Consider the following 56,081-nt stretch of genomic DNA (forward strand, 5'->3'; position numbering starts at 1 on the left):
TCGATCGCCTAACTCACCATTGCCATATCCTGGAGACCGGAAACGACAGCTTCCGCTTCAGGAACAGTTCGGCAAAACCCGTCAAACCCGCGAAGGAGAAAACCAAAAACTTGACCCCGACCTGACCCAGACCCATCATCCACCCGGGTCAGTTCTCAGTGGAAACCCCGGGTCAGTTCTTCGCGGAAATCAACACGCGGTTCATCGGCGCGCAATAGAGAAGGTCGCTCCGCCGAGCATCCTGGTCGATGACACCCACAGGGTGTTGCACATGTCCGACAATGCCGGCCGGTTCCTGCAACCGTCCGGCGGATTGCTCAGTGGCGATGTCGTCGATCTCGTCCGTCCGGAGCTTCGGTTCGAGCTGCGTTCGGCGCTCAACCGGCTTTACGAGCAAAATATGCCGACGTTGAGCCTTCCGATCATGGTGCGCTTCAATGGCAACCAGCATCGCGTTCACGTGTTGGTCAGAGGGGCTAATGGCGTGGAGGCTCCCAACCTCCGCCACGCCGTGGTGATGTTCATCGAGGGCGAGGAAGTCACCGACCAGGTCGCCGTTGCCGACGGGCATGCGACGGGCGAGGCCGTGAGGCGATTGACGCAGGAGCTGGAGCTCACGCAATCGCGGCTGCGCACCGTGCGCGAGGAATCGGACGCCGCGAACGAGGAACTGCGCGCCGCCAACGAAGAGTTGCAATCCATCAACGAGGAATACCGGTCGACGTCGGAGGAGCTCGAGACCAGCAAGGAGGAGCTGCAGTCGATCAACGAGGAGCTGCAAACAGTCAACTCGGAGCTGAAGCTTAAGCTCGAGACGATTTCGCGTGCCCATTCAGACCTGCAGAACCTGATGGCCGCAACCGACTTCGGTACGCTTTTCCTCGACTCGATGCTGAGGATCAAGCGCTTCACGAATCGGGTCACCGAGCTGTTCTCGATCACGCCAGCGGATGAGGGGCGCCCGATCACAGACTTTGCTCACCAGCTCGACTATGACCGTCTGACGAGCGATGCTCGCACCTTGCTCGCCGACCTCACGCCAATCCAGCGCGAGGTGCAGAGCCGTAGCGGCCGCTGGTATGATGTGCGCATGCGGCCCTATCGGACCGTCGACGACAAGATCGACGGCGTTGTGATTACGTTCGTGGATATTACGGTACAGAAGCAGGCGACCGAGCGCTTGGACGTCATGGTGGGCGAGTTGCAACACCGCACCCGGAACCTGTTGGCCGTTGTCCAATCGATCGCGTCTCAAACGATTGAACGCAGTGCCGACCTCAAGGAGTTCGGCAAGGGGTTCAACGAACGGCTATCTGCGCTCTCGCGCGTGCAGAGCCTGTTGTCGGAAGGCGACACTGGTGGGATTTCTTTCGCAGCGCTCGTCCGTCTCGAGATCGAGGCGCTGGGCGCTCGCGACCGCGTAACGATCGACGGCCCGGATGTCGCGCTGCCGCTCGGCACGATCCAGACGCTGGCGCTGGCCCTGCATGAACTTGCGACCAATGCTCGAAAATACGGTGCGCTCGCTTCAGCATCCGGAACGCTCGTCATTCGCTGGGAGGTCAGATCCAGTTCTGACGGTGGTCGCTGCCTTTTCATCCGTTGGTCGGAGGACGGCACTCTCGAGACGTCGGGTAAATCCGCAAAGCCAGAGGGGGGATATGGGCGCGTGCTGATCGAGAAGGCACTCCCGTACACGCTGGGTGCCAAAACCACCTTCGATCTCGGCGAGGGCAAACTTCGTTGCACCATCGAACTACCTTTATAGAGGAGGCGGTGAGGACATGACCGGTCGCACGCTGCAGGATGTTGGAATCCTCGTGGTCGAGGATGAGTACTTTATCGCGGCTGAACTCGAACGCGCGCTGGTGGCGTGGGGTGCTCGCGTGATCGGACCGTTCAGCCGCTCCGAACAGGCTCGTGTGGCGCTTCAGCAAGGACAATCACCTTCGGCCGCGGTGCTGGATATCAATATTGGCGGTACCTTGATCTATCCCTTGGCCGAAGAGCTGCGCGCCGCAGGCATTCCGGTGGTCTTCACGACGGGTTACGATGTGAGTGTGATCCCGGCAGAGTTCAAAACGATACCGCTACTGGTAAAGCCAATCGAATTTCGGCAGCTCACGGAAATACTCGGTCGAACATTCCGCGGGATTGAAGTCACCGGTACAGCCGACGGGAATCGAACCTCCGTCTCCGCCGGGAGGGGCAGGCCGGGTGATTGAGTGTAGGCCTTTTTGCATTCTACCAGCAGACGAAGCCACCGTCGACGAGGAGGTCGAGGCCGGTGACGTAGGACGATGCGCGGCTGGCCAGGAAGATGGCGGGGCCGACCATCTCCTCCGGCTCGGCAAGGCGGCCGATTGGCGTGCTTTCGGCGAAGATCTTGTTGCGTTCGCCCTGGTTCATCGGCGTCAGGGTGTAGCCGGGGCTGATGACATTGACCCGCACACCGCGGCCTACCCATTCCATGGCAAGGCTTTTCGACAGATGGATCACGGCGGCCTTGGACGAATTGTAGTGCGCCTGGGTAAGACCGCGGTTGACGATCGAGCCCGAAATCGAGGCGATGTTGATGATCGATCCCTTGTTGTTGGCAAGCATGACGCGCGCCTGCGCCTGGCAGGACAGGAAGAGCCCCTTGACGTTGACGTCATAGATCCGGTCCCACTTCTCGGCCGGCATCGTCTGAGCGGGATCGGACCCGCCAATGCCGGCATTGTTGACGGCGATGGAGAGCGGGCCGAGTTCATTCTCGATCCGGTCCATCGCGGCCGACAGGTCGGCTTGCGAGGTGACCGTTCCGGTTAACACGAGCGACTTTCGGCCAAGGGCCGCGATCCTTGCCGCCGTCTCCTCCAACCCGCCTTTCGAAGCATGGCCGAAGCAGGCGACGTCGGCGCCGGCCTCAGCCAGTCCGACGGCGATCGCCTGGCCGATGCCGCTGCCGGCGCCGGTGACGACCGCCACTTCGCCAGATAGATCGAACAGAATCATGCCTCCCTCCAACGTTGCCGAACGGCGTGTCCGGTCCAAAGTCCTCAACCGGCGTTCGCAACAAAAACCAGTTCGGACCCGGTTTCAAGCCGGGAGGCTTGATGCGCCAGCTTGCGGCGAGTTGGTGGCGCTCAATCGTGTCGGCGGGTCGGGATGAGTGAACATTCCGCCACGATGGCATGCTGGCGAGCAGCCTTGCGCGGGCCTCGAACGGCACCTTCGGTGGTCTGGTTCCCCTATCGACGGGACAGGCGCCGTAGGCCCACTTCGACCCACATTCCTCAACCGCGGCTTGCCCGGTGCACTGGCGACACCTATTCGTCAGATTATTGTTGAATGAAATAGTCAAGAATGTTAGTTGCCCAATCCGAGATCGATGCGCGGCATCGGTCGTTTCGCGAGCTTCGTGATGAAGCTGCGACGCAGGATCTTTTCCGGTTCGGCCCTATGGGTCGGCGCACACCGGCGTGACCGCGAGGTCTGGCTGGCGGTGCAGTCCGCCGGAAGACGAGAGCGGGAGTCGAGTTTGGGAACCGTACCGAGTTTTTCCAGTCGAAGCCGGAATGGCCTGCGCTTCTGGCGCCTTGCCTCGGTGTTCCTGGTTCTGTCTTTCGTCAGCGATCAGGCCCTGGCTCAAGAGTCCGCGCAAGCGCCTGCTGCTTCGCCTGCCATGACCGCGCCGGCGCCCGCCACCTCTTCTCAATCTCCATCATCCGATGCACGGATGCCAGGATTGACGGCGGAAGGCGCGGCGCCGGTCGATGAGGGAGGAATTGCGACCAACCAGGCCGAGCCGGCGGCGGCGGAAGGCGCCGACCGCTCCACCCTGCCGCACAATCTGTCGCCGTGGGGCATGTTCATGGCCGCCGACTGGGTGGTCAAGGGCGTGATGATCGGGCTGGCCTTCGCGTCGCTGATCACGTGGACCGTATGGGTCGCCAAATCGCTCGAACTCGCCGCCGCGAGGGCACGGCTGCGCGGCGTGCTGCGCATATTGAGTTCGGTGCGAGGGCTCGACGACGCGGCCACCCAAGTCGGAGCGCGTGGCGGCCCAGGCGCGGATTTGGTCAGGGCCGCGGCTGACGAAGTCGGTCTTTCCGCCGAGGCGTTGGATCATGCCTCGGCCGACGGGCTGAAAGAACGCGTCGCATCCCGGCTCGGCCGTATCCAAGCGCAGGCCGGGCGGCGGCTGGGCAAAGGCACCGGCGTTCTGGCGACCATCGGCTCCACCGCTCCCTTCGTCGGACTATTCGGCACGGTCTGGGGCATCATGAACTCCTTCATCGGTATCTCCGAAGCGCAGACCACCAATCTGGCCGTCGTTGCGCCCGGCATCGCCGAGGCCCTGCTTGCGACAGCGATCGGCCTGGTCGCCGCCATTCCCGCCGTGGTCATCTACAACGTGTTCGCCCGATCGATCGTCGGCTATCGCCAGGCGCTGGCCGACGCCGCGGCCGGTGTCGAGCGGCTGGTCAGCCGGGATCTCGATTTCCGAGCGCTGTCGCGCAAGCGCCATCCAGTCCACGCCGCGCGGACGGCGGACGTTTCCCGCGAGGCGGCGGAGTAGGCGTCATGGCCGGCGGTATCCGCGAATCCTTCGACGGCGACGACCTCGAGGAAAACCACGAGATCAATGTCACGCCATTCATCGACGTTATGCTGGTGCTGCTGATCATCTTCATGGTGGCGGCGCCATTGGCGACGGTGGACGTCAATGTCGACCTGCCGGCATCGACCGCGACTGTTTCGCCGCGGCCGGACAAGCCGCTTTACGTGACGCTGAAGGACGATCTGTCGCTTTCCATCGGCAACGACACGGTCGGCCGCGAAGCGGTCGCCGCGGCGCTCGATCGCGCCACCGCCGGCGACAAGCAGCAGCGTGTCTTCCTGCGGGCCGACCGCGCCGTCGACTATGGCGAGTTGATGGACGTCATGAACATCCTGCGAGGCGCCGGCTATCTGAAGATCGCGCTGGTCGGACTGGAGACGGCCCCGGCCGCTTCCGGCGACGCCGCGCAGCCCGCCGGACCTGCGCAATGAGCGCGACCGCGATCTCCACAATGCTTTTGCCGCGCCTGCAGCGGCATGAGATGCTTCTTTGGTCGGGCGCGACGCTCGTGGCGTTGCTGCTTCATGCCGGCACGGGCTGGCAAGCCTATCGTTGGGCAAGCGCCGAACCGCCGACGGACGAGGCAGCGCCCGCAGCGATCATGATCGACCTTTCTCCGGCGACGGTCCAGTCGGAGGCAGTGCCGTCCGACACGCCGGACACCGTCGACAGTTTTGATGCCGAGGCCGTCGACGAACCGGTGGAGTTGGCGGAAACCGTTCCGGCCGCCGATACGCCCGTCGACCAGGTCGAAGAATTCGACAAGGTCGATCCACTTCAGGAAACCGTGGTGGACGAGATTACACCGGAAAACGCCCGGCCCGTCGAGCCGGAACCGGTCGAGCGGGCAGAAGCGGCGGAGACCGCGCCGGAGGTGGTCACGGAGACATCGGAGGTGGCGCCGGAAATGATCGAGCCCACGGTCGAGCCGACGACCGCCGAGGCCGAGGAGGTCATTCCGGATATTGTCGAGGCGCCGCTGCCCGAGGTCGCGGTGGCCGTGCCCGAGCCGCGCCCGGTGGAAGCCGATGCGGAGCCGGCCCCCGCAAAACGCGAGCCGGCCGAGGAACCGAAGCCGGCGGCGAAGGCGAAGCCGGTCGAGAAACCAAAACCGGTCGAAACGGTCAAGGAAGCCAAGAAGGCGCCGCCGAAGAAGCAGCCTGTGCCGAAAGCGAGCATTGCCGCAAAAAAATCCGCGCAGGATGCGCCGAAGGCGGCTGTGGCGGCGGGCGCGAATGGAGGGAGCGGCTCAAATATGTCGCCAGCCACCTGGCAGAAAAAGGTCTATCGCCATATTGTGCGCCGCCAACGCGGAGGCAGCGGTCGGGGCAAGGTGAACATCCGGTTCTCCGTCAGCCCCAGTGGCGATGTCCTGTCTGTGTCGGTAGGAGCGTCGTCGGGCAATCCGAAGGTCGATGCCGCCGCCGTCAGTCTGGTGGAACGTTCTTCTCCAGTACCCGCTCCGCCCCCCGATCTGCCTAAGGCACAGCGGACGATATTTGTGCCGATCAAGTTCGATGGGTAGGGAAGGCCACTTACGGCCTCTCTAACTTGCTCTGTCGTGTTGCTGCCGCCTCGCGCGGTTGGTGCATCGCTCGTCTCCCGCAGCACCTTCAGTTTCACCTCACGCTCCTCGACGAGTCGAAGACCTTGGCGCATGATTTCACTTTGCGAACTGGGGTTCACCCTACGCCACGTCCCTGCCGCGCGATGCCGCCGGGTCGCCGGCCGCCAGAACTTCCGCGTCGATGAAGGTCAGCGCCCGCATGGAGCAGCCCAGCGTGATCAACGGCAACTCGTCGGCATAGGTCGCGAACGAGATCGCCTTCGAATGCTGGCCTCCGGCGGTCATGGCGATTGCCGAGCGCAGTGCCGGCTCGATCAGGTCGAAGGCGCGGGCGCCGATGCCCACCATGGCCACGGGAGCCGGGTCGATCAGCGCGAACAGGCTGCCCAACCCATAGCCCAGCGCCTCGCCGGCCTTCTGGTAGGCCTCACGCTCGGGGCCGTCGTGGTCGCGCGCCAGGGCGGCGAGGCTCGCCATGTCGTCCGCGCTGATGTCGGAAACAGGCGCCTCGTCCTCGCTGGCGCCGCTGGCGCTGCGCCAGATCGCGTAGTTGCCAGCATAGGCTTCCACGCAGCCACGCCGACCGCAGCGGCAGAGCGCGCCATCGGGCCGATGCACCATGTGGCCGAACTCGCCGCCGGAAGAATGCGTGCCGGTGAACAACTCGCCTTTGAGTACCAGCCCCATGCCGATGCCATGCGACAGGAGAATCGCGATGAAATCGTCCCGGTAGCGGTCCGGATCGTGCCAGCGCAGTGCGACCGCGATCATGTTGCAGTCGTTTTCCACGGTGACCGGCACACCGAACGCCTTCTCCAGCCGTCCGCCGAAATCGATGCCTTCATGGGTGGTGATGGGCGACCACAGCATCTTGCGGCTGGTCGCGTCTGTTGTGCCCTGGACCGCCAGCACGACCCGCAGCACCGTGCGGCCGGCGGCTGCGGGCCTTGCGGTCTGGCGCCGGACCATGGCGATGCATTCGCCGATCAACTCTTCCTCCGAGAGATCGAAGGTCGAGAGTTTCTTGCGCTCCTCCGCGATGACGCGGCCGGAGAAGTCGACCACGGCAACCGAAAGCAAGTTGAAGAGCAGCACCACGGCGACAACCGTGGCCGCTTCCGGATTGAGGCCGATCGCAACTTGTGGGCGCCCCCTTCTCGCAGTGCTCGCTTCCGCCCCCTTCGCCTCGGCGAGGATGCCTTCGGCGATCAAGTCGGCGGAAATCGCCGAGATGGTGGAATGGCTGAGGCCGGTCGTGGCGGCGATATCGGTGCGCGACACCTGGCCGGCGCGGCGAACTGCGGAGATGACCATCGCGCGGTTGCGTTTGCGCAGGTCGTCGTGACGGATCCCGACCGACATGACTTGCTTCCTCCCACTGTGCGCCAGCTTCTTGGTCGTCCTCGGGCTGGCTGCCTGCGATAGTGGCAGAAGGCGCCTGGCATGTCGATATTATTTCGGATGTCGAAAAAATGGGGGCGCCGAACAAATCCAGATTGACAGCAATGCGCCGGTGAGACATATTTTTCGAGGCTCGAAAAAAAGAGCCTCGCCAAGTTGAGTGCGCCTCACGGGCGCCAGGGAGGAAATCATGAGGAAATTCGCAGCCGCCATGCTGGCGGGTGTCGCGCTGTCTATGACGCTTGCCAGCGTCGCCAGCGCCAAGGACAAGGTCATCGGCGTTTCCTGGTCCAACTTCCAGGAAGAGCGCTGGAAGACCGACGAAGCGGCAATGAAGGCCGCTATCGAGGCCGCCGGTGACAAGTATATCTCCGCCGACGCGCAGTCGAACCCCGGCAAGCAGCTTACCGACGTCGAAAGCCTGATCAGCCAGGGCGCCAACGCGCTCATCATCCTAGCGCAGGACGCCTCGGCTATCGGCCCGGCCGTGCAGAAGGCGGTCGACGAGGGCATTCCGGTCGTCGGCTATGACCGTCTGATCGAGAACAAGGAGGTGTTCTACCTGACCTTCGACAACAAGGAAGTCGGCCGCCTGCAGGCCAAGGGCGTGTTTGCCGTCAAGCCCGAGGGCAACTACGTGTTCATCAAGGGCTCTGGCGCCGATCCGAACGCCGACTTCCTGTTCTCTGGCCAGATGGAAGTGCTCAAGGAAGCCGTTGACGCCGGCAAGATCAAGAATGTCGGCGAAGCCTATACCGATGGCTGGCTGCCCGCCAACGCGCAGAAGAACATGGAGCAGTTCCTGACCGCCAACGACAACAAGGTCGACGCGGTGGTCGCCTCCAATGACGGCACGGCGGGCGGCGCCATCGCGGCGCTCGCCGCGCAGGGCCTTGCCGGCTCGGTGCCGGTTTCCGGCCAGGACGGCGATCAGGCGGCCCTCAACCGTATCGCGCTCGGCACACAGACCGTTTCGGTCTGGAAGGACGCGCGCGAACTCGGCAAGGCCGCCGCCGAGATTGCCTCGCAGCTCGCCGACGGCAAAAAGAATGCCGACATCGCCGGCGCAGTCGACTTCACCACGCCGGGTGGCAATTCCGTCAAGTCGGTTTTCCTGACCCCTGTGGCGATCACCAAAGACAACCTCAACGTCGTCATCGACGCGGGTTGGATATCGAAGGACGTGGCTTGCGCCGGTGTCGCGGCCGGGTCAGTCGCTGCCTGCAACTGAGCAGCCTAGGCGAACGCACCATGGCGCCGCGGTTTGCGAAAACCGCGGCGTTTTTCTAGGATGGACAATCTTCGGCAAGCTGCGACAGATGGCAGACCGGAGGGGAGGAGATCATCATGACCGATGCCACATCCGGCGCGGCGCCTGATCGTGCCCGCGCGTCCGAACTCTCGGGGATCGCTCGTTTCCTCAAGGCCACCGAGATCGACACGCGCATGCTCGGCATGGTCGGTGCCCTGCTGATCATCTGGATCGGACTTCAGCTCATATCGAGCATGCGGATCGGCGTTAATCCGTTCGAGTTCGATAGCCGCACCTTCCTGGCCGCCCGCAACCTGTGGAATCTCTCCGTTCAGACCTCGTCGGTGGCGATCATGGCGACCGGCATGGTTCTGGTCATCGTCATGCGCAACATCGATCTGTCGGTCGGGTCGGTGGAGGGCCTGGTCGGCATGATCATGGGCTTCGCCCAGGTGCATTTTCTCGTGCGTTTTGTCGGCCTGGAACTCGGCAATCCGTGGATCTGGGTTCTGGCGCTGGCCATCGGCCTGGCGATTGGGTTGGCCATCGGCGCGTTTCAGGGTTTCATCATCGCCTATATGGATGTTCCGGCCTTCATCGTGACGCTCGGCGGCTTGCTGGTGTGGCGGGGAGCCGCCTGGTGGGTCACCAGCGGCCAGACGATCGCCCCGCTCGACGCCACATTCCAGCTTATGGGCGGCGGCCCGCAGGGCTCGATCGGCGCGCGCTGGAGCTGGGTGCTTGCCGTCGTTGCCTGCGGCGCCGTCGTGCTGATGCTCCTGCATGCGCGCCGGCAGCGCAAGCGGTTCCGCTTTCCGCTGCGGCCCGTATGGGCCGAAGTGCTGCGCGGTGTCGTCACCTGCGCAATCATCCTCGGTGCCGTCTGGATCGCCAACTCCTATCCCTGGCCGGCGGGCATCGTGAAGCGTTATGCCGAGGAGAACGGCATTACCGTGCCGGAAGGCGGGCTGTTCATTGCGCATGGCATTGCCATTCCTGTGCTGATCGCGATCGCCGTCGGCATCGTCATGACCTTCGTCACCAACCGCACCCGCTTCGGCCGCTACGTCTTCGCCATCGGCGGCAATCCGGAAGCTGCCAACCTCGCCGGCATCAAGACCCGCTGGGTGACCATGAAAGTGTTCATGATCATGGGCGTGCTGGCCGCGATCAGCGCGGCGGTCTCGTCGGCGCGCCTCAACTCGTCGACCAACTCGCTCGGTACGCTCGACGAGCTGCTCGTGATTGCAGCCGCCGTCATCGGCGGCACCTCGCTCGCCGGCGGCTCGGGCACAGTCATCGGCGCCATGCTCGGCGCGCTACTGATGCAGTCGCTGCAGTCGGGCATGGTGCTGCTCGGCGTTGACTCGCCGCTGCAGAGCATCGTCGTCGGCGCCGTGCTGGTCGTCGCTGTGTGGCTTGACACTGTCTACCGCAAGCGCGTCTGAGGGAGGACATTATGGCCGATACCCGCACACCCCTCATCGACATGCGCAACATCTCGATCGCTTTCGGTGGCATCCGCGCCGTCGACGACGCGTCGGTCAACCTCTATTCCGGCGAGGTCGTGGCCCTGCTCGGTCACAACGGCGCGGGAAAATCGACGCTGATAAAAATCCTGTCCGGCGCCTACAAGCGTGACGCCGGGCAGATCTTCGTCAATGGCGAGGAGGCGTCGATCTCCAACCCGCGCGATGCCAAGAAATACGGCATCGAGACGATCTACCAGACGCTGGCGCTGGCCGACAATGTCGATGCCGCCGCCAATCTCTTTCTCGGCCGCGAGCTGATGACCGGATGGGGTACATTGGACGACGCCGCGATGGAATCGGAAGCGCGCAAGGTGATGGGCCGGCTCAATCCGCGCTTCCAGCGCTTCAAGGAACCGGTGGTGAAACTTTCGGGCGGCCAGCGGCAATCGGTGGCGATCGCCCGTGCTATCCTGTTCAACGCGCGCATCCTGATCATGGATGAGCCGACCGCGGCGCTTGGGCCTCAGGAGACGGCGCAGGTCGGCGAACTGGTGAAGCAATTGAAGGCCGAGGGCATCGGCATATTCCTGATCAGCCACGACATCCACGACGTCTTCGATCTCGCGGACCGGGTCTGTGTCATGAAGAACGGCCAGGTGGTCGGCACGGCGCGCACCCAGGACGTCACCCAGGACGAGGTGCTTGGCATGATCATCCTCGGCAAATGCCCTGCCGGTGCCGTCCCCGGCCCGGGCGCGCTGAGGGTCGCCACCGCCGCGGCATGACAGCCGGCGTTTGCCTTCCGCGCTGGCGCCATCAGGTACAATGGATGCACGGGACGCTGGGCCAGAGCTTCCCGCGCGTGCATTGCATTCTCGTGCCCCTGACTCCATAAAGTCGGTACTTCGTGAGGGCAAAGTCGGCGTTGAAGAAGCTGCTCCCGTATCTGGCGTTTGCGGCTGTGGCGGTCGCCAGCCTTGTTACAGCCGGCTTCGCATATCGCACCGGCGAGGAGGCTGCACGCTTCAAGTTCGAGGCCGCTGCCGACGACGCCTTGGGCCGGCTGGAAAGTCGGCTCGACCTGGACCTATCGCTTCTCGTTTCGACGCAGGCCTTCTTCGAGGCGCGTTACGGCAACGTCACCAAGGCCGAGTTCAGCAATTACTATGTATCTCTGCATGCGAATGAGAATTTTCCAGGCCTGCGCGGGGTAGGCTTCCTGAGCCTGGTCAAAAGCGGTGCTGAAGCGGCGCTTGAGCAGAGGATCGCCTCCGAATTCGGTTCATCCCACAAGATTTTTCCGGCTTCCACGCAAGCCTGGCGGGCACCCGTCACACTGTTCGAGCCGCTCGATGAGAATTCGCAGGCGGCGATTGGCTTCGATATGTATTCGGAGCCTGCCCGCCGGGCAGCGATTCAGGCGGCGCTGGCGAGCGAGGGCGCGAAGGCGACGAGCCGCGTGGTGCTGGGGCAAAATACCGGCAGCAGCCAGCCGACCCCGGGTATCCTCGTCTATTCGGCCTTGCGTGCGAAGGCTTCCGATCCCGACGGTGCCGAGAACCCCTCGGTTGGCCTGGTCTATGTCGCTTTCCGCACGGCCGAGCTTTTTTACTCCGCGCTGGTCAAGCCGCCCATCCTTCCGGTCAATGTCGAGGTGCATGACGGGCCGGCATCACCCGACACCCTGCTGTTCCGGTCCGAGGCGCCGCCTGACACGCGCTTTTCCAACGATTTTCTCGTCACGCGAAAACTGACGGTTGCCGGGAGGGAGTGGACCCTGCAGTTCCGCCCGACCAGCGGCTTCCAGCGGCCGTCGTCGCAAGCGCTGCCGATCCTGCTCGGGCTGGCCGGACTGATGCTGGCCGCCGCCGTGGCCGCGCTGGCGCGCTATCAGGAACGGACCTACGAAGCGAAATCGCGGCTTCACGATGCCACCGAACGCAGTCTTGCCGAAAAGGACTTGATGCTTCAGGAGATGAAGCACCGCATCAAGAACTCGATAACCCGTGTGCTGGCCATGGCGAGGCAGACTGCGGCCAATTCAGCCGACTTGAAGGAGTTTTCCGCCTCGTTCGCCTCACGGTTGCAATCCATGGCCGCCTCGCAGGACATGCTGACGCGGTCGCGATGGCAGAAGGTGGAACTCGGCGACCTCTTGCGGATGGAGTTGGAGCAGGTCTTCGGCAAGGCGATGCCGGATGACACGCTGGACGGACCGAAGGTGCTTCTCAACGAACAGACGACACAGGCGCTCGGCCTGACATTCCATGAGCTTGCCACCAACGCGCTAAAGTATGGCGCTGTGGCCATCTCCATGGCCGCTCTAAACGTGAGTTGGACCGTCGAACGTTCGTCTTCGGAGAGACGGCTGAGGCTGCGTTGGCAAGAGCATGGGTCGAAACGTCAGGAGTCGGCGCGCCGCTCGGGGTTCGGAACGAAACTCATCGAGATGAACATCACGCGCGAGCTAAACGGAAGAATCACGCGTGACTTCACCGAGACTGGAGTGTCGATCGACATAGATGTTCCGCTCGACAGGGAATTCGAGCGGAATTCGCACGGTGGAGGCAAAAGCCGTGCCGGCTCACAGACCGAGGAGGACGAGGCGTCCTAGCACTTCGCCTCGTAAAGGCCGCCGGCTGCCGTCTTGTAAGTGCAGAAGCCGGGCCGCGAGGCAGATCCCACCTTAGTGGCGCCAGCGGTTTCCACCTTGCTGGCGGCAATGGCGGCGGCGGGGTCGACCGTAGGCGGAGCAGGGGTTGTGCAACCCGCGAGCAGCGCGCCTACTGCGAGGATCAGGGTGGCCTTCATTGTCGGCAGAGTGTGCATTGTGTCCTCCGTGTGGAAGGCACAAATAGCACGGCAGGCTCGCCGAAATCGAGGAACACAGCACAGGAATTTGCGGTAGACCGCACAAGTCTCAGTGCGCGATGCCGGAAGTCTTGATGGATCGGTCGACAGTAGCGGCCATCTGGGCGTTTGTGGCTTCGATCGAGGCATGGAGTTGGCCGTCGCGGCCGATGTCCCAGACCAGTTCGGCGTCCTCTTCTTCCATGGCTGGATCGACATAGACGCACTGGCCGAAGAGCTTGTCACGCTGGCCGCGGAAAGAAGAAAGAGCAGGCGCCAGTTGCGACTGGCATTCCTCATAGGTCTCGTACACCGTTACGGGCGAGGGCATTTCATCGCACTGCTTGAGGTCACCCGAACAGCCGATGATCAAGAGAAGAGCAGCTATGTGTTCCATGACGAATTCCCTTTCGCCAGTAACGAGGCGGGCGGCAGGACGGTTCCCCAATGACGGAGACATTACGGCCTCCGCGGAATTTGCGTCGCAGCGATGGAAACTTCTTAGCTGCTTGGAAGCTGTCCGTTTTCCCGGATCGACTATTCGGTTTCGAAATTGCCTTCCGGGACGAGAAGCGAATAAGTAAGCTTCGTGTCGGTGAGTTCGAGCGTCGCCGAGCCGTTGAGCGCGGCCGGGACGACACGTTCCAAGGCGACGCTGCCAAACCGCTTTTGCCCCAGTGCGTGAGTGGCGACGCTGATTGCCTCGATCCAGACCAGGGACAGTGCCGGCGCGGAATTGGCGAGGATGCGGGTGGTGATGGTTACATGGCCATCGGGCCGTGACAGGGCACCGTAACTCACGGAATTCACGGCAAGCTCGTGAAGTGCGAGGCCGATATGCAGGGCGGCATTGGGATTGAGGTAGGGCCTGTCGCCTTCGATCCTGATGTTCTGGCGAGCGTCAGCCGTATAGCGGCCGACCTGACCGAGAATGAGTTCGTGAAGAGCCGCACCTCGCCAGTTTGACGAGGTCACCAAATCCTGTGTCGAGGCGAGTGATTGGAGGCGCCCGCGAAATCGCGCCAGGAAACTGTCCACGTTCTCCGAATGGCGGCCTGTCTGCGTCGCTATGCTCTGGATTATTGCGAGAAGATTCTTCGAGCGGTGCGCCACTTCCCTAAGCAAGGTGCGCAAGGTCTGCTCTCGCCGCTTCTGGTCGGTGATATCCACGGCGGTGGTCATGATGCCCAATATCCGGCCGTCCGGCGAACGGTCGACATCGATCCAGAGGGAAAACCAGTTCGCGCCGTCTTCCGCCGGAATGCCGACCTCCATTTTTCTCGAAATTCCGGTTGACATCACCTCATGCTTTGCTTGCGCGAGATCAGTCGCCACATCAACAGGGAGAAATTCGTTGAGATGGCGGCCTTCGACCGAATTGGTGGACCACGCGGCCGGAAGGTTCTCCGCCCAGATCACACGGAAATCGAGATCGCAATAGGTAATGGAAATACCCGTATTCGCCAGTGCCTTGAGAAGGCTACCCCCTCGGTTGGGCGTCGATGGCATGGAATGCAGTCTCATTGCCCGCCCCAATATTTCTGGTCTTCAGCCGTCGACCTGGAAGTTCCTCCCCGCCCAGATTTTCAGCGTGCGTGGCCTTTTGGTGCAAAGGTTCCGCCGGACCCCACCGCATTGAGCGAGCGTGATCCGGCGGCGGCTGGAAACCGTTTGAGGGGTGCGGCTTCCAGTTTCTGGACCTCAGCCAAGACTACGGGTCAGGCACGCCGGACGAGGCCGGCGATGAGCGATATGACCAAGAACGCCAGGAAGATGAAGAACAAAATCTGTGCTATCCCGGCCGATGTTCCAGCAATGCCGCCGAAGCCAAGTGCGCCAGCGATGATGGCGACCACAAGGAATACAAGTGCCCAGTACAACATGGCCTAATCTCCTGAATTGCTGAATGAAAACGCGACCACCGTAGTAAGGTTCCGCAAAAAGAAACGGCCGCGCTGCGGCGGCCGTCACGCGGAACGCGCCCGGCTCAGGCCGCTGCCTTGGCCTGCCGGTCGAAGAAAAGTGCCTGGCTTATCAAGGCTTTGACCATTTCGGGATTGAACGGCTTGGTGACAAGGAAGGCCGGTTCCGGCCGTTCGCCGGTGAGCAGGCGTTCGGGGAATGCGGTGATGAAGATCACCGGCAGCGACGTCGATGACAGGATGTCATTGACGGCGTCGATGCCTGAGGAGCCATCGGCAAGCTGAATATCCGCGAGGATCATCTTCGGATGGGTCTTGCCGAACAACGCAGTTGCTTCGGCGTGGGTGCGTGCGGTGCCGACGACGCGGTGGCCAAGGCTCTCCACCATCTGCTCGATATCCATGGCGATCAGCGGCTCATCCTCGATGATCATAATGTCGGTCGCGACCTGACGCGAAATCTCGGCGCTGGCCTGGGCCAGCAGCTTGTTGAATTCCTGCGTATCGACATCGAGAATTTCGGCTGCTTCCTCGTCGCTGAAACCTTCGACCGAAACCAGAAGGAAGGCCTGGCGGGGGCGAGGCGAAAGGGCTGCGAGGTTGGCGGCGGCGTGGCGTTCCCAGCCTGTTCGGGCATGATCCTCGGGGACGCGGATGGCGATCGAGGTGAACAGCTTCGCATAAGTCTTGTAGAGCGCGATGCGCGCGTTTGACGCTTCCGGAAACAGATCGACGTCGGCGACGATCGCCTCGAGCATGGCGGCTACCAGTGCATCGCCGCTCTGCTGCGAGCCGGAAACGGCCCTGGAGAAGCGGCGCAGATAGGGCAGGTGCGGCGCAATGCTTGCTGACAAACTCATATGGAATTCCCTCTTGGGTGTGCTTGACGAATTGGCATGGACAATTCGCGCCTACAACGGGCTCCGATTGAAAAAGTTCCTTCGCTTGGAACCTAGTCGATCATATCGCGTTTGGGAGCGGATGTGGGCAGGATTTGCGCGCTTCGGGGCCGCGGCCGATCCGAACAACGAGTGAGAATAGGCAACATTGTGATATCGACAAAAGACAACGTCGCTTCCGCCGGATCGGCGGTGCGAGCGAAAGACTCCACCGATCCTCTCGGCGTGAGTTCCGAGATCGGTCGCAAACTCAAGCAATATTATGACGAACTGGTGTCCGACGACGTGCCGGATCGCTTTGCCCAACTGCTCAGTCAGCTTGAGGCGGCCGAAATGGCGCGGAAGGAGGACTGAACCGATGGCTGTGACGCCTGAGTTCAAGAGGGATCTTTTGGCGACCATACCCAGCCTGAGGGCTTTCGCGGTGTCGCTGACGCAGAATTCCGACAAGGCGGACGATCTGGTACAGGAGACGCTGGTGAAGGCGTGGGACAAGCACGCCAGTTTCCAGATGGGCACCAATCTCAAGGCCTGGCTTTTCACCATCCTGCGCAACGAGTTCTATTCGCAGATGCGCAAGCGCGGCCGCGAGGTGCAGGACTCCGAAGGTGTGATGACGGAGCGGCTCGCGGTCCATCCGAGCCAGCACGGCAAGCTGGACCTCGCCGATTTCCGCGGCGCGCTGGAACAGTTGCCCGAGGACCAGCGCGAGGCGATCATCCTGATCGGTGCGTCCGGCTTCTCCTATGAAGAGGCGGCGGAGATCTGCAATTGCGCTGTAGGTACGATCAAGAGCCGCGTCAGTCGTGCACGCACGAGACTGCAGGACATACTGAAGATATCAGGCGAGGCAGATTACGGCCCGGACGCGATCTCATCGCAGGTGATGGGCTCCAACGCTGCCTGACGGGCGGCCCCGGCGCGCCGTCAGCTATGCCCGCACCTGTTCGCGGGCGTTGACGAGCGCCGAAAGGATGTCGTCGCTTGCATAGGGCTTGCCGACGACCCTGACCCCGGGAAACGATGCTGTGATCTCCTTGATGTCGGTATAGCCGGAGGCGAAGACGAAGGGCACGCCGCGCTCCCGCAGCGTGGCGGCGAAGGGCAGGGTGGAATCGCTGCCCAGCAGAAGGTCGAGTATCGCCGCGTCGAAATCCGAGGACGACGTCGTGGCTTCAGCGTCCGTCATGTTGCGGGCAATCACGACATCGGCGGCGCCCTCGTCGCGGCATATCTGCTCGACATCCATGGCGATCAGGAACTCGTCTTCGAGCACCAGTATGCGCAGTCCATCAAGCAAGCCGGCCAAATGCCATCACTCCTGTAAAGGCCGCGACTCATGCCGTTAATTAAGCGGTATGTCATTTAAAAAAGACATCGGCGGGTTTTCGGCCTACCAGTTGAGGATCGGGGCTGGCCGGAGATTGCGAAAGCAATGGGGGCTCAATTGCAGACCAAGGACCTCAAGGCGGCGGCTGGCACGAACATACCGTGCGAGAAATGCCCGCTGCGTCCGATGAAAACCTTTCGGGATTTCACGAGAGAGGAACTTGCCTTCGTCAGCCGTTTCAAGCGCGGCGAACTTGCCGTCGACAAGGGCGCGACGGTGCTGATGGAAGGCCACCACAGTGCCCATCTCTACACCGTGCTTTCCGGATGGGCGTTCCGCTACAAGCTGCTTCCGGACGGGCGGCGGCAGATACTGAACTACATGTTGCCGGGCGACCTGGTCGGGCTGCAAGGTAGCCTGCTCGGCGAGATGCAGCATTCGGTCGAGGCGCTGTCGCCGATGCTGCTTTGCGTGTTCGAGCGCGACCAGATGAGCGAACTCTACCGCAATCATCCCGGCCTGGCCTTCGACATCACCTGGATCGCGTCGCGCGAGGAACAGATTCTCGACGAGAATCTCCTCAGCCTCGGGCGCAGGAGCGCGGTCGAGCGGGCAGCCTATCTCATAGCCTTCATCGGTAGCCGAGCTCACAGCGTCGGCTTCAGCGGCGACCCGATGCAGATTCCGCTGACGCAGCAGCACCTTGCCGACACGCTCGGCCTTTCGCTGGTGCATACCAACAAGACAATCCGTAAGCTCGCCGACCGCAAACTCCTGGCCTGGCGCGATGGCGGCTGCGAGATCAGAGACATAGACGGCCTGAAAAAACTGGCCCGATGGGACGGGCTGCGCGATACGCCGCGTCCCTTGGTGTGACGGCTTCCCGGCTCTCACGTCTCACGCAGTATCGGACCACATCGTGCCGGGGATGATGTTGCGGGCAAGCGCGAAAACGACCAGCAGCGCGGGGACTGCGATGAAACCGCCGAGCGGTCCCCACAGCCAGATCCAGAATACCAGCGAGAGCAGGACGACGAAGGGATTCAGCGTCATCCGCCTGCCGATCACCATGGGCGTGACGAACTGCGCCTCGATCATGTTGATGGTCAGATAAATCGCGACCGGCAGGAGGCTGCCGCCCAGCGTGTCGAACTCGGCGAGCCCGATGACGAACAGTACGGCTACCATGATCGCCGGGCCGATGAAGACGATGAAATTGGTCAGGATGGCGAGCGCCCCCCACATAGCGGCTGACGGTATACCGACGATCCATAGGCCGATGCCGACGGCGATGCCTTCCAAAATGTTGATGATCGAGATCGAGATCAGATAGTCGGAGACCAGTCCCTCGATGTCGCGGAAGACGTGGGCCACCCGCCAGCGCAGGCGGCGGTTGAAGCAGAGCCGCAAGATGGCGATCCGCGTCTGGTGGCGTGTGGCGACGAAAAAATACAGGCTGGCGAAGAAGATCAGCACCTGGCCGAGCACCGCCGGAGCCAGTGTCGCCATGCTTTCGACCCCAAAACCCTGATCGACTGAAACCGCGATGCCTTCCGCGCCGGTGATCTCGCGCAACTGGTCGCGCATTCCCCGCAACGATTCCAGCGGACCTTTCAATTCGGCGAGTTGCTGCTTGAGGTTTGCCCAGATCTGCGGCAGCCGTTCGATCCAGAACGACAGAGGTGCGGCGACCGCCACTGCGAACAGGCAAAGGCCTATGATGAAGAGTAGCACGACAATGGTCGCGGAAATTCCCGGAGGCATGCCGCGCGCTTCCAGCCGCGAAGCGATCGGACCGAGCATCAGCCCGATCACGATGCCCAGGGAGATCGGCATGAGGATGTACTCCGCAGTCGCCATCGCGAAAACGAGTACCACGATGCCGATGAGGATGACCGCCATCTGGGAGCCGCGCGCCAGAAGCAGTTCGATATTGGATTTCGGTGGCAGACGCACGATCGGCGCTTTTTTGGCCGACCGCACGGCGGCCGCATTCCGGTCTGACATTTGCGCCCGTTCCTCTCGCCATCCAGAACACAATTTCGTAGCTTTCGTTCCGGGCAGCCGGAACCACGTTTCCGTGCGAACGTTTGGCTCCGTTAAACACAGGAGTGATGCAATGGCAGCCGCGACAGGAAAGACTGCGAAGTCGGACATGGAGACGCCTGTTCCGCCTGATCTGGAAGCGGATATCCGCCAGTTGCGGGAGGACATCGCGAAGCTGACCGAGCAATTGTCCAAGACCGGGCAACATTCCTACGGCACCGCCCGCCGCGCCGCCGCTGAAGGCGTCGAGCAATTGAAGGCGCAGGGCGAGGCGGCCATCGAGGGACTGCGGACCAACGCCCACGACATCGAGGAGCAACTGACGACTGCGGTCAGGGAGAAGCCGATCACGGCGCTCGCCATCGCCGCAGGCGTCGGCTATTTCCTCGCGCTGTTGTCGCGCCGCTAGCGGCTTGGGCGAGAGAGGGGATGCTCGCTTCGCTGATTGCCGGTCTGGCGACCGGAGAGACATTGGCCGCTTTGCGCCGGGTTCGGCGCGCGGCGATCGCTTATTTTATCGCCGGGCTTCTTGGCTTCTTCGGCGTGATCTACCTTCTTCTTGCGGGCACGATCTGGGCGGCTCGTCGCTATGGCGCGATCGAGGCTACGCTTGGCATCGGAGGATCCTTCATCCTGCTGGCGATCCTCATCGTCATTGCGCATAAGATTGCGTCGAGGGTCCGGGCCCGTGCCGCGGTCAAGCAACGCAACCGCGACTTCGCCAAGGCTGCGATTGCCGCCGGCATCGCGGTTGCCCCGGCGCTGCTCAGCGGAAGGGCCGGCAAGGCAGTACTGTTGGCGCCGGCCATCGCTGCCATCGCCTATGCAATCTACCGCGAAAACAGCAGGCCACCGCCTCCTGGGAATGACGAATAGGATTCGCTCAGGCGGTCAAGTTGCGCCGCATTCCAGCGGCAGCGATATCTCCGCGACGACCCCGTTGAGGCCGAATTCGTGCCGCACTTGGCTGGATATGATCTTGTCGAGGCCGCGGCGGATCAGGATCATGCCAAAGCCCTCGCGGTCGGGCCGGCTGACGGAAGGCCCGCCGATCTCGCGCCAGGCGAGCTTCAGGCGCCGCGACGGATCGCGGCCCTCTATCTTCCACGACAAATCCACCGCACCCATCGGCACGGACAAGGCGCCATATTTCAGGGCATTGCTGGCCAGTTCATGCGTGACCATGCCGAGGCCGAGAGCCTGGTCGGGGGAGAGATAGGCGTCGGCGCCATCCAGCCGGACGCGCGGGTTCTTCTCGTCGTCGAAGGGCGTTATCTCCAGCCGTAGCAGGTCGCGCAGTGCAATGCCGCGCCATTCGCGATCCGAAAGCAGGCCGTGCGCGACGCCGAGCGCTTGCAGCCGCGAACTGAACGCCTCGAGGAACTCGCGCGGATCTCTGGCGTGGCGCACGGTCTGCGATGCCAGCGCCTGCACCGTGGCCAGCGTGTTCTTGACGCGATGATTGAGCTCGCGCAGCAACAGGCGCTGGCGTTCCTCGCTCGTCTTGCGCTCGGTGATGTCGTAGTTCACGCCAAAGACGAGCAGCGGCCTGCCTTCCGTGTCGCGCTCGATCACCCGGCCGCGCGCCGCCAGCCAGCGCGCCGGCTCGACATGGCGGACGCGGTACTCGCCAAAATAGTCGTCCGATATTTCCAGTGCCTGGCGGAATCTTGAATCGGCGAGCCGCACATCGCGCCGGTCGATCGCATGGAAGAATTTCCGGGCGCGCATAAGCTTCGCGGCCTTCATCCCAAACAAGACAGGCAGGCTGGCGTCGCATTCGACCCTGCCTGTCCGCACCTCCCAGACCCAGCTTGACAGCGACGCGGCCTCCAGCGCGAGTGCGCGCCGCTTCTCCTCACGGTCGAGCGCCCGTTGCGCCATGGCGCCGCTGCGCGTGCGCTCCTTGAGCGAGAACAGACTGGAGGCAAGGCCGGCGAGCAGAGACAATTGCTCGACCAACTGCGAGTTCGGATGGGCACGTGGCAGGCGATCCAGCACGCACAGCGTGCCGATAGGCTCGCCGTCGACGACAAGAGGGGCGCCGACGTAGAAACGTACCCTGTGCGGCCCGGTCACCAGGGCATTGCCGGAGAAACGCCGGTCCGCCGTTGCGTCGGCAACGACCATGACGTCGCTGCCGGCGGCGATTGCATGAGCGCAGAATGAAAGGCTAACCGGCGTTTCCCGCTCCTCGATGCCCAAACGCGAAGGAAAGCGTTGCCGGTCGACGTCCACCAGACTGAGCAAAGACACCGGCGCGCCGAACAAGCCAGCGGCCAGTCTCGTCAGCCTGTCGAAATCCGGATCGTCCAGCAAATCGGCATAGGGCAGTCTGTCCAGCACAGCCTGCCTGGCCGGCGAGCGGACCGCCTGCCAGACCTGATCCGGCAAACCCGGATTATGGTCGCCGCTATCCTGCACCGCCCCGAAGCTCACCGTCCGATCATACCGAAGAAAACCTTACGCAACTGGAAAGCCACTGGCCGGAGGGGAACTTTGGGCCGGAACGGGCATTGACCAACGAAAACCCTGACGAGGCCCACGCGCGACGCATCGGGAGAACCGTCATGCAAAAGACCATTCCCACCGACAAGGCACGGCAGGCAGGCTGGGGACGCCCTGTACTCGTCGTGCTGGTCGTCGGATTGCTGCTCGCGATGGCGGTGTGGGCGGGCGTCGAGATATGGGGCGAACACTGACACGCCGGCGGCCGACAACCCTGGCGGCGTTACTGCGCCGGCCGGCGGCACCAGTTCGGGCGGCGGCTAATCGTTCAGGCAGCCTTGGCATTCTTCAGAGCACTCGGGACAAGCACATTAAGCGCCTTCTTGTGGATGCGGATCTGGGTCGTATCCTTCAATGGATAAAGTTCTCCGTCGATAACGCAGCGGAACCGCCGGTTGCGCGATAGAATCTTGAGTTCGGCCTCCTCGGCTTCATGGATCTCCACCTGATCGTTATCGCGCCATTTTCCCCGCGCCATGTTCGCGGCCATGCGGATCAGCTCGCCCCGCTCTTTCGCCACCGTGACATAGATGCCGAGAACCCCTCCATCGGGTTCATCCGCGTAAGGCAGGTGGCCCTCGCCGAACAGATTATTGCTGATGCCTATGCCCGACGTGCGCGTTACGATCTCAGTCCCGCCGATGGTAAGCTGCACGCGCATGGAAGGCGGCTTCATCACGGTGCGGTAGGCAGCCTTCAGCGAGGCGCCGATCTTGCCCAGCCGCGACGCGAATTCCATCTGCTCGCGTAGCACGACCATCTTGGCGTGAAGTCCGATCGAGAACTGGTGCACAAAGGGGCGGCCGTCGGCGCTGGCCAGGTCCACGGCCTTCACCTCGCCGCCTGCGAAGGCCAGCAACGCGGCGTCGAGCTGCTGGGGAATGCCCAATCCGCGCGCGAACAGGTTCATCGTTCCCGCCGGCAGAACGGCCAGCGCCTTGTCGGAACCCATCAGCGCCGCGGCAGCGGCCGAGATCGTGCCGTCGCCGCCGCCGGCCAGGATGACGTCCGGCGACCGCTTGCGGGCGGCGCGCTTCAATTCCGGGACGATGTCCTTGCCGTCGACGACATTGATTTCGACGCTATGCCCGGCATCGGTCAGAATGGAATTGAGACGCTGCGAAAACGCGTCGAGGTCGGTCGTCCGCAGAGTGCCGCCGTCGCGATTGAGTACGGCGATGAATCGCATGATCCCTCAAACTCCCCTTGCCGATCGATAAATCGCAGCTTTCCAGAACGGGATCGGCAATGAAAAGTTCCATCAGGCAAGGCATTGGCGCCAAACCATTTTTTGCCGCTAACAGCGATGCGCGGGAACGCGAAAGTCGGGAACCGAAGCGGAATGCCGACGTTGTCCAATTGTGAGCGGCACGCCCGGCTTCCCCTGCGACGGTTCTACCGGGCGTGTCAGTGCATGAAATTCACGCACAAGGAGAGAGTATAATGGTCCGCAAACTTTTGGCTACTACCGCGCTCGTCACGCTTCTGACCGGCGCCGCCTTTGCCCAGGAAGCCACCACGCCGACGCCGGCTCCGGCCGCGCCTTCAACCGAGGCACCCGCCGCGCCAGTGGTGAAGGCTGACGGCTTCCTGGCCACCAACCTGATCGGCGAAACTGTTTACAACGGCACTGGCGACGATGCCGAGAACATTGGCAGCGTCAATGACGTTGTGATCGGATCGAACGGCGCGGTGGAATCCGTGGTCATCGGCGTTGGCGGCTTCCTTGGTATCGGTGAGAAGAACATCGCCATGAACTACGGCGACATAAAATGGGCCGAGAAGGACGGCGACCGCTGGATCGTGGTGAACGCTACGAAGGACCAGCTTCAGGCCCAGGCTGAATTCGACCGCAAGCCGTATGACCCGGCCCCGGCCGCCACGGCAATGGCTCCGGCCCCGGCGACGACGGATACGACTACCGCTCCCGCGCCGTCCGACACAACTGCGCAGGCGCCTGCCGACACCACCACAACGCCTGCTGACCAAACGGCTCAGGCGCCTGCCGAGGCGACCGCGACCGATCAGACCAAGACCGGTGCGATCGACAAGTCGACGCTCACCGAGATGCCGGCCGGCGACATTCGCTCCGAGGACCTGGTGGGTACCACCGTCTACGGCGCGAACGACGCTAATGTCGGCGAGATCGGCGATGTCGTGCTGACGCAGGACGGCAAGGTGGACGCGGTGATCATCGACGTCGGCGGCTTCCTCGGCGTGGGCGAGAAGGAAGTCGCGGTCGGCATGGACAACCTTGCCTTCATGACCGACAAGGACGGCAAGAAGTATCTCTACACGACCTTCACTAAAGAGCAGCTCGATGCCGCGGCCGCCTATGATAAGAGCACATGGGCTGAGAAGCGTGACGATCAGCGTATCATCATGATGCAGTAATAATCGTCAACGGGATTGTCGGAACCCGCGCCGGAAACGGCGCGGGTTTCTTTTTTGCTGGTGGGAGCGCATGCCAGCCGCTCCCACGTTTCTTGAACGATTTGTCGTGATCGTCTTTAAATTGTGAACGATCCATTCTGCGTTCCGTGTCTTTCCGCCAGGCCAATTTTGCCCAACATACAGCCCATCCAAGCGGCATGGGCCGCAAGACCAGCGAAAGGGCAAGTCACATGCTCGACCAGATCAAGGGCCTCCATCACGTCACCTCCATGGCCAGGGACGCCAACGAGAACAACCAGTTCTTCACCCACAAACTCGGCCTGCGCCGGGTCAAGACGACCGTGAATTTCGACGCGCCGGACGTCTACCACCTCTATTACGGCGACGAGAAAGGCACGCCGGGCTCGGTGATGACATATTTCCCGTTCCCCAACATCGGCAAGGGCCGCCCGGGCGTCGGGGAGGTCGGAACCACAGTGTTCGCCGTGCCAAAGGGCACGCTTGGCTATTGGGAAAAGCGCCTTGCCGACCAGGGCGTCGGAAACATCTCCCGCGAGAAGAGCTTCGGTCAGGACCGCTTGCATTTCGACGGGCCGGACGCCGACAGTTTTGCCTTCGTCGAGGTCGCCGATGACAACCGCGCGGCGTGGACGCAGGGTGATGTTCCCGCCGACGAGGCGATCCGCGGTTTCCACTCGGCATCGCTAAGGCTGCGGGACGGTGGCGCCACCGAGGAACTGCTGAAGTTCATGGGCTACCAGAACGTCGACACCTCCGGAAACGTCAAGCGTCTGGCGATCCCTGGCGGCAACGGTGCCGAAACGATCGACATCGAGACGGTCCCCGGGGCTTCCTTCGCCGATCTCGGCGCGGGTTCGGTCCATCACATCGCCTTCGCGGTGGAGAACAGGGCGAAGCAGTTGGAAGTCCGCAAGGCGCTGGTCGACGCGGGTTACCATGTCACGCCTGTCATCGACCGGGATTATTTCTGGGCGATCTATTTCCGCACGCCGGGCGGCGTGCTGTTCGAGATCGCGACGAACGAGCCCGGCTTCGACCGTGACGAGGACACCGCCCATCTCGGCGAGGCGCTGAAGCTGCCGACGCAGCACGCCCATCTGAGGGCCTATCTGGAAAAGCACCTGCAGCCGCTGGCGGCCTGAGGATGACCAAAATGTCCGCGAATTCATACACGTACAAGCGCTTGCCCGGGAAACCGGGCGGGCCACTGCTTTTTGCCTTTCACGGCACGGGCGGCGACGAGAACCAGCTTCTGTCGCTGGGCCGTGACCTCTTACCCGAGGCGACGGTCATTTCGCCGCGGGGCGATGTTTCGGAGTTCGGCGCGGCGCGCTTCTTCCGCCGCACCGGCGAGGGCGTCTACGACATGGACGACCTTGCCCGCGCGACCGCGAAGATGACCAGGTTCGTGGCCGCTCATGTCGAGGCCGAGAGGCCATCGGCGGTGCTCGGCATCGGCTACTCCAATGGCGCCAACATCCTGGCTTCCGCGTTCTTCGCACGCCCCGGCTTGTTCGACGCAACGGTGCTGATGCATCCCCTGATCCCGTTCGAACCCGACGTCGGTGGCAATCTGGCCGGTCGCCGCATCCTCATCACGGCCGGCCGCCGCGACCCGATCTGCCCGCCCGATCTGACAAACCGCCTCGCACCCCATTTGCGCGCCGGGGGCGGGGATGTAACACTGGAATGGCATGAAGGCGGGCACGAGGTGCGTCCGAGCGAGATTGAAGCGGCGAAGCGCTTTCTTGCCGCAACGAGGACAGAGGAGGCGACCCATGCCTGACACGAAGCCGGAAATCGAGCTCGACGATCTCGGATCGAAAGGACGCTATGTGTTCAGGGATGCCGGCGCCGTGGCCGAGATGACCTTCTCCAAGGCGGGGGAGCACATGATCATCATCGACCATACCGAGGTGCCCGACGCCTTTCGCGGGCAGGGTGTCGGATCGAGGCTTGTGACGCGCGCGGTCGAAGACGCCCGCGCCGCCGGCAAGAAGATCATCCCGCTCTGCCCTTTCGCCAATGCGCAGTTTCGGCGTCATCCGGAGTGGGCCGATGTGTTGAAGTCGTAGGGCTGGTAGTGGTCGGGAGGAACATGGTGAGCCAGTCGAACTCCGCAATACGCATCGAAACGGTCGAGATGCACACGGGCGGCGAGCCCGTGCGCATCGTCACCACCGGCTATCCACCGATTCGTGGCGCGACCATTTTGGACAAGCGCCGCTTCGCCCGCGAAAACCTCGATCATCTCAGAAAAATGCTGATGTTCGAGCCGCGGGGCCATTACGACATGTATGGCGTGCTTCCGGTCGAGCCAGACCTGCCGGGCGCCGACATGGCGGTGCTGTTCATCCACAATGAAGGCTATTCGACCATGTGCGGCCATGCGGTGGTCGCGCTCGGCCGCTATGCCGTCGACCACGGCATCGTCGCGGCGCAGACACCGTACACCAACGTTGCCATCCAGTGCCCTTGCGGGCTGGTCAAGGCGCGTGTCGAAGTCGCCGAATGCGATGGCGGTTTCGCAACGGGCGTGGTGTCGTTCGAAAGCGTGCCGTCCTTCGCCTTCGCGCTCGACAGAAAAGTCGACGTGCCGGGGCTCGGGCAACTGACGCTCGACATCGGTTACGGCGGTGCCTTCTACGCCATCCTGCCGGCGTCGTCGGTCGGGCTCGATGTCCGCACCTCGCCGGTCGCCGCATTGGTCGAGCGGGCCGACCGCATCACCAAGGCGACCGCCGCCGCCATCCCGCTCGACCATCCGGACGATCCTGATCTCGCTTTCCTCTACGGCACGATCCTGACCGACGGGCGCGATGCCTTCTCGCAACAACCTACCCGCAACATCTGCGTCTTCGCCGAGCGCGAGGTCGACCGCAGCCCGACCGGCAGCGGCGTCTCGGCGCGCATCGCCATTCAGGTTGCGAAGGGCCAGATCGGCCTTGGACAATCGCGGTCCTTCGAAAGCGTCACCGGCGCCGCGTTCTCGGCCAAGGCGCTGCGAAAAGAGCCGTGCGGCTATTTCGACGCCGTGAGGGTCGAGGTCGGCGGCCGTGCCTTTTATTCGGGACGTTCGACCTTCACCTACGAGGATGGCGACGAACTCGGCAAAGGCTTTTTGCTGCGCTGATATTGGCTACCGGGCCGGCCGGGCGGTGGGGGAATAGTATTCTCCACGCGAAGATTCACCTGGAACGCCATCGATGGGCATTCTCCCGCGATCGCGCTAGAGTCGGGTCGAGGCGCATCGATACGCCGGAATTACAGGAGCCGCCCGCCATGGCCGCCGAAGCAAAACACCTGGCCCGTCCGACCGGCGCGACCGCAGTACTCAGCCCCCGGCAAAGCCCGCTGGTAAGCTCGGCCACCGGCGGCGAGATCACGCTGTCGTCGCATGTCAGCGCGCCGGGTTTTTCGCCCGTCGACCTGCTCTACGGCGCACTGGCGGGATGCCTGGTCATCAGCGCCCGGGCCGCTGCCGCCAAACTCGGCGTGCTGGATAGGCTCGGCGACATCGAAGCGAAAGTCACCGGCCGCAAGGCGGCGGACGGCCCGTCGCGGATCGAGGCGTTCAGCGTCGAGATCGAAATCGGCGGCGACCTCGACCCTGTCACCAAACATGCGATCGCCGAGGCGGCCGAAGGCGAGATTTGCACGGTCAGCAACACGCTGCGCGGGCATCCCTCGATCGAGGCGCTGCTCGTCGGCGACAATGCCATCCCGGCTTGAGGAGAAAATCCATGAGCGCCGAGGAAAACCTTCGCATCCTGCTCGCTTCGCGGCCGCATGGCCGTCCGACGCCCGCCGATTTTCATCTGGAGCGCACCGGCGTGCCGGAACCCGCCGAGGGGCAGGTGCTGCTCAAAATCCTCTACCTGTCGCTCGATCCCTACATGCGCGGCCGCATGAACGCGGCAAAATCCTATGCCAGGCCGGTGGAAATCGGCGAGGTCATGGAAGGCGGGACGGTGGCGCGTGTCGAGAAATCGCGGCATCCCGATTTTGCCGAAGGCGACATCGTGCTTTCCTATTCCGGCTGGCAGGGTTTTGCGCTTTCGGACGGGTCGGGTCTGCGCAAGCTCGATCCGAAGGCCGCTCCGGTCTCGACCGCGCTCGGCGTGCTCGGAATGCCGGGCTTCACCGCCTATGCCGGCCTCCTAACCATCGGCCGGCCGAAGCCTGGGGAGACCGTCGTGGTGGCGGCCGCCAGCGGCGCGGTCGGTTCGGCTGTCGGCCAGATCGCCCGCATCAAGGGCGCGCGGGCCGTCGGCATCGCCGGCGGGGCCGACAAATGCCGCTTCGTGCGCGACGAACTCGGTTTCGACGCCGTCGTCGACCATCGCGCGCCGGATTTTCCCGAGCAGTTGAAAGCGGCCTGCCCGGACGGCATCGATGTCTATTTCGAAAATGTCGGCGGCCCGGTCTGGGACGCCGTGTTTCCGCTGCTCAACGGATTCGCGCGCGTGCCGGTCTGTGGCCTGATCGCGCAATACAACAAGACCGAGCACGCCGGCGCCGACCGCTTGCCGGTGGTCATGCGCGAGGTGCTCACCCGAAGCCTGACGATCCGCGGCTTCATCCAGCACGAATTCGCAGACCAGCGCCGGGCCTTCTTCAAGGACGTGTCCGGATGGATCGCGGAGGGCCGCGTGCGCTATCGCGAGGACATCATCGACGGGCTGGAGAACGCGCCGGAAGCTTTCATCGGCCTGCTGGAGGGCAAAAATTTCGGAAAACTGATCATCCGGGTGACCGAATAGGCAAACCGCTGCCGGCGGTTTTTAACCCGCCGACGGAAATGTCTTCGCCAAAAATTCCTTCGGCAGTGCCGGGACAAAATTGCCGTCGCGGCCGGTCATGTCGTCATTGGCGACCAGGCTGTTCAGGATCGCCTCTTCGGTCGCGCGCACCACCGCGTCGAAGAACGGGTCGATGTCGGCGTCTGGCACATAGTCGGCCCGAGCAAGTCTTCCGGACGGCGCGGTGGCGGCCTCCGGATTGGCGGTGGAGAAGGCGAGAAAAATGTCGCCCGAGCTGTGATAGCCCAGCCCGCCGGTCATCGCCACGCCGAGCGGCACGCGCCGCGCTAGCCGCTTCAACTGATGCGGCAGCAGCGGCGCGTCGGTGGCGACGATGGCGATGATGGAGCCCTTTTCGGCGCGGGGCGCGCCCTCGACGACCGCCGGCTCGGCCAGGTCCGGGCCGCAATGCCGGCCGCGGATCGTGAGATTGCGGCGCTTGCCGAAATTCGATTGCACGAACACGCCGAGGGTGAATTTTCGGTCCTGCCATTCGACCAGCCGCGAGGCGGTGCCGGAGCCCGCCTTGAAGCCGAAGGTGATCATGCCGGTGCCGCCGCCGACGCTGCCTTCCTCGACCGGCCCGCTCGCCGCGCCGTCCAGCGCCTGCTCAACGTGCTCGAAGGTCACATGGTGACCGTTGATGTCGTTCAGGAATCCGTCATAGGTTTCCGCCGCGACCGGCAGGCCCCAGGCGCTCTCGATCGCTTCCGGCAGTGCCCTCGACAGCCAGCGCAGCGTGCCGTCGCGGGTCACGCCGCAGGAATGGGTGTTGGTGATGGTGATCGGAAAATTGAACGCGCCGACTTCCTCGATCAGATGCGAACCGGTCAACTCGCCATTGCCGTTGGCGCTGAAGATGCCTGCGAACACCGGTGTCGCGAGGTCTTTTATCGGCCTCGGCAGAATTGCGGTGACGCCGGTGCGAACCGGCCCTTCGCCTATCCTGAGCGCCCCGTCGCCGGAGTTGAGCGTGACGTAGCCCACCGAGACGTCCGGCACGTCGGTGATGGCGTTCCAGCGTCCCGCCTCGCCGGCGAAGGGAATGGTGAATGATCGCGCCCGAGGTTTTCCGGCGGGCGTCTTTAAATGGTGCTCGGCGGTCATTTCCACCCCCATGGATTCGCGCGATATCGGCGGATTCTATGCGGGAGCGCGGTTTCGCGCCATGCCCCCGCCGCAGCCGGCGAGGGTAAGAGAGTGATGTAGATTAGGCCTGGACTTCCTGGATCGCCGAAAGCTGCCAGTCGGTGCCGCGCCGGCGTGTGAAGGTCCACAGTTCGGTCGTCTCGGTCGGCTGTTCCGGGTCGCCCTCGACGACCTCGCTGGTGGCGCGATCGCGCATCACGTCGATCGATTCATAGCGCAGCGCGGCGGTCGCATAGTCACGGTCACCTTCGCGCCAGGCCTCGGCGATGTCGGCCTGCACCAGATGCACGTCCGACACGTCGTTGCGCACGCCGTTCTTGGCATTGTCGGCCAGTTCCTCCGAAAGGTAGGAAACCATTTCGGGCGTCACCAGCCTGCGCAGCGCGGCGTGATCCTCGCGTCCGAACGCTTCCTGAACCTCGGTCAGCCGCTGCTGGAACGTGTCGAGATCGTCCTGGTTCAGCTCGATCTCCTCCTCATCCACGGCTGCCGAAGCCCCGCCAGAACCCCCGCCGATGCGCGGAATCTGGAACGATCCGGCGCCTTCGGTTTGACGAACAGAATTGTCGCCTTGACCGAAGCCGCTGGCGTCATTGCGGCCGAAGCCGCCCGCCGGCCCGCCTGCCATTGCCTGAGCCGGCGAGCGCGACTGCTGCGAACGGAAGAAACGTATCGCCAGCAAGATCAGGCCGCCGATCAGCAAGGCCTGAATCAGAAGACCGAACATGCCGGCCAGTCCGCCAAACCCCTGGCCGAGCAGCAGGCCGATAAGACCGCCGATCAGCAGCCCGCGCATCAGCGAGCCGCCGAGGCCGTTCATGAAACCGGGCCGCTGCGGCTGCCTGGCCTGCGGCTGGCGGGCAGCCTGGCTGGTTCCGGTGTTCGGCGTCATCGAGCGCTCGACCGGCGCCGTCGGCTGCGGGGCCGTGCGGGTCGGCGGCGCCGACTGGAAGGTGCGCGTACCGCGGCTGCCGAAACTGCCGCCGCGCCGCGCCTCCGCATAGTCGACGCTGAACAGCGAAAACGCCATGAACAGGGCAGCTATCAACGCAAAGCCCCGGCCGGCCTTCGAATTCAACATTTCATTCCCTCCAAGATCACTGTTTTACCAAGGCGCCGCTATATGCGTCGCCGTGATGCCGTTTCGCCGGCAACCATCCGGAACGTTTTCGGTCCCAGAGCGCCGCTCAAAGTTGTACGGATCAGTCGAACAATTCCTCGAAGAACGACTTCTTCCGCTTGCGGTAGTGTCCGTGCGAGCGCCCTTCGTCATAGTCGCGCTCGTGGTGGTCACGATCATCGCGCCCACGATAGGGTTGTTGTTGAGGAACCTGCTGCGGCCGGGGCGGGTCGGAGGAAACCGCCTCGCGACCACTGCGCTCGACGATCTTGTCGAGTTCGCCACGGTCGAGCCACACGCCCCGGCAGTGCGGGCAATAGTCGATCTCGATGCCCTGGCGTTCGCTCATCACCAGCGCAACCCTGCAGGAGGGGCACACAAGACCTAGAATTTGCGACGTCATGCGGTTCTCCGTTGCTTTGGCGCCCGCTTTGATCGTCACAAGCCGGGCCCAAACAATACGGTCCGACATCGCTGCCGCTAAACGCATCAGCCAGAGGGGCCCGGTCCGCTGATGACATCTGGCAATCGTCCGGCCAAGATTCAAGCCCCTTGCGGACGGAATAACTACAAACGCTAACGTCTGGATGCTCTCACTCATGGGGCATTTTGGTGTCGCTGCCTTATACACGCGCTGTTGGAATGGCCCGCGTCCCGCCCAAGTACGAATTCCAGCAATGGGTAGCATTCCCTAGCCGCCCGGCGGAGCTTCACGCCAGGTCGAACGCCGTCGCCCGACCCAACGTCACCACATTTCTCATCCATCTGCGCCTTGCGGTGACGGGCGATTGGTGATCAACACATATGTATCGCGGCGGTCGCGAGGACTTTAAGGCGGCATGAACCGGGCCAGGTTATACGGGACGAAGGCGACAGGCTTCCTGTCGGCGCTCTTCCTGTATCTGGCGGCGGCGGTCGGCGGTGCCTACGGGCCGCTTTCCTCCGAGGCGACCTCCGCCGCATCGCAGTCGCGGACTGCGACCGGCGGCATGGATGCACGCGATCTGCGCGCCGCCAGCCATCTGCGGCCAGCCGTTTCCTTCGAGAGCCGCGAACTCAGTGCCGCCGTGCCGCAAGGCGACGGCAATGCCAAGGCGGTTCTGCCTCCCGTTCTCAAAAGCCTTCCGGAAGTTGTCGCCGAAATCGGCGATGCCGCGGCTGCGTCCGTGCCGCTCTCCGCTGCGCCGCCGCATGCCTATGCTGCGCGTGCGCCTCCTATCCTGTCCTGATCAGCCCTGAACGGCGCTGCTCGTGTGGAGCGGCGTTTTTGAAACAGCTTTCGTCCGTGCGCGAAAATGCGTCGGCGATGGCCCGTCATGGTATCAGAACAATGCGAACACCCCGTTGGTTGGTGGCGACCTATGCCATCATCGTCTTGGCCGGCATTCTTGTCGCGCTCCCAAATCTCTTCACCCAGCAACAATTGGCAGCCCTGCCGAGCTGGCTTCCTCATAAACAGGTAACCCTCGGCCTCGATCTGCAGGGCGGATCGCACCTCGTGCTCGAGGTCGACGCCGACGCCGTCCGCAAAGACCGGCTGCGTGCGCTGCTCGACCAGGCGCGCGACGCGCTGCGCAAGGACCGCGTCCAGTCGCAGTCGGTGCGGCTGGTTGGCGATTCCATCGTCGCCGTCGTGCCCGACGAGACGCAGCGCGCCAAGGCGCTGGACATCCTCAAGGGCCTGTCCCAGCCGGTTGGCGGGCTTGCTTTCGGCGCGGGCCGCGCCGACATCGACGTCGTTGCCACGGACAACCAGATAAAGCTCACCCCGACCGAAGCCGGCCTGAACGCCCGGCTCGACTCGGCCATCCAGCAGAGCTTGGAGATCGTGCGCCAGCGCGTCGACCAGGTCGGCGTCGCCGAGCCGACGATCCAGCGCGTCGGCTCCGACCGCATGCTCGTCCAGCTTCCCGGCCTGCAGGACCCGACGCGGCTGCGTGAGTTGCTCGGCAGCACGGCGAAGATGACCTTCCACATGGTCGCCAATGTGCAGCAGGGCGACCGCCTGCCGCCGGGCGTGTCGATGCTTCCAGACGCCAAGTCCGGCCAGACCTATGCCATCGAGGACCGGGTGGCGCTCGACGGCGAAAGGCTGACCGACGCGCGCGCCGGCTTCGACCAGCGCACGCAGGAGCCCATCGTTTCCTTCCGCTTCGACAGCCTCGGCGCGCGGCAGTTCGCCGAGATCACCAGCGCCAATGTCGGGCGGCCCTTCGCCATCGTGCTCGACGGAAAAGTGCTGTCCGCGCCGGTCATCCGCGAGCCGATCACCGGCGGTTCGGGCCAGATCAGCGGCAGCTTCAAGGTCGAAGACACGGTCGTGTTGTCGGCGCTGCTGCGCGCCGGAGCGCTGCCCGCGCCGCTCACCGTCATCGAGGAACGCACCGTCGGTCCGGATCTCGGCGGCGACGTCATCAAGATGGGCATCTATACCGGCATCGCCGGCTTCGTCGCGGTCGTGCTGTTCATGGTGGCGCTCTACGGCGCCTGGGGCATGATCGCCAATTTCGCGCTGCTGCTGCACCTGATCCTGACCTTCAGCGCGCTGACGCTGATCGGCGGCACGCTGACCTTGCCCGGCATCGCCGGTATCATCCTCGGCATCGGCTTCGGCGTCGACGCCAACATTTTGATCAACGAGCGGATACGCGAGGAGACACGGCGAGGGCTGGGAGCCTTCGCCGCGCTCGACAATGGTTTCAAGCGTGCCTATTCGACCATCGTCGACGCCAACGTCACCTCGCTGATCGCCACCAGCCTGCTGTTCATGTTCGGCTCCGGCCCGGTTCGCGGTTTTGCGCTGACCATGATGATCGGCACGGTGCTGTCGATGTTCACGGCGGTGGCGGTCGTGCGCGTGCTGATGACCGAGGTCGTGCGCCGACGGAAGCTGAAGACCATCCGCGTCGAGCCACTGGTCCATTTCTTCCCGGAAAAGACCTCGTTCCGCTTCATGAATGGCCGCTTCCTCGGCATAGGGCTGTCGGCCTTGTTGTCGCTGGCCTCGATCGGCCTGTTCATAATGCCGGGCCTCAACTACGGCATCGACTTCAAGGGTGGCATCCAGGTCGAGATCACCAGTTCACAGCCAACCGACCTTGCCGTTCTGCGCAGCACGCTGAGCGATCTCAAGCTCGGCGAGATCGCGCTGCAGAATATCGGCGACAGCGAGCACGTGCTGATCCGCGTGCAGCGCCAGGAGGGGGGCGAGCAGGCGCAGACGACCGCCGTCACCGCAGTGAAGGCGGCTGTCCAGAAGCTCGATCCGGGCGTAAAATTCGAACGCACCGAGGTGGTTGGGCCGAAGGTCAGCGGCGAACTGGCGCAGTCGGGCGTTCTGGCCGTGGTCTTCGCGGCGGCGGCGATGCTGCTCTACATCTGGTGGCGGTTCGAGTGGAATTTCGCCATCGGCGCCATTGCCACGCTGATCCTCGACACCACCAAGACGATCGGCTTTTTCGCGCTGCTCGGCCTGGACTTCAACCTGACGGCGATTGCCGCGCTGCTGACCATTATCGGCTACTCGGTGAACGACAAGGTGGTGGTCTACGACCGCATGCGCGAGAATCTCAGGCTCTACAAGAAGATGCCGTTGCGCGAACTGATCGACATGAGCATCAACCAGGTGTTCGCGCGCTGCATCTACACCTCGGTGGCAATCCTGCTGTCGATGCTGCCCATGGCGATCTGGGGCGGCAGCGCGGTGGAGAATTTCGCCATCCCGATGGTGTTCGGCGTCGTAGTCGCGACCACCTCGTCGATCTTCATCGCCGCGCCGATCCTGCTGCTGCTGGGCGACTGGTGGAAGCGCCGACACGTGCAGGGCAACGAGCCGACCGGAGTGACGCCGGTCAAGGCCTGACCGGTCTTGAAGTTCGGAGCCGCTTCTTGCGGCTCCGGACGGGTCTGCAAGCAAATGAGGTCGCTTGCGTTTCCCGGCTGAACGGTACCGGCTCAGTCCTGCACTACCGATCGGGCGCGTGAGCGCGTATGATCGTGGCTCCCTAACCGGGAGGTGCGTCATTGGACTTCAAAACCTTCAAGGATTCGATCGCTGAACCGCAACCCCCGGCCGGCTTGACGGCGGCGCTCGAAGGGTTGTGGTGGGACGCCAAGGGCGACTGGGACAAGGCGCATGAGTGCGCGCAGGAGCGCGACGACGGCGCGGGAATGCACGTGCACGCCTACCTGCACCGCAAGGAAGGCGACCCCTCGAATGCAGGCTACTGGTATCGCCGGGCCGGTGCGCCCCCATCGACGCTCACGCTCGAAGCGGAATGGGAAGAATTGGCGCGCGCGCTGCTGGCGCAGGCTGGGCCGCGTGGTGCTTGAGAAGGCTGCTGTCCGTTCAACGGCTTTCGGATTCGCAGCCGCCGGCTATAGCGTAACTCGCGCATATATTCTGCTGGCGGACTTCCATTGACCATATCGGCGGAACGAACGCGACGGCTATTTGCGGGCGGACGAAGCAAGCGCTGCGATGGCTTGGCGCAGTGTCTCGCGTGAGAACGGCTTTTCGACGACCGGCCGGCCTGCGCGTTGAAGGAAACGCGCGGCGGAGTTGCCGAGCGTGTCGCCGGTGACGAAGACGAAACGGTCGGCTGCTTGTGGCACCGTCTCGACCACCCAATCATATAGAGCGGGGCCGTCCGTGTGCGGCATTCTCAGGTCGCAGAAAATCGCGTCGAAAGCGGTCGCGGTCAGGGCCTGCTTGGCGCCGGCGCCGTCCACGACGCTTGTGACCGAAAACCCTTCGGCCTCCAGGAACAGCGCGACCATCTCCGCCACATCCGGTTCGTCGTCCACGACAAGGGCGGTGCGGCCGACGCCGCCTTTCTCATGCTGCGTTTCGCCTCCATCGGGTTGGGCGACGATGCTTCCGGTTTCAACCGGCAGCCGCAGGCGGAAATGCGCCCCCTCTGAATTGTCGAGTAGCTCCAGCCTGCCATTGTGAGCCTGGACGACGCCCAGCGAAAACGCCAGTCCGATGCCCGTGCCGACGCCCTGGGGTTTTGTCGTGAAGAACGGATCGAATATGCGGCTGCGGATGTCCTGCGGCACTCCCGGCCCGTTGTCGGAGAGAAGGATCTCGATCTCTTTGCCGATCAGCGCCGTCTCGACCGTGATCCGCCGCGGCTCGGGAATTTCCTGCAGCGCCTGCTGGGCGTTGACGACAAGGTTGAAGAGCACCTGATGCATCTGGTCGGGATCGACCTGAAGCGGTGGGAGTCCATCGGCGAGTTTGGCGCTGACTTCAATGCCGGCCGTGCGAAGGCCATAGTTTGCGATGTCGAGGGCGGCGCGGATCAGGTCGTTGGCGTCGACGCTGCGGCGCTCGGGAGCACGTTCGCGCGCCATGGCAAGGAACGTGCGTACGATGCGGGCGCAGCGTTCCGCCGCGCGCTTTATTCTCGCCGCGCGATCGGCGTGCTCCGTGCCTGCCAGGAGTTCCTCCAGCACCAGCGCCTGCCCGACCATAACCGCCAGCGGGTTGTTGAGTTCGTGGGAGACACCGGCAAGCAGCGAGCCGAGGGCATTGAGCCGCTCGCTCTGGGCCAGCGCCTCGCGCGAGCGCGTCAGCGCGGCCTCGGCCGCCTTGGTCGCGGTAAGGTCGAGAATGCTGCCGACGATGACCTGCCGGCCGTCCATCTCGACATGACGCCAACTGAGCGCGGCCGGGAATACCGATCCGTCGAGGCGGCGGAAATCCGCCTCGACGCCGTCGACGCGAGCCAGTTCGCGCGACATCGCATTGATGCGGCGATAATCTTCGCGGGTGGCGAACCAGCGGTGCTCCAGGAACCGCTGCTCATCGTCGGCGCCGACCCCCATCATCTCGCGAAATGCCGGATTAGCGACGATCAACTGGTTGCGCTCATCGATGAAGACGACCGGAACCGGATGGTAGTGGGTCACGGCACGGAAGCGCCTTTCGCTATCCGCCAGCCGCTCGGCGGATCGCTTGAGTTCGGTGATGTCGATGTCGAAGCCGCCGATCCGCGCCTTTTGCTGATCTTCCCACACCGGGAAACGCACCACCAGGCTCCAGGCATAGTCGACGGCCTCGCTCAGAAATTCCTCGACGGCTATTGCCTGCCCGGTCTCGAGGACGCGCCGGTCGTTCTCGGCGATCATGGCTGCTTCTTCGTTGCCGAATATGTCGGCGGCCGAAAGTCCCAGCGCCTCTTCGGCCGGCCGGCCGAAAACTTTCGCCATTTCAGGGTTGGCCATCAGGTAGTGGCCGTCGATGTCCTTCAGATACATCCCGATCGGCGCGTGCCGCATGAACGCTTCCAGCCGCGCCTGGCTGGCAAGCAGGGCGGCGTCCGCGGCGCGGCGCTCGGAGAGATCGCGCAGACTCGCGGTGAAGAGTCGCCGGTTGCCGCTCCAGGACTCCGTTATCGCAAGCTCCACCGGAATCTCGCTGCCATCGGCGCGCATCGCCGTCTGCTCCACACGACGGCCTATCAGGCGCGGGACGCCGCCCGCCAGATAGGCGGCGTGGCCGAGCGTATGCGCGCCGCGCAAACGCGGCGGGATGATCAATTCGGAAATCTGGGTTCCGATGGCGATGGCTCGCGGGTAGCCGAATGTCGATTCGGCAGCCGGGTTGAACTCCACGACGCGGCCGGTCTCGTCGGTGACGATTATGCAGTCCAGCGAGGATTTGATCACCGACGCGAGAATCGCGTCGGCGGAAGGGACCGAGCCGTCAAACTGTCCCAAGTGATTCCTCCTCGAAAGCTCCCGCGTGCCGAGCTATGGCTTCAACGCAGTTCGTATCTCGCAGGGCCTGTCAGCCTGGCTGGACCCGCGAGCGATCCGGGAATTGCGGGGATTATGTCCGCCATGCCCGGCTATCCCAGTTACACATCCGGGCGGCAGAGAGGCAAGCGGCTGCGCGGGGGTCGCCCTGCGTTCCGCTAGGGAATTGGTAGCCCGAGGCTTGCCCATTCGGCAGACGGGATCACCGTTCCAACGCCAAAGGTGATGGACAGCACCCTCGTCGCACCGCTGTCGACCTCGCACCGGAAACTCAGCCTGTACCAAGTTGTTCGCGTGCGGAAGGCGGCGTCTGCGACGTTGACCACATTGCCCGACCTTAGCGGAATAAGCGGCACCAGTTCAGGAAAATACGAGGCGTCCAGCAGTTGCTGTTGCAATGCGCTGGCGCAGAGTCTGGCAATCCGCTTGTCGCGAGGCAAGCCCGACATCGAGGTCGTTGCCAGCGCATCGCCGGTAGCGCCTTGTGAATAGAGCTTGCGCACACCCGGCAGGCCCGAATAGCTCTGCGATCTGGCAACAGACACCTCCGCAGATTGCGAGGCCCTGGCGTTCCGGCTTTCCGACCTCGAAGCCTTTGCATAGCTGCGCTTCGGCGCGTTCGCTGGCCTGGGTTGCGGTATTCCGACCGAGACGGGGAGCGCGATCTCACCATCGCCACCGGCGGCCTCCAGTGGCGCGGGCATGGTGCCCGCCGGCTTGTCGGTGTCATGCGCTGAGGCTTCTTGTCTGTTTGCCTCCACGTCTTTCATATTTCGCGTGGTGTCGGCATCCTTCGCCGCGGTTGCCTGCGTGTCCGCGGCCTTAGCCGAGTCCGGCGGCTCGGCGGCTGGCGACGAGGCTGGTCTGCTGGCTTCGTCTTTCGTTGTGACAGATGGCTTTGCATCGTCTTTCGCGGGTGACGGCGAACTGTCTTGAGCGCTGCGCCCATCCGGAGATTTCCTGGGACCGGAATCCTTCTCGCCGAACTGGAAGACAGGCTTCAGGACTTCGATCGGCAGTCGCCTCGGCGGTTGCTTCGCCGGCGCGGGCGGCTCTTCAACCTTCGGTTTCGGCTTTTCCTCGATTGGGGTGGGCGGCGGCGGCGGAGGTTTCGGCTTTGATTGATCGGGCGGAGGGACGAGCTCGACATTCACCACTTGCTCCTCCTGCGGCCGGAAGGCAGGTGTGGACAGGCCGTAGAACAAGAGCGCGACGATGAGCCCATGCACGATCAGCGATGCGGGAAGTGCCCACAGAAAGTTTCGACGCTGGTCCTGTGTTTCGTCCCTCATTCCCACCGATTTGGAACGAAATAGCGGCAGCATCAAGCGTGGGCGACGATAGATGTTCGGTGGATAACTGGAGGGCGGCGATCCGATCGGGCGATGCACTCCCCCAAAGCAGCGATCGGGCAATGCATTGATGCTGGATGCAGATGTCTGGACGCCGCAGCCAAATCTGTTTCAAGCTGCATACGCAGCTCAGCTTAAGCCCTTGATTCGAATGGTGGGCGTGACAGGGATTGAACCTGTGACCCCTACGATGTCAACGTAGTGCTCTCCCGCTGAGCTACACGCCCATCCGAATGCGCCGCATACACCATTTTTGGTCCGGCGCGTCAATAGCGGCCCGTTGGCCTATTTTTCCGGAAACCGTCCTTGTGGCCGTTTGTCGCGCGATCGTTGTTCGGCCGGGGAAACATGCCGTTGCGGCAGGTGCTATGCCGCCTGCAGCATCTTTTCGACCTCGTTGACGAGGTCGCGCAGGTGGAATGGCTTCGACAGGATTTTCGCGTCCCTGGGTGCCTTGGAATCGGGGTTGAGCGCCACGGCGGCGAAGCCGGTGATGAACATCACCTTCAGGTCCGGGTCGATTTCGGTGGCGCGGCGGGCAAGCTCGATGCCGTCCATCTCGGGCATGACGATGTCGGTCAGGAGCAGCGAGAAAGGCTCTTCGCGCAGCCTCTCATAGGCGCTGGCGCCATTGTCGAAATCGCTGACGTCGTATCCCGCCCGCTCCAGCGCCTTGACCAGAAACCGGCGCATGTCGTTGTCGTCTTCCGCGAGAAGAATGCGTGCCATTTGTCCCGTCCCAATCGGATCGCCGCGCAGCCAAGGCCGCCCGTTAACCATTTCTGTATATGAAGTGCAGGGGGTAAATATCAAGTGAATGCTACCGTTTCGGCGTACGCGCCAAAGCTGGACATGGGCGGCGCCAAATGGCAGTTTCGCAGGCATGGTACATGCAGTTCAGGGTTTGGGGCAGTGGACGTGACGGCGGCCGACGATTTCTCCAGCGTCGCCCCTTTCGAGATTCGCTCGACCGCAGAGCAGCGCGTACCCTTCGTGTTCAGTTCGCCGCATAGTGGCCGCCACTATCCCGAACGTTTTTTGGCGATGACGCGGCTGGACGCGCTGGCCATCCGCCGGTCCGAGGACAGTTATGTGGACGAGCTTTTCTCCGGCGCGGTGGCGCTCGGCGCGCCGATGCTCGCCGCAAATTTTCCCCGCGCCTATATCGACGTCAATCGCGAGCCGTGGGAACTCGACCCGCGCATGTTCCACGATCCCGTGCCGTCCTTTGCCAATATCCGCTCGGCTCGGGTCGCGGGCGGGCTGGGCACGATCCCGAAACTGGTCGGGGAGGGGCTCGACATTTACCCGTCGCGGCTGCCGCTGACCGAGGCCATCGAGCGCATAGACGGCATCTACAAGCCTTATCACGAGACACTGAAACGCATGCTGATGCGCACCCATGCGCAGTTCGGATATGCCGTGCTCATCGACTGCCACTCCATGCCGGCCTCCATCCGTGTCGGCGACAATGGCATGCGCCCGGACTTCATCGTCGGCGACCGTTTTGGCGCGTCTGCTTCCGCCGGCGTCGTGGAAAACGTGATCTCGCTGCTGTCGGCAAAGGGTTATACCGTCGCCCACAACAAGCCGTATGCTGGTGGTTTCATTACCGAGCATTATGGACGCCCTGTGCGGGGGCTGCATGCCGTGCAGATCGAGATCAATCGCGGGCTTTATATGAACGAACGCACGTTCCAGAAGTCAGCCGGCTTCGAGGCCCTGGCCCACGATCTCACGGGTTTTTCCGCCGACCTGATGTCGCTGCCGGACCATGTCTTCGTCGGACTGCCGCTGGCAGCCGAATAAACATCAGGCCAAGGCGGAAGGCGACCTGTTCGCGGGTCAAAAAAAACCGCGTTGTTCGCACAACGCGGTTCGAGTCTAGGGAGGAAACGCCCAAGGAGGGCATGAACAGGAAACCTGTTCGAGATTGAGGATATTGTGCATCGCACAAATGTCAAGCGACCATGACAGATTCTTAAATGAGAATGATGTTTTTATCGGCACGCGCCCTTCTTTGTGACATTCCTGCAACAAATCACTGAGCGATTCGCAAGAAAGGACCTTCCTCCCGTGACCGTTTCCGCAGAATTCCTGCGCAAGATCGCGCGTGCCGCAGCGGCAGAGACGTTGCCGCGATTCCGCAGCCAGGGCGCCGTCTCCAACAAGCAGGCCGGCGGTTTCGATCCGGTGACGGAGGCCGACCAGGAGGCGGAACGTGTCATCCGCGGCCTCATCCGGGCCGAATATCCTGGCCATGGCATACTCGGCGAGGAGCATGGGGCGGAAAACGTTTCCAGCCCTCATCGCTGGATCATCGATCCGATCGATGGCACCCGCGCCTTCATCTCCGGCATCCCGGTCTGGGGCACGCTTGTCGGCCTGACGGTAGACGGAAAGGCGACGGCAGGCATGATGTCCCAGCCCTTTACTGGCGAGCTTTTCTACACGACGGGCGAAGGTGCCTTCTACGAGGGGCCGGGGGGCGACCGCCGGCTAACGGCGCGCAAGACAACGGATCTTTCGGACGCGATCCACTTCACCACCACGCCGGCCCTGTTCAAAGGCCCCGCCATGCGCGCCAAATACGAACGGCTGGAAGGCGCCGTGCGTTTGTCGCGCTACGGCACCGACTGCTACGCCTTCGCCATGGTGGCGGCAGGGCAGGTGGATATTGTCACCGATCCCGGCCTGAAATCTTATGATATCGCGGCGTTGATCCCGATCATCGAACAAGCCGGCGGCGTGGTGACGACCTTCGACGGGGGCAGGGCCGAGGGCGGCGGCGACATCATCGCCGCGGCCACGCCCGAACTGCATGCCGCAGCCTGCGCGTTGCTTGCGGGGTAGGCGCGAACCTCGAAACTTAGGCATTCGACTTTTCGGCCGCCTCGACATCGGAACCGGGCACGAAGGCGTTGAAGGCCGCCAGCAGTTGTTCGCGGTAAAGGTCGGCTTCCTGCAGGATCTCGTGGCGCGCGCCGTCGATGGTAATCAGTGAGGCCGTCTTCAGGCGGCGCGCGTACTCCTCCACTGCCTGTGTCGAAACCACTTCGTCCGCCCCGGCGGCGATGAACAGCGTGGGAATTTTGAAGCCGGCGATGAAGGCGAGGTCCTGGACCTTTTCCGACGCGATGCAGGCGGCGCGAACCCAGGAAACGGTAGGCCCGCCCAGCGCCAGCCCGGGATGGGTCTGGTAGAGCAAGGTGTTGCGCTGGAAGCGCGCCTGGTCGGTGGTCAGCTTGTTCGTCGCGAACGCGGGCAATCCGGGTTTTCGCTTGCCGCCATAAGCATAGATGCGCCGAATGCCAATCCAGTAGAACAGGTTCATCAGCCGCTTGATGTTTTTTGTCGACAGCGGCAGGCCGCTGGCGCCGAGAAACGGCGCGACCAGCACCATGCGCCGCACTTGGCCGGCAAAAGACGGCGCGGCGAGCAGGGCGATCAGCGAGCCGGTCGAATGGCCCAGAACAAAATAGGGGCCGGGGCAGTCGCGTTGCACGATCTCGGCAAAGAACTGCCTGAGGTCCGTGACATAGTCGTCGAAGCTGACGACGTGCCCGGGCATCGGGTTGCGGATAAGCCGATCGGATGCTCCCTGGCCGCGCCAGTCCATGATGGCGCTGCCCAGCCCCTTGCCGGCCAGATCGCGAATGGTCTCGAAATATTTTTCGATGCATTCGTTGCGGCCGGTGAGGATAATAACAGTCCCCCGCGAGGGCCCGTCATCCGGCGCGAAGCAGGCGTAGCGCAGACGAAAACCGTCCGGTGCCTTCAGGTAATCTCCCGTCGCATTGTTCGGAACGGGATTGCCGGGAATCTCGAAGAAGAAATCGTTCATCGGAGGAAAGCGGGCCGCGGCGAATTGCTCGTATTTGGAAACTAGGACGCTAGCGGCGATTTGCAAAGAAATTGCCTGTGACGTGACCGTAGTTCCGTGAGACCGACCGCGCCGGCCAAAATGGAGCAGGCCGGAAGCCGCTTCGCGAACTTCCGGCCTCTGTCGAGCCGGGAGGAAGGGACGTTACACCCGGTTCGGCTCCTTGGCGTTGCGCCGAGACGCATCGCTTTGCCTAGATGCGAGACAAACCTAGCCGATCCTTGCTGAACGCAGGCCGAAGGCAGGGTTCATCCGCCGTTCATCGGTAGAATGATGCCGGCTCTCGAAAATTCCTTGAAATGCCGAATTCGCCCACCCAGATATTTCCTGCGGTCGCCAATCAAGGGGCCGCTGGTCCATGCGAAAGGCCGAAGACGGGTTTCGCGACGGATCACACGCCAAGTGTTGCTCAACTGGAGAACAAACCATGCGTCACGTCGATTTTTCCCCTCTCTATCGTTCCACCGTCGGCTTCGACCGGCTCTTCACCATGCTGGATTCGCTTGGCCAGCCCGAGAACGGCACCACCTATCCGCCCTACAATATCGAGCGGACCGGTGAGGATTCCTATCGCATCTCCATGGCGGTCGCCGGCTTCTCCGACAGCGAGATCGACATCCAGTCGCATCGCAACGTGCTCAGCGTGAAGGGCGAGCGCAAGGAAGAGACCAATGGCGAAGGCAGCGAAGTGATCTATCGCGGCATTGCCGCCCGCTCGTTCGAGCGACGCTTCCAGCTTGCCGACCACGTCGAGGTCACTGGTGCCACCCTCAAGAACGGCCTTCTGCACATCGAACTGAAGCGCAACGTTCCCGAGGAGTTGAAGCCGCGCAAGATTGCGATCGCGAACAACTCGGCGAAGGCCAAGCAGATCGAGGCGAACGCCGTCAACTAACCCGGCAGCGCATCCTCCCGCGAGCGGCGCCTTGTGGCGCCGCTTTGCGTTTGGGAGCTTACTGTTCCGATTTCAGCATGTCGGCGTGGCGGTGAACCAGCTTCCATTCGCCGTCCTCGCGGCGGAACAGTTCGGTGACGCGCAGGTCCACCGGCACCGAACGGCCGTTGAGTTCGACGATCGCCCGTTGCAGGCCGCTCCAGTAAGCGATGTCGCCGCCCTCGGCTGCCTGGTAGACCTCGAACTGGCTCTCGCCGTCCTTGCCGAACTGCGTCGCGCCCGCCTCATAGGCCTGCCGCACCGGCTCCGGTCCGCGCACGGCCTTGCCGTCCGGGCCGAAGAAACCCGCCGGCTTGCGCACCGTGCTGAGCGCCAGCACGGCGTCGCCTTCGCCGCGGCAATAAGCGCTGGCGGCACTTTCACGCTGCTTCATGAATTCGCTGAATCTTGTCATGCTGGCACTCCTCTGCTTTCCATGGAAGGCAGTTAGGGCCTGCTTGTTCCCATCCTCAACGGCGGAGGCCGGCGACTGGTGACAGTTCTGGCAGGAGCACGCCCGGCAAACGCCCAGCGGGTCAGCGCCGGTGCGACAAGGAACCCGACAAGAACAGCCCGGCAGCCGCCGAGACGAAGGCCAGCAGGGCAAGGCCAAGACCGGCATCCCGGAAGGTCGTGGCGTAACCCAACGCCTCGATCCAGGGCTGGCTGGCGAAGGGCGAGGAAAAATGCCCGAGGAACATGCTCGCGGCCACCGTGCCGGCCACGCGTCCGCGCGTCGACGGGGTGGCGACGGATATCGCCGCCGACATGAGGTTCGGCATGGCTATCCCGAGGCCAGCGCCGCAGATCGCCATGGCGGCCAGGATCGAAATCATTGTCCCGGAGACCGATACCAGCAGGAAACCCAGCGCCATCAGCGTCAGGCCAATGGCGAAGATGGCCGAGATGCCGAACGATACGCGCAGCCGTCCATAGAAGAGCGCGGTGCCTGCCATCACCAGATTGTGCAGCCCGAGCGCGAGGCCGGCGCTGCTCGGCGCCACCGTTCCGATCGCGCGCAAGTAAAAGGGCAACTGCGACGGCACAACGTAGAAGGAGAGGTTGATGAGGAAGGAGAGCAGGCAAAGCGCCGCGACCGGCAGCCAGTGCGCCTGCGCGTCCGTCCGCCCGGTCGCCGCCGGTGCGGATGCTGCGAACCGTCTCGGCTCGTTCAGAAACAGGATGACCGCCGGAACCATGGCAAAAGCCAGCGCATAGACTGCGAAGGGCGCACGCCAATGGAAATCAGCTAGCATGCCGCCGCCGAGCACGAAGACGACGCCGCCGAGCCCGGTGAAGGCCTGCTGCAGGCCGAGATAACGCTCTCGCTCCTGGCCGGCGAAATAGTCGCCGACCAGCGCCGTGACGAGTGTCATGATGCCGCCGATGGCGATGCCGAGCGCGGCGCGTCCCACAAGCAGAACCGGCAGGCTGTCGGCAAACAGGCCGGAAACGCCGGAAATGCCGTAGAGCAGGATGGACGCGACCAGCAGGGACAGGCGTCCATAGCGGTCGGCAAGGCTGCCGATGAGCGGCGCGCAGAAGGCGACGAACAGCGCCGGCAGTGTGAGCACCATGCGGCTGAGCAACTGGACATTGTCGACATTGGCGAAGGCGGCTTCGATCGCCGGCAGCGAGGGCGAGATGGTCGTACCGGCCATAATCGTCAGAGTGGCAGCAAAGAGAAGCGTCGCCTTGCGCCCGAAGCCGGGCCGGCCTTTTGCATGCAAGCCCTGCGCGGCCGATTCTGCTGAAGTCACGCTGCTTCTCCGTTGCCTCTGGTCGATCGATGAGAGACAGGCGCGCTTGCGCGGGCCGATTCCATGTTCGACGCTAATTCCTCAAGGTAAGTTGAGGTCAATAGCCTCCGCCAGAGTTTGCAAGTGCTTCATGATCGGGCGGAGTTCCTAGCCGATCAACGTCGCGAACCTGTCCACCTCCTCCGGCATCGTGGCGAAGCTGGTGACCAGCCGGCACAGCGTCTCGTCCGCGCCGATCGGATCGGCAAAACCGTGCGGGGGGCGCCAGTCGTAGAAGGACGCGCCGGCGGCGAGCACCTTGGCCATCGCATCTTTCCTGATAATCGGAAACACTTCGTTGGCCTGCGGTTCCCACGCGAGCCTTGCGTTTTCGGAACTCCGGAAAACGTCCGCCAACCGGGCAGCCATCGCATTGGCATGTGCGGCCGTTTCCAGCCACAGCCCATCGGCGAAATAGGCTTCGAACTGCGCGGCGATGAAGCGGGATTTGGAAAAGAGTTGCGCGGCGCGTTTGCGGATGAACGCAAATTCCTCGGCCTTCGACGTGTCAAATAGGACAACCGCCTCGGCGCACCAGCAGCCGTTCTTGGTTCCGCCAAAAGAGAGAAGGTCGACCCCACGTTTCCAGGTCATCTCGGCCGGCGTGGCTCTCAGCGCAACCAGTGCGTTGGCGAAGCGCGCGCCGTCCATATGCAGCGGCAGGCCGTATTTTTTCGTGACGGCGGAGATATTAGCGATGTCGTCCAGCGAATAGACGGTCCCTGTCTCCGTCGCCTGGGTGATGGTGGCGGCGATCGGCCGGCCGGAATGCACCACCGCCGGCACAAAGCGGCCGATGGCGCGATCGAGATTGTCGGCGGTCATGCGGCCTGTCGGGCCATCGACAGCGAAGAGCCGCGACCCGCCGGAGAAATACTCAGGCGCACCACATTCATCGTCCATCACATGTGCTTCGCGATGGCAGAACGAAATGCCGCCGGGGCGATTGAACAGTGTGAGCGACAGCGAATTCGCCGCCGTGCCGGTACCGACGAAAAAAACCTCGACCTCGCGCTCGAAAATCTCGTTGAATTTTTCGGCGACCTTTCTGTCCAGAGCGCCGTTGCCGTAGGCGGCATCATAGCCGGAGGCATGGTGCGCAAGGCGTTCGGCCACCTTGGGATGGGCGCCGGCCCAATTGTCGGAGGAGAAGTACATAAGGGGTCCGTGAGTTCGTCTGGCGGGAGCGGCGACAAGACCGGATTTGACGGCTGGCATCAAGGGCCAGCAAGGTTTATCGCGCTGCCAGGACAGGCGGTCGTTGGGACCGGAAGTTGCGCGATCGGCCTTATTCGCGACAGATTATTTCGCCCCTGTCCCCGATTGTTTTCGATTCGGTCTTGTGCCGGGCATGAATATCTGTCATAACAAATTTAGGACAGCAGTGCTGTCTTATTTGTCCGCGCAGTGGCCGCCGGTCCGGATGTTGAAAGACGCCGTTCTGGCCCGTTCTGTGAGATGCGTCCGCTTGCCGGATTGACATGAGGTCCGGCGCGCGGATGCTATCCGGCAGCAGGCCGGCAGCGGTGAATTTCGATACGAACGCCCGCACCTGCCTTCGCGGCGCCCTCCGGCGGCGCGGCAGGCAGGGAGCCGGAACGAACGGAGGCTGACCATGACGGACATGACATCTTCGATGCGCGCACTTGTTGCCGACGCCACGACGAATGCCGCCGCCGTCAAACGCGCCACCGAAAACGGCCTCTACGATCCGCGCAACGAGCACGACGCCTGCGGCGTCGGCTTCATCGCGCAGATGAAGGGCGTCAAGTCGCACCAGATCGTCAAGGACGGGCTGTTCATGCTGAACAACCTGACGCATCGCGGCGCCGTGGGCGCCGATCCGCTGATGGGCGACGGCGCCGGCGTGCTCGTGCAGATTCCGGACAAGTTCTTCCGCGAGGAGATGGCCAAGCAGGGCATCGACCTGCCGCCCGCCGGGCAATATGGCGTCGGCCACTGGTTCATGCCCCAGGATGCGGCGCTGCGTGCTCATATCAACGAGATCATCGCGGAATCGGCGCAGTCCGAAGGCCTGCCGCTGCTCGGTTTTCGCGACGTGCCGGTCGACAATTCATCCCTGTCCAAGGTGCCGGACATCGCGGCGGCGGAACCCTTCCATCGCCAGGTTTTCATCGGCCGCACGCCCGACATCGACAGCGACGAGGAATACGAGGCGCGGCTCTACCTTCTGCGCAAGGTGATTTCCGGCCGCATCTATGCCGAGAACAACAACAAGGACATCGGCGCCTATTGCGTGTCGCTGTCGGCGCGCACCCTCGTCTACAAGGGCATGTTCCTGGCCTACCAGGTCGGCGCTTATTACAAGGACCTGTCCGACCCGCGTTTCGAGACGGCGCTGATCCTCGTTCACCAGCGTTTCTCGACCAACACCTTCCCGTCGTGGAAGCTGGCGCATCCCTATCGCATGGTCGCCCACAACGGCGAGATCAACACCGTGCGCGGCAACAACAACTGGATGGCGGCCCGCCAGGCTTCCGTCGACAGCGAGTTGTTCGGCAACGACATCTCGAAGCTTTGGCCGATCTCCTATGAGGGGCAGTCGGACACGGCCTGCTTCGACAACGCGCTCGAGTTCCTGTTCCAGGGCGGCTACACGCTGGCGCACGCCATGATGATGCTGATCCCGGAAGCCTGGGCCGGCAACAAGTCGATGTCACCCGACCGCAAGGCTTTCTACGAATATCACGCCGCGCTGATGGAGCCATGGGACGGGCCGGCAGCCGTTGCCTTCACCGACGGCCGCCAGATCGGCGCGACGCTCGACCGCAACGGGCTCAGGCCCGCCCGCTACATGGTCACCGACGACGACCGGGTGATCCTGGCATCGGAGGCCGGCGTGCTGCCGGTCGAGGAGAAGCACATCGTCCAGAAATGGCGCCTGCAGCCCGGCAAGATGCTGCTGATCGACCTCGCCAAGGGCCGTATCATTTCCGACGACGAGATCAAGTCGGAGATCGCCGGCCGGCATCCCTATAAGGATTGGCTGGGGCGCACCCAGCTGATCCTCGAGGAACTCAAGCCGGTCGAGCCGCGCGCGCTGCGCAAGGATGTGACGCTGCTCGATCGCCAGCAGGCGTTCGGCTACACGCAGGAGGACACCAAGCTGCTCATGTCGCCGATGGCGACGACCGGTCAGGAGGCCGTGGGGTCGATGGGGACCGACACGCCGATCTCGGCGATGTCGGACAAGTCGAAGATGCTCTACACCTATTTCAAGCAGAATTTTGCGCAGGTCACCAACCCACCGATCGACCCGATCCGCGAGGAACTGGTGATGAGCCTGGTGTCGTTCATCGGACCGCGGCCGAACATTCTTGATCTTGTCGGCACCTCGCGGCGCAAACGGCTGGAGGTGCGCCAGCCGATCCTGACCAATGGCGACCTGGAGAAGATACGCTCCATCGGCCACACCGAGGACAGTTTCGACACCAAGACGATCGACATCACCTATGCCGCCACCGAAGGCGCGGCGGGCATGCGCGGCGCGATCGAACGGCTGTGCGAGCGCGCCGAGGCGGCCGTCGCCGGGCGCTACAACATCATCGTGCTTTCCGACCGGCAAGTTGGGCCGGACCGCATCGCCATTCCGGCGCTGCTGGCGACGGCGGCCGTGCACCATCACCTGGTGCGCAAGGGGCTGCGCACCTCCGTCGGTCTTGTCGTCGAATCCGGCGAGCCGCGCGAGGTTCATCATTTCTGCTGCCTCGCCGGCTATGGCGCTGAGGCGATCAACCCCTATCTCGCCTTCGACACGCTGCTCGACATGCACAAGCGCGGCGAGATGCCGAAGGAGGTCGACCCCTACGAGATCGTCTCGCGCTACATCAAGTCGATCGGCAAGGGCATCCTCAAGGTCATGTCCAAGATGGGCATCTCGACCTACCAGTCCTATTGCGGGGCGCAGATATTCGATGCCGTCGGGCTGAAGAGCGACTTCGTCGAGCAGTATTTCACCGGCACCGCCTCGCTGATCGAGGGCGTCGGGCTGGACGAGGTCGCGACGGAGACGACGAGCCGCCATACCGACGCCTTTGGCGACGATCCGGTGCTGCGCAATGCGCTGGAAGTCGGGGGCGAATATCTGTTCCGCATGCGCGGCGAGGCGCATGTCTGGTCGCCGGACGCCGTGGCATCGCTGCAGCACGCCGTGCGGCAGAATTCCGCTCAGACATTCAAGGAGTTTTCCGAGCAGATCGACAGCCAGGCGGCGCGGGCGAAATCGATCCGAGGCCTGTTCAAGATCAGGCTCGCGGATGAGACCGGCCGCAAGAAGGTGCCGCTCGACGAGGTGATGCCGGCGGCCGAGATCGTGCGGCGGTTCTCTACCGGCGCCATGTCCTTCGGCTCGATCAGCCGCGAAGCGCATTCGACCCTGGCGCGTGCGATGAACAGGATCGGCGGCAAGTCGAACACCGGAGAGGGCGGCGAGGAGCCGGATCGCTACCTGCCGTTGCCGGGTGGCGGGGCGAACCCCGAACGTTCGGCGATCAAGCAGGTGGCGTCGGGCCGCTTCGGCGTCACGGCGGAGTACCTCGTCAACTCCGACATGATGCAGATCAAGGTGGCGCAGGGCGCCAAGCCCGGCGAGGGCGGGCAATTGCCCGGCCACAAGGTCGACGCGACGATCGCCAAGACCCGGCATTCGACGCCGGGCGTCGGCCTGATCTCACCGCCGCCGCACCACGACATCTATTCGATCGAGGATCTGGCGCAGCTGATCTTCGACCTGAAGAACGTCAACCCGGCGGCGGACGTGTCGGTCAAGCTGGTCTCGGAAGTCGGCGTCGGCACGGTCGCGGCCGGTGTGGCCAAGGCGCGCGCCGACCACATCACCATTGCCGGCTATGATGGCGGCACCGGCGCCTCGCCGCTGACCTCGCTGAAGCACGCCGGCTCGCCCTGGGAGATGGGGCTGGCCGAGACGCACCAGACGCTGGTGCTGAACGGGCTGCGCTCGCGTGTGGCGCTGCAGGTCGATGGCGGCCTGCGTACGGGGCGCGACGTGGTCATCGGCGCGCTGCTGGGGGCCGACGAGTTCGGTTTCTCGACGGCGCCGCTGATCGCGGCCGGCTGCATCATGATGCGAAAGTGCCATCTCAACACCTGCCCGGTCGGCGTCGCCACCCAGGACCCGGTGCTGCGCAAGCGCTTCAAGGGCACGCCGGAGCATGTCATCAACTACTTCTTCTTCGTGGCGGAAGAGGTGCGCGAACTGCTTGCCGAAATGGGTTTTTCCCATCTCGACCAGATCGTCGGTGCCTCCGACCTTCTGGAGAAGCGGGACGTCATCGATCACTGGAAGTCGAAGGGCCTAGATTTCAGCCGCATGTTCTTCAAGCCGGACGCGCCGGCGGAAGCCACGCACTGGACCGAGCGGCAAAAACATCCGATCGATGATGTGCTCGACCGCAAGATGATCGAGCTTGCCCGGCCGGCGCTTGAAAGCAAGCTGCCGGTCAAGATCGAGCTGCCGATCCGCAACGTCGACCGTTCCGCGGGCGCGATGCTGGCGGGCGAGGTGGCAAAACGCTTCAAGCACAAGGGGCTGAAGGACGACACGATCTCGGTGAGACTGATCGGCACAGCGGGCCAGTCGTTCGGCGCGTTCCTGACGCGCGGCATATCGATCGAACTGGTCGGCGACGGCAACGATTACGTCGCCAAGGGCCTTTCGGGCGGGCGCATCGTCATCAGGCCTCCGGACGACTCGAAGATCGTTGCCGAGGATTCCATCATCGTCGGCAACACCGTGCTTTACGGCGCGATCGAGGGCGAGTGCTATTTCCGCGGCGTCGCCGGCGAGCGGTTTGCCGTGCGCAACTCGGGAGCAGCGGCGGTGGTCGAGGGTGTCGGCGACCATGGCTGCGAATACATGACCGGCGGCGTGATCGTCGTCATCGGCAAGACGGGCCGCAACTTCGCGGCCGGCATGTCGGGCGGCGTCGCTTATGTGCTGGACGAGGAGGGCGATTTCGCCGAGCGCTGCAACATGGCGATGGTCGAACTGGAGCCGGTCCCCGAAGAAGACGACATGCTGGAGAAGCTGCACCATCACGGCGGCGACCTCGCCCACAAGGGCCGCGTCGACGTGTCGGGCGACATGACCAAGCATGACGAGGAGCGGCTGGTGCAACTCATCTCCAACCATGCGCACTACACTGGCTCGACCCGCGCCAAGGCGATCCTGGAGGACTGGGCGACCTACCGGCCGAAATTCCGGAAGGTGATGCCGGTCGAGTATCGCCGCGCGTTGCAGGAGATGGAACGGCTCAGGATGAGCATTGCGGCGGAGTAGCCTTCTTCTTGAATGAAAACCTGTTATGGCATATGTCCAGGCATATGCCATATGGAGGCCGCGATGCTGAACAAGCCCAAGACTGAGCAACGCGCCCGCGTCTTCCGGAATGGACGAAGCCGCGCGATCCGCATACCGAAGGAGTTCGAATTTGAAGGTGACGAGGTCACGATCCGTAAGGAAGCAGATGGAAGTCTGACGGTTGTTCCGGACAGGCGCGAGCGTTCTCCGAAGGAGATCATCGAGTGGTTGCGCCAGCAGCCGAAGCTGACGGAGGACGACTTTCCGGACATTGGTGATGGCGACATGCTGCCTTTGGACGACATCAAGCTATGAGCGGCTACATGCTCGACAGCAATGTTCTTGTCGATGTTGCGCGGGAGCCTGATGGCGTTGTCGGGAAGCGGTTCCAGGCGATGACCAAAGGGCATATGGGCATCAGCGTGATCGTGTCGGGCGAGATCAGGTACGGAATGAAGAAGCGGCCAGATGCGCGCTCGAATCCGAGCATGGCCTATCTCCTGAGCAGCCTGCGCATCGATCAACTGGAGCCGGAAGTCGATGACGTTTACGGAGATATTCGCGTTCAGGTCGAGCGGATCGGCAAGGGGCTGTCGCCAAACGATCTTTGGATAGCGGCTCATGCGATGGTCCGCGATGCGGTGCTTGTAACCAGCGACGCGGCCATACAGGAGGCTAACATCGCGGGATTGAAATTAGAGAACTGGCGAGACGATATCGCCGGTCAGGAACGGAACTAGAATGGGCAAGGTAACGGGTTTTCTCGAGATCGACCGGCAGGTGCACAAGTATCAGCCGGCTTCCGACCGCATCCGGCATTTCAAGGAATTCACCTTGCCGATGTCGGACAAGGAGGTCGAGAAACAGGCCGCGCGCTGCATGGATTGCGGCGTGCCGTTCTGCCATGGCCCGACGGGCTGCCCGATCCACAACCAGATCCCGGATTGGAACGACCTCGTCTATGCCGGCGACTGGGAGAATGCGATCCGCAACCTCCACACCACCAACAACTTTCCGGAGTTCACCGGCCGCATCTGCCCCGCGCCCTGCGAGGAGGCGTGCACGCTGAACCTCGAGGACATTCCGGTCGCCATCAAGACGATCGAGCAGGCGCTGGCCGACAAGGCCTATGAACTTGGCATGGTCCGGCCGCAGCCGCCCGAGAAGAAGACCGGCAAGCGCGTCGCCATCATCGGATCCGGTCCTGCCGGCATGGCGGCCGCTCAGCAACTGGCGCGTGTCGGCCATGACGTGCATGTCTACGAACGCGAGTCCAAGCCGGGCGGCCTGATGCGTTTCGGCATTCCCGACTTCAAGATGGAGAAGCATTTCATCGACCGCCGTGTCGAGCAGATGCAGGGCGAGGGCGTCACCTTCCATTGCGGCGTCAATGTCGGTGTCGACAAGACGGTCGACGAATTGCTCGAAGGCCACGACGCCGTGCTCTATTGCGGCGGCTCGGAAACGCCGCGTCCCGCCGGCATTCCCGGCGCCGATCTTGAAGGCGTGCATGACGCCATGCCCTACCTCGTCCAGCAGAACAAGCGGGTCGGGCACGAGGACATCCATTCGGTCGCGTGGCCGTCGCAGCCGATCGTTGCCGGCGGAAAACATGTGGTCGTCGTCGGCGGCGGTGACACGGCGTCCGACTGTGTTGGCACGGCCTTCCGCCAAGGGGCGGTGCGGGTGACGCAGCTCGACATCCGGCCGCAGCCGCCGGAGAAGGAAAACAAACTCGCCGTCTGGCCCTACTGGGCGACCAAGATGCGCACCTCATCATCCCAAGCGGAAGGCGCCGAGCGCGAGTTTCAGGTGGCTACGCTGGAGTTCATCGGCGAGGAGGGCGCGCTGACTGGCGTCAAGTGCTGCGAAGTGGACGAGAAGCGGCTGCCGATCGCCGGCACCGAGTTCGTCATCCGCGCCGATCTCGCCTTCATCGCCATCGGCTTTGCCGGTCCGTTCGCGGACGGCGTGCTCAAGGACCTGGGCGGACGTATCGAGGTGATCAAGGACACGCGGCGCTCTACCAACATCGCGGCCAACGACAAGGATTATCGCACCAGCGTCGACAGGCTCTATGCGGCCGGCGATGTGCGCCGCGGCCAGTCGCTTGTCGTCTGGGCGATCCGGGAAGGCCGGCAGGCGGCGCGCTCCATCGACGAGGCGCTGATGGGTTCGTCGGTGCTGCCGCGCTGATGAAGCGGGGATGACGTCAGTTCGCCAGACCAGTCGCAGGTTTGCCGGCTGGAACGGCGGCGGCGGTTCCCTGCGGGACCGCGGAGGTGGTCGATCTCGCCGTATCGCTTTTGGGAGGCCAGGAAAAATCGTCGGCACGGCCGCTCACCACTGCCGGCGCCGCGTTTTCGGCGCCAGGCTTCACGCCGGCGGACGGGGCTGCCGAGGCTGAGGCAAGGCTGGCTCCGAGAAGGTTTGCGCCGCCGTCCAGGGCAGGATCGTCGAGCGCCATCGGTATCGTCCGGTCCAGCGGGACAGTTCCGCCAGGTTCCGCCGACACCGATGGAATTCCGCCCGGACCGGAGGGCGCCGCGCCGATGCCGAGCAGCCGCTTCAGCGTCTTTTCGGTGTAGTAGGCAAGCTTGCGTTTGCCCGCGTCGGTAAGGTTGATGCCGTCGCCGGCGCGCAGCCTGACCGGCTGGCCGCTGATGTCCGGGCCGGTGGTGACGAAGGCTCCGTTCTCGTCGACAAACCCGTCCCAGACATCGATGAACTCCGCGCCAACGTCGGCCGCCACCTTGCGATAGATCTCGTTCAGCGCCAGCATGTCCGAAGCCGCTTTCGACGGTTTGAACGGCGTTGCGCCAACCCAGACCAGAGGAACATTCGTCGCCGACGCCGCGCTAGCGAAACTTGCAACGCGAGCGGAATACTCCCGTGTCCAGGCCTCCGAGCGCAGCGCCGCGCTTGTGTCGCCGATACGCATCGGCTGCCGGTCATTGGCGCCGATAAGCACCAATATCGCGGCGGGCTTTTCGGCTTCGATGATGCCGGTGACTTGGCCTGGCCAGTCGAAATGGTCCTCGCGCACGAAACCCGACGAGCCGCTGGATCGGTCGGCGATGCGAACATTCGGATCGTCGGCGAAGGCGACGTTCAGCCCTTCCGCCAGCCCGCCCGCGATGAAGTCACCGAGGACCAGGACGGTCTTTGCGTCGGGAGCCTTGGGGGAGACCACCGCTTCGGGCTGCTGCACCGCGCGTGGAGGGGCAGGCTTGCGTGCGGCCGGCGCTTTCGCGCGCGGCGGCTTGGCCGTGACGCCCGGCGGCGTCTCGTTGCGCGGATTGGCGCGCCGCGGGTTGCGGGGCATGAAAAGCTCGCGCAGCGACCACCAAGGACGCACGCGTTCCTGGGCGAAGGCGGGCACGGGCGTTGCCGGCATGCCAGCGATGGCCAGGGTGACGACCGCGAGCAGCGCCAGGATAAAGTGGCTGGCTGCCGATATGCGTCGCCTACCCCGCAAAAAGCATCCTCCGCAGCCTATTGCTTCCGCAAGGTCTTCAGCACTTCCAGGCTCGGATGGCCGTCGGCGTCCATGCCGGCCTGGAGCTGGAAGGCCTTGATCGCCGAACGTGAGCCCTCGCCGATCTTGCCGTCCGCCTTGCCGTCATAATAGCCGTGAGCGGTCAGCCGTTCCTGAAGCTCCTGCTTCTC

55 protein-coding genes, 1 tRNA gene and 1 pseudogene (1 of these 57 running past the window's edge) are annotated in these 56,081 nt (G+C 63.5%); 33 read left to right on the forward strand and 24 right to left on the reverse strand.

Features of this window, described 5'->3' with window-relative positions:
- The 3 genes and pseudogenes from ABMA59_RS22300 to ABMA59_RS22310 form a co-directional block, all read left to right on the forward strand.
- On the forward strand, positions 1–125 hold a 125-nt coding region (locus ABMA59_RS22300), incomplete at its 5' end, for an ATP-binding protein (protein ID WP_349007100.1).
- 71 nt (positions 126–196) lie between these two features.
- Positions 197–1,768, forward strand: a pseudogene (locus ABMA59_RS22305) (sensor histidine kinase); the annotation flags it as partial.
- A gap of 16 nt (positions 1,769–1,784) precedes the next feature.
- A complete protein-coding gene (locus tag ABMA59_RS22310; RefSeq protein ID WP_349007597.1) occupies positions 1,785–2,225 on the forward strand; it encodes a response regulator in 441 nt (146 codons plus the stop codon).
- Between the two features lie 19 nt (positions 2,226–2,244).
- On the opposite strand, the gene ABMA59_RS22315 is transcribed toward ABMA59_RS22310, so the two are convergent.
- Positions 2,245–2,997, reverse strand: a complete 753-nt coding sequence (locus tag ABMA59_RS22315; RefSeq protein ID WP_349007598.1) for an SDR family oxidoreductase — start codon at positions 2,995–2,997, stop codon at positions 2,245–2,247.
- A 409-nt stretch (positions 2,998–3,406) separates the two neighbouring features.
- Here ABMA59_RS22315 and exbB point away from each other — a divergent pair, with 409 nt between their 5' ends.
- Genes exbB through ABMA59_RS22330 form a run of 3 tightly spaced genes read left to right on the forward strand, consistent with a single transcriptional unit; the run spans position 3,407 to position 6,131 of the window.
- Positions 3,407–4,564 carry a tonB-system energizer ExbB gene (gene exbB, locus ABMA59_RS22320; protein WP_425475968.1) on the forward strand — a complete coding sequence of 386 codons (1,158 nt, stop codon included), beginning with the start codon at positions 3,407–3,409 and terminating at the stop codon, positions 4,562–4,564.
- Between the two features lie 5 nt (positions 4,565–4,569).
- Positions 4,570–5,037 (forward strand): TonB system transport protein ExbD, encoded by a 468-nt coding sequence (gene exbD / locus ABMA59_RS22325; RefSeq protein ID WP_349007599.1) that lies wholly within the window; start codon positions 4,570–4,572, stop codon positions 5,035–5,037.
- On the forward strand, positions 5,034–6,131 hold the full coding sequence (locus tag ABMA59_RS22330) for an energy transducer TonB family protein (protein ID WP_349007600.1): 1,098 nt from the start codon (positions 5,034–5,036) through the stop codon (positions 6,129–6,131). The genes exbD and ABMA59_RS22330 overlap by 4 nt, the downstream gene beginning before the upstream one ends.
- Before the next feature lie 162 nt (positions 6,132–6,293).
- Here ABMA59_RS22330 and ABMA59_RS22340 read toward each other — a convergent pair whose 3' ends face one another.
- The gene (locus ABMA59_RS22340; RefSeq protein WP_349007601.1) at positions 6,294–7,535 is read right to left on the reverse strand and encodes an ROK family transcriptional regulator; all 1,242 of its coding nucleotides are present in this window, start codon (positions 7,533–7,535) and stop codon (positions 6,294–6,296) included.
- Positions 7,536–7,764: 229 nt separating this feature from the next.
- Here ABMA59_RS22340 and xylF point away from each other — a divergent pair, with 229 nt between their 5' ends.
- From xylF to ABMA59_RS22360, 4 genes are all read left to right on the forward strand, one after another.
- On the forward strand, positions 7,765–8,805 hold the full coding sequence (xylF, locus tag ABMA59_RS22345) for a D-xylose ABC transporter substrate-binding protein (protein WP_349007602.1): 1,041 nt from the start codon (positions 7,765–7,767) through the stop codon (positions 8,803–8,805).
- Between the two features lie 116 nt (positions 8,806–8,921).
- Positions 8,922–10,274, forward strand: coding sequence for a sugar ABC transporter permease (locus ABMA59_RS22350; protein WP_349007603.1), 1,353 nt, complete (start codon positions 8,922–8,924; stop codon positions 10,272–10,274).
- An 11-nt stretch (positions 10,275–10,285) separates the two neighbouring features.
- A complete protein-coding gene (locus ABMA59_RS22355) occupies positions 10,286–11,083 on the forward strand; it encodes an ATP-binding cassette domain-containing protein (protein ID WP_349007604.1) in 798 nt (265 codons plus the stop codon).
- Between the two features lie 140 nt (positions 11,084–11,223).
- Positions 11,224–12,912: a CHASE domain-containing protein gene (locus ABMA59_RS22360; protein ID WP_349007605.1), complete on the forward strand. Its 1,689-nt coding sequence runs from the start codon at positions 11,224–11,226 to the stop codon at positions 12,910–12,912.
- Here ABMA59_RS22360 and ABMA59_RS22365 read toward each other — a convergent pair.
- The 5 genes from ABMA59_RS22365 to ABMA59_RS22385 all read right to left on the reverse strand — a co-directional run bounded on the left by ABMA59_RS22365 (position 12,909) and on the right by ABMA59_RS22385 (position 15,930).
- The gene (locus ABMA59_RS22365; RefSeq protein WP_349007606.1) at positions 12,909–13,127 is read right to left on the reverse strand and encodes a hypothetical protein; all 219 of its coding nucleotides are present in this window, start codon (positions 13,125–13,127) and stop codon (positions 12,909–12,911) included. The two genes, ABMA59_RS22360 and ABMA59_RS22365, sit on opposite strands and share 4 nt — an antisense overlap.
- A gap of 91 nt (positions 13,128–13,218) precedes the next feature.
- Positions 13,219–13,608, reverse strand: coding sequence for a hypothetical protein (locus tag ABMA59_RS22370; protein WP_349007607.1), 390 nt, complete (start codon positions 13,606–13,608; stop codon positions 13,219–13,221).
- 77 nt (positions 13,609–13,685) lie between these two features.
- A complete protein-coding gene (locus tag ABMA59_RS22375; protein WP_349007608.1) occupies positions 13,686–14,672 on the reverse strand; it encodes a sensor histidine kinase in 987 nt (328 codons plus the stop codon).
- A gap of 194 nt (positions 14,673–14,866) precedes the next feature.
- On the reverse strand, positions 14,867–15,031 hold the full coding sequence (locus ABMA59_RS22380) for a DUF1328 domain-containing protein (RefSeq protein WP_349007609.1): 165 nt from the start codon (positions 15,029–15,031) through the stop codon (positions 14,867–14,869).
- Positions 15,032–15,135: 104 nt separating this feature from the next.
- Positions 15,136–15,930, reverse strand: coding sequence for a response regulator (locus tag ABMA59_RS22385; RefSeq protein ID WP_349007610.1), 795 nt, complete (start codon positions 15,928–15,930; stop codon positions 15,136–15,138).
- A 231-nt stretch (positions 15,931–16,161) separates the two neighbouring features.
- Here ABMA59_RS22385 and ABMA59_RS22390 point away from each other — a divergent pair, with 231 nt between their 5' ends.
- Positions 16,162–16,323 carry a NepR family anti-sigma factor gene (locus ABMA59_RS22390; RefSeq protein ID WP_349007760.1) on the forward strand — a complete coding sequence of 54 codons (162 nt, stop codon included), beginning with the start codon at positions 16,162–16,164 and terminating at the stop codon, positions 16,321–16,323.
- A gap of 4 nt (positions 16,324–16,327) precedes the next feature.
- Positions 16,328–16,876: an RNA polymerase sigma factor gene (locus ABMA59_RS22395; RefSeq protein ID WP_349007611.1), complete on the forward strand. Its 549-nt coding sequence runs from the start codon at positions 16,328–16,330 to the stop codon at positions 16,874–16,876.
- A gap of 24 nt (positions 16,877–16,900) precedes the next feature.
- On the opposite strand, the gene ABMA59_RS22400 is transcribed toward ABMA59_RS22395, so the two are convergent.
- On the reverse strand, positions 16,901–17,278 hold the full coding sequence (locus ABMA59_RS22400) for a response regulator (protein WP_349007612.1): 378 nt from the start codon (positions 17,276–17,278) through the stop codon (positions 16,901–16,903).
- A gap of 126 nt (positions 17,279–17,404) precedes the next feature.
- On the opposite strand from ABMA59_RS22400, the gene ABMA59_RS22405 reads away from it, so the two are divergent.
- On the forward strand, positions 17,405–18,175 hold the full coding sequence (locus ABMA59_RS22405; RefSeq protein ID WP_349007613.1) for a Crp/Fnr family transcriptional regulator: 771 nt from the start codon (positions 17,405–17,407) through the stop codon (positions 18,173–18,175).
- Between the two features lie 21 nt (positions 18,176–18,196).
- On the opposite strand, the gene ABMA59_RS22410 is transcribed toward ABMA59_RS22405, so the two are convergent.
- Positions 18,197–19,306 carry an AI-2E family transporter gene (locus tag ABMA59_RS22410; RefSeq protein ID WP_349007614.1) on the reverse strand — a complete coding sequence of 370 codons (1,110 nt, stop codon included), beginning with the start codon at positions 19,304–19,306 and terminating at the stop codon, positions 18,197–18,199.
- A gap of 112 nt (positions 19,307–19,418) precedes the next feature.
- Between ABMA59_RS22410 and ABMA59_RS22415 the strand changes: the two genes are divergently transcribed.
- Positions 19,419–19,754, forward strand: coding sequence for an ElaB/YgaM/YqjD family protein (locus ABMA59_RS22415; RefSeq protein WP_349007615.1), 336 nt, complete (start codon positions 19,419–19,421; stop codon positions 19,752–19,754).
- Between the two features lie 20 nt (positions 19,755–19,774).
- Positions 19,775–20,221, forward strand: a complete 447-nt coding sequence (locus ABMA59_RS22420) for a hypothetical protein (protein WP_349007616.1) — start codon at positions 19,775–19,777, stop codon at positions 20,219–20,221.
- A 15-nt stretch (positions 20,222–20,236) separates the two neighbouring features.
- Here the strand turns inward: ABMA59_RS22420 and ABMA59_RS22425 are convergent, their stop codons facing one another.
- Positions 20,237–21,784: a sensor histidine kinase gene (locus ABMA59_RS22425; protein ID WP_349007617.1), complete on the reverse strand. Its 1,548-nt coding sequence runs from the start codon at positions 21,782–21,784 to the stop codon at positions 20,237–20,239.
- Positions 21,785–21,915: 131 nt separating this feature from the next.
- On the opposite strand from ABMA59_RS22425, the gene ABMA59_RS22430 reads away from it, so the two are divergent.
- A complete protein-coding gene (locus tag ABMA59_RS22430; RefSeq protein ID WP_349007618.1) occupies positions 21,916–22,047 on the forward strand; it encodes a hypothetical protein in 132 nt (43 codons plus the stop codon).
- A gap of 74 nt (positions 22,048–22,121) precedes the next feature.
- On the opposite strand, the gene ABMA59_RS22435 is transcribed toward ABMA59_RS22430, so the two are convergent.
- A complete protein-coding gene (locus tag ABMA59_RS22435; RefSeq protein ID WP_349007619.1) occupies positions 22,122–23,042 on the reverse strand; it encodes a diacylglycerol/lipid kinase family protein in 921 nt (306 codons plus the stop codon).
- 254 nt (positions 23,043–23,296) lie between these two features.
- On the opposite strand from ABMA59_RS22435, the gene ABMA59_RS22440 reads away from it, so the two are divergent.
- From ABMA59_RS22440 to ABMA59_RS22470, 7 genes are all read left to right on the forward strand, one after another.
- Positions 23,297–24,247, forward strand: a complete 951-nt coding sequence (locus ABMA59_RS22440) for a PRC-barrel domain-containing protein (protein WP_349007620.1) — start codon at positions 23,297–23,299, stop codon at positions 24,245–24,247.
- Between the two features lie 230 nt (positions 24,248–24,477).
- A complete protein-coding gene (locus ABMA59_RS22445; RefSeq protein WP_349007621.1) occupies positions 24,478–25,410 on the forward strand; it encodes a VOC family protein in 933 nt (310 codons plus the stop codon).
- A gap of 11 nt (positions 25,411–25,421) precedes the next feature.
- On the forward strand, positions 25,422–26,054 hold the full coding sequence (locus ABMA59_RS22450; protein WP_349007622.1) for an alpha/beta hydrolase: 633 nt from the start codon (positions 25,422–25,424) through the stop codon (positions 26,052–26,054).
- The gene (locus tag ABMA59_RS22455) at positions 26,047–26,343 is read left to right on the forward strand and encodes a GNAT family N-acetyltransferase (protein WP_349007623.1); all 297 of its coding nucleotides are present in this window, start codon (positions 26,047–26,049) and stop codon (positions 26,341–26,343) included. The genes ABMA59_RS22450 and ABMA59_RS22455 overlap by 8 nt, the downstream gene beginning before the upstream one ends.
- A 68-nt stretch (positions 26,344–26,411) precedes the next feature.
- Positions 26,412–27,401 carry a proline racemase family protein gene (locus tag ABMA59_RS22460; RefSeq protein WP_349007761.1) on the forward strand — a complete coding sequence of 330 codons (990 nt, stop codon included), beginning with the start codon at positions 26,412–26,414 and terminating at the stop codon, positions 27,399–27,401.
- 149 nt (positions 27,402–27,550) lie between these two features.
- Complete coding sequence (locus ABMA59_RS22465; protein WP_349007624.1) at positions 27,551–28,000, forward strand: OsmC family protein; 450 nt, start codon at positions 27,551–27,553, stop codon at positions 27,998–28,000.
- An 11-nt stretch (positions 28,001–28,011) separates the two neighbouring features.
- Entirely contained in the window at positions 28,012–29,031 is a 1,020-nt protein-coding gene (locus ABMA59_RS22470; RefSeq protein WP_349007625.1) for an NADP-dependent oxidoreductase, read from the forward strand.
- Between the two features lie 21 nt (positions 29,032–29,052).
- Here ABMA59_RS22470 and ABMA59_RS22475 read toward each other — a convergent pair whose 3' ends face one another.
- The 3 genes from ABMA59_RS22475 to ABMA59_RS22485 all read right to left on the reverse strand — a co-directional run bounded on the left by ABMA59_RS22475 (position 29,053) and on the right by ABMA59_RS22485 (position 31,742).
- Positions 29,053–30,177: a DmpA family aminopeptidase gene (locus ABMA59_RS22475; RefSeq protein ID WP_349007626.1), complete on the reverse strand. Its 1,125-nt coding sequence runs from the start codon at positions 30,175–30,177 to the stop codon at positions 29,053–29,055.
- A gap of 103 nt (positions 30,178–30,280) precedes the next feature.
- Positions 30,281–31,300, reverse strand: a complete 1,020-nt coding sequence (locus tag ABMA59_RS22480; protein ID WP_349007627.1) for a Tim44 domain-containing protein — start codon at positions 31,298–31,300, stop codon at positions 30,281–30,283.
- A gap of 121 nt (positions 31,301–31,421) precedes the next feature.
- Complete coding sequence (locus ABMA59_RS22485; protein ID WP_349007762.1) at positions 31,422–31,742, reverse strand: TFIIB-type zinc ribbon-containing protein; 321 nt, start codon at positions 31,740–31,742, stop codon at positions 31,422–31,424.
- A 436-nt stretch (positions 31,743–32,178) separates the two neighbouring features.
- On the opposite strand from ABMA59_RS22485, the gene ABMA59_RS22490 reads away from it, so the two are divergent.
- From ABMA59_RS22490 to ABMA59_RS22500, 3 genes are all read left to right on the forward strand, one after another.
- On the forward strand, positions 32,179–32,568 hold the full coding sequence (locus ABMA59_RS22490; protein WP_349007628.1) for a hypothetical protein: 390 nt from the start codon (positions 32,179–32,181) through the stop codon (positions 32,566–32,568).
- Positions 32,569–32,669: 101 nt separating this feature from the next.
- Entirely contained in the window at positions 32,670–35,201 is a 2,532-nt protein-coding gene (gene secD, locus ABMA59_RS22495) for a protein translocase subunit SecD (protein ID WP_349007629.1), read from the forward strand.
- Positions 35,202–35,362: 161 nt separating this feature from the next.
- Positions 35,363–35,671 carry a hypothetical protein gene (locus ABMA59_RS22500; RefSeq protein WP_349007630.1) on the forward strand — a complete coding sequence of 103 codons (309 nt, stop codon included), beginning with the start codon at positions 35,363–35,365 and terminating at the stop codon, positions 35,669–35,671.
- Between the two features lie 117 nt (positions 35,672–35,788).
- Here the strand turns inward: ABMA59_RS22500 and ABMA59_RS22505 are convergent, their stop codons facing one another.
- The 4 genes from ABMA59_RS22505 to cpdR all read right to left on the reverse strand — a co-directional run bounded on the left by ABMA59_RS22505 (position 35,789) and on the right by cpdR (position 40,185).
- Positions 35,789–38,065, reverse strand: a complete 2,277-nt coding sequence (locus ABMA59_RS22505) for a hybrid sensor histidine kinase/response regulator (protein WP_349007631.1) — start codon at positions 38,063–38,065, stop codon at positions 35,789–35,791.
- 197 nt (positions 38,066–38,262) lie between these two features.
- Positions 38,263–39,429, reverse strand: coding sequence for a DUF930 domain-containing protein (locus ABMA59_RS22510; protein ID WP_349007632.1), 1,167 nt, complete (start codon positions 39,427–39,429; stop codon positions 38,263–38,265).
- A 179-nt stretch (positions 39,430–39,608) separates the two neighbouring features.
- Positions 39,609–39,683, reverse strand: a tRNA-Val gene (locus ABMA59_RS22515).
- Positions 39,684–39,822: 139 nt separating this feature from the next.
- Positions 39,823–40,185, reverse strand: coding sequence for a cell cycle two-component system response regulator CpdR (gene cpdR, locus ABMA59_RS22520; RefSeq protein ID WP_349007633.1), 363 nt, complete (start codon positions 40,183–40,185; stop codon positions 39,823–39,825).
- Positions 40,186–40,374: 189 nt separating this feature from the next.
- Between cpdR and ABMA59_RS22525 the strand changes: the two genes are divergently transcribed.
- Both ABMA59_RS22525 and hisN read left to right on the forward strand, forming a co-directional pair.
- Positions 40,375–41,265: an N-formylglutamate amidohydrolase gene (locus tag ABMA59_RS22525; protein ID WP_425475969.1), complete on the forward strand. Its 891-nt coding sequence runs from the start codon at positions 40,375–40,377 to the stop codon at positions 41,263–41,265.
- Between the two features lie 267 nt (positions 41,266–41,532).
- Positions 41,533–42,309, forward strand: coding sequence for a histidinol-phosphatase (gene hisN / locus ABMA59_RS22530; RefSeq protein WP_349007634.1), 777 nt, complete (start codon positions 41,533–41,535; stop codon positions 42,307–42,309).
- 16 nt (positions 42,310–42,325) lie between these two features.
- Here hisN and ABMA59_RS22535 read toward each other — a convergent pair whose 3' ends face one another.
- Positions 42,326–43,300 (reverse strand): alpha/beta fold hydrolase, encoded by a 975-nt coding sequence (locus tag ABMA59_RS22535; protein ID WP_349007635.1) that lies wholly within the window; start codon positions 43,298–43,300, stop codon positions 42,326–42,328.
- Between the two features lie 466 nt (positions 43,301–43,766).
- On the opposite strand from ABMA59_RS22535, the gene ABMA59_RS22540 reads away from it, so the two are divergent.
- Entirely contained in the window at positions 43,767–44,234 is a 468-nt protein-coding gene (locus tag ABMA59_RS22540) for an Hsp20 family protein (protein WP_349007636.1), read from the forward strand.
- 58 nt (positions 44,235–44,292) lie between these two features.
- On the opposite strand, the gene ABMA59_RS22545 is transcribed toward ABMA59_RS22540, so the two are convergent.
- The 3 genes from ABMA59_RS22545 to ABMA59_RS22555 form a co-directional block, all read right to left on the reverse strand.
- On the reverse strand, positions 44,293–44,688 hold the full coding sequence (locus tag ABMA59_RS22545) for a YybH family protein (RefSeq protein ID WP_349007637.1): 396 nt from the start codon (positions 44,686–44,688) through the stop codon (positions 44,293–44,295).
- Positions 44,689–44,809: 121 nt separating this feature from the next.
- Positions 44,810–46,033: an MFS transporter gene (locus ABMA59_RS22550; RefSeq protein ID WP_349007638.1), complete on the reverse strand. Its 1,224-nt coding sequence runs from the start codon at positions 46,031–46,033 to the stop codon at positions 44,810–44,812.
- Between the two features lie 147 nt (positions 46,034–46,180).
- Positions 46,181–47,230, reverse strand: a complete 1,050-nt coding sequence (locus ABMA59_RS22555) for a threonine aldolase family protein (RefSeq protein ID WP_349007639.1) — start codon at positions 47,228–47,230, stop codon at positions 46,181–46,183.
- Between the two features lie 478 nt (positions 47,231–47,708).
- Here ABMA59_RS22555 and gltB point away from each other — a divergent pair, with 478 nt between their 5' ends.
- From gltB to ABMA59_RS22575, 4 genes are all read left to right on the forward strand, one after another.
- Complete coding sequence (gene gltB, locus ABMA59_RS22560) at positions 47,709–52,391, forward strand: glutamate synthase large subunit (protein ID WP_425475970.1); 4,683 nt, start codon at positions 47,709–47,711, stop codon at positions 52,389–52,391.
- Between the two features lie 63 nt (positions 52,392–52,454).
- Positions 52,455–52,727 carry an antitoxin gene (locus ABMA59_RS22565; RefSeq protein WP_349007641.1) on the forward strand — a complete coding sequence of 91 codons (273 nt, stop codon included), beginning with the start codon at positions 52,455–52,457 and terminating at the stop codon, positions 52,725–52,727.
- The gene (locus ABMA59_RS22570) at positions 52,724–53,152 is read left to right on the forward strand and encodes a PIN domain-containing protein (protein WP_349007642.1); all 429 of its coding nucleotides are present in this window, start codon (positions 52,724–52,726) and stop codon (positions 53,150–53,152) included. Before ABMA59_RS22565 ends, ABMA59_RS22570 begins: the two co-directional genes overlap by 4 nt.
- Before the next feature lies 1 nt (position 53,153).
- Complete coding sequence (locus ABMA59_RS22575) at positions 53,154–54,608, forward strand: glutamate synthase subunit beta (protein ID WP_349007643.1); 1,455 nt, start codon at positions 53,154–53,156, stop codon at positions 54,606–54,608.
- Positions 54,609–54,624: 16 nt separating this feature from the next.
- Here ABMA59_RS22575 and ABMA59_RS22580 read toward each other — a convergent pair whose 3' ends face one another.
- Positions 54,625–55,890, reverse strand: a complete 1,266-nt coding sequence (locus ABMA59_RS22580; protein ID WP_349007644.1) for an SGNH/GDSL hydrolase family protein — start codon at positions 55,888–55,890, stop codon at positions 54,625–54,627.
- Positions 55,891–55,907: 17 nt separating this feature from the next.
- Positions 55,908–56,081: the 3' portion of a lytic murein transglycosylase gene (locus ABMA59_RS22585; RefSeq protein WP_349007645.1), read on the reverse strand. 1,053 nt of this gene lie beyond the right edge of the window; the window shows 174 of its 1,227 coding nt (coding positions 1,054–1,227); its start codon lies off the right edge, out of view; it ends in the stop codon at positions 55,908–55,910.

The sequence above is a fragment of the Mesorhizobium yinganensis genome (assembly GCF_040081985.1).
Classification (GTDB): Bacteria; Pseudomonadota; Alphaproteobacteria; order Rhizobiales; family Rhizobiaceae; genus Kumtagia; species Kumtagia yinganensis.

Coding starts and splice junctions, on each gene's coding strand:
- ABMA59_RS22310 (WP_349007597.1), top strand. CDS start 1,785: ATGACCGGTCGCACGCTGCAGGATGTTGGAATCCTCGTGGTCGAGGAT.
- ABMA59_RS22315 (WP_349007598.1), bottom strand. CDS start 2,997: ATGATTCTGTTCGATCTATCTGGCGAAGTGGCGGTCGTCACCGGCGCC.
- exbB (WP_425475968.1), top strand. CDS start 3,407: ATGAAGCTGCGACGCAGGATCTTTTCCGGTTCGGCCCTATGGGTCGGC.
- exbD (WP_349007599.1), top strand. CDS start 4,570: ATGGCCGGCGGTATCCGCGAATCCTTCGACGGCGACGACCTCGAGGAA.
- ABMA59_RS22330 (WP_349007600.1), top strand. CDS start 5,034: ATGAGCGCGACCGCGATCTCCACAATGCTTTTGCCGCGCCTGCAGCGG.
- ABMA59_RS22340 (WP_349007601.1), bottom strand. CDS start 7,535: ATGTCGGTCGGGATCCGTCACGACGACCTGCGCAAACGCAACCGCGCG.
- xylF (WP_349007602.1), top strand. CDS start 7,765: ATGAGGAAATTCGCAGCCGCCATGCTGGCGGGTGTCGCGCTGTCTATG.
- ABMA59_RS22350 (WP_349007603.1), top strand. CDS start 8,922: ATGACCGATGCCACATCCGGCGCGGCGCCTGATCGTGCCCGCGCGTCC.
- ABMA59_RS22355 (WP_349007604.1), top strand. CDS start 10,286: ATGGCCGATACCCGCACACCCCTCATCGACATGCGCAACATCTCGATC.
- ABMA59_RS22365 (WP_349007606.1), bottom strand. CDS start 13,127: ATGCACACTCTGCCGACAATGAAGGCCACCCTGATCCTCGCAGTAGGC.
- ABMA59_RS22370 (WP_349007607.1), bottom strand. CDS start 13,608: ATGTCTCCGTCATTGGGGAACCGTCCTGCCGCCCGCCTCGTTACTGGC.
- ABMA59_RS22375 (WP_349007608.1), bottom strand. CDS start 14,672: ATGAGACTGCATTCCATGCCATCGACGCCCAACCGAGGGGGTAGCCTT.
- ABMA59_RS22380 (WP_349007609.1), bottom strand. CDS start 15,031: ATGTTGTACTGGGCACTTGTATTCCTTGTGGTCGCCATCATCGCTGGC.
- ABMA59_RS22385 (WP_349007610.1), bottom strand. CDS start 15,930: ATGAGTTTGTCAGCAAGCATTGCGCCGCACCTGCCCTATCTGCGCCGC.
- ABMA59_RS22395 (WP_349007611.1), top strand. CDS start 16,328: ATGGCTGTGACGCCTGAGTTCAAGAGGGATCTTTTGGCGACCATACCC.
- ABMA59_RS22405 (WP_349007613.1), top strand. CDS start 17,405: ATGGGGGCTCAATTGCAGACCAAGGACCTCAAGGCGGCGGCTGGCACG.
- ABMA59_RS22410 (WP_349007614.1), bottom strand. CDS start 19,306: ATGTCAGACCGGAATGCGGCCGCCGTGCGGTCGGCCAAAAAAGCGCCG.
- ABMA59_RS22415 (WP_349007615.1), top strand. CDS start 19,419: ATGGCAGCCGCGACAGGAAAGACTGCGAAGTCGGACATGGAGACGCCT.
- ABMA59_RS22420 (WP_349007616.1), top strand. CDS start 19,775: ATGCTCGCTTCGCTGATTGCCGGTCTGGCGACCGGAGAGACATTGGCC.
- ABMA59_RS22430 (WP_349007618.1), top strand. CDS start 21,916: ATGCAAAAGACCATTCCCACCGACAAGGCACGGCAGGCAGGCTGGGGA.
- ABMA59_RS22435 (WP_349007619.1), bottom strand. CDS start 23,042: ATGCGATTCATCGCCGTACTCAATCGCGACGGCGGCACTCTGCGGACG.
- ABMA59_RS22440 (WP_349007620.1), top strand. CDS start 23,297: ATGGTCCGCAAACTTTTGGCTACTACCGCGCTCGTCACGCTTCTGACC.
- ABMA59_RS22445 (WP_349007621.1), top strand. CDS start 24,478: ATGCTCGACCAGATCAAGGGCCTCCATCACGTCACCTCCATGGCCAGG.
- ABMA59_RS22450 (WP_349007622.1), top strand. CDS start 25,422: ATGTCCGCGAATTCATACACGTACAAGCGCTTGCCCGGGAAACCGGGC.
- ABMA59_RS22455 (WP_349007623.1), top strand. CDS start 26,047: ATGCCTGACACGAAGCCGGAAATCGAGCTCGACGATCTCGGATCGAAA.
- ABMA59_RS22460 (WP_349007761.1), top strand. CDS start 26,412: ATGCACACGGGCGGCGAGCCCGTGCGCATCGTCACCACCGGCTATCCA.
- ABMA59_RS22465 (WP_349007624.1), top strand. CDS start 27,551: ATGGCCGCCGAAGCAAAACACCTGGCCCGTCCGACCGGCGCGACCGCA.
- ABMA59_RS22470 (WP_349007625.1), top strand. CDS start 28,012: ATGAGCGCCGAGGAAAACCTTCGCATCCTGCTCGCTTCGCGGCCGCAT.
- ABMA59_RS22475 (WP_349007626.1), bottom strand. CDS start 30,177: ATGACCGCCGAGCACCATTTAAAGACGCCCGCCGGAAAACCTCGGGCG.
- ABMA59_RS22480 (WP_349007627.1), bottom strand. CDS start 31,300: ATGTTGAATTCGAAGGCCGGCCGGGGCTTTGCGTTGATAGCTGCCCTG.
- ABMA59_RS22485 (WP_349007762.1), bottom strand. CDS start 31,742: ATGACGTCGCAAATTCTAGGTCTTGTGTGCCCCTCCTGCAGGGTTGCG.
- ABMA59_RS22490 (WP_349007628.1), top strand. CDS start 32,179: ATGAACCGGGCCAGGTTATACGGGACGAAGGCGACAGGCTTCCTGTCG.
- secD (WP_349007629.1), top strand. CDS start 32,670: ATGCGAACACCCCGTTGGTTGGTGGCGACCTATGCCATCATCGTCTTG.
- ABMA59_RS22510 (WP_349007632.1), bottom strand. CDS start 39,429: ATGCTGCCGCTATTTCGTTCCAAATCGGTGGGAATGAGGGACGAAACA.
- cpdR (WP_349007633.1), bottom strand. CDS start 40,185: ATGGCACGCATTCTTCTCGCGGAAGACGACAACGACATGCGCCGGTTT.
- ABMA59_RS22535 (WP_349007635.1), bottom strand. CDS start 43,300: ATGAACGATTTCTTCTTCGAGATTCCCGGCAATCCCGTTCCGAACAAT.
- ABMA59_RS22540 (WP_349007636.1), top strand. CDS start 43,767: ATGCGTCACGTCGATTTTTCCCCTCTCTATCGTTCCACCGTCGGCTTC.
- ABMA59_RS22545 (WP_349007637.1), bottom strand. CDS start 44,688: ATGACAAGATTCAGCGAATTCATGAAGCAGCGTGAAAGTGCCGCCAGC.
- ABMA59_RS22555 (WP_349007639.1), bottom strand. CDS start 47,230: ATGTACTTCTCCTCCGACAATTGGGCCGGCGCCCATCCCAAGGTGGCC.
- gltB (WP_425475970.1), top strand. CDS start 47,709: ATGCGCGCACTTGTTGCCGACGCCACGACGAATGCCGCCGCCGTCAAA.
- ABMA59_RS22565 (WP_349007641.1), top strand. CDS start 52,455: ATGCTGAACAAGCCCAAGACTGAGCAACGCGCCCGCGTCTTCCGGAAT.
- ABMA59_RS22570 (WP_349007642.1), top strand. CDS start 52,724: ATGAGCGGCTACATGCTCGACAGCAATGTTCTTGTCGATGTTGCGCGG.
- ABMA59_RS22575 (WP_349007643.1), top strand. CDS start 53,154: ATGGGCAAGGTAACGGGTTTTCTCGAGATCGACCGGCAGGTGCACAAG.